Source organism: Labrenzia sp. OB1, assembly GCF_001624695.1.
Taxonomy (GTDB): domain Bacteria; phylum Pseudomonadota; class Alphaproteobacteria; order Rhizobiales; family Stappiaceae; genus Roseibium.
The window spans coordinates 1-56329 of the sequence record NZ_JSEP01000020.1; the positions used below are offsets into that span (position 1 = coordinate 1).

Annotated in this window: 54 protein-coding genes (1 of these 54 cut by a window edge); 26 read left to right on the plus strand and 28 right to left on the minus strand. The window is 59.1% G+C overall.

The features are described 5' to 3' along the window. The 6 genes from OA90_RS28150 to OA90_RS21580 form a co-directional block, all read right to left on the minus strand. On the minus strand, positions 1–188 hold a 188-nt coding region (locus OA90_RS28150; protein WP_156510593.1), incomplete at its 3' end, for a DUF4372 domain-containing protein. A gap of 239 nt (positions 189–427) precedes the next feature. Continuing rightward, positions 428–1171 (minus strand): hypothetical protein, encoded by a 744-nt coding sequence (locus OA90_RS21560; RefSeq protein WP_156510594.1) that lies wholly within the window; start codon positions 1169–1171, stop codon positions 428–430. Between the two features lie 105 nt (positions 1172–1276). Then, a complete protein-coding gene (locus OA90_RS21565; protein WP_068417368.1) occupies positions 1277–2257 on the minus strand; it encodes a transglutaminase-like cysteine peptidase in 981 nt (326 codons plus the stop codon). Between the two features lie 30 nt (positions 2258–2287). Beyond that, on the minus strand, positions 2288–3601 hold the full coding sequence (locus tag OA90_RS21570; protein ID WP_068417371.1) for an HlyD family type I secretion periplasmic adaptor subunit: 1314 nt from the start codon (positions 3599–3601) through the stop codon (positions 2288–2290). Then, positions 3598–5817, minus strand: a complete 2220-nt coding sequence (locus OA90_RS21575; protein ID WP_208986242.1) for a type I secretion system permease/ATPase — start codon at positions 5815–5817, stop codon at positions 3598–3600. Before OA90_RS21575 ends, OA90_RS21570 begins: the two co-directional genes overlap by 4 nt. Positions 5818–6006: 189 nt before the next feature. Further along, complete coding sequence (locus OA90_RS21580; RefSeq protein WP_068417372.1) at positions 6007–7374, minus strand: TolC family outer membrane protein; 1368 nt, start codon at positions 7372–7374, stop codon at positions 6007–6009. A gap of 544 nt (positions 7375–7918) precedes the next feature. Between OA90_RS21580 and OA90_RS21585 the strand changes: the two genes are divergently transcribed. Further along, entirely contained in the window at positions 7919–9094 is a 1176-nt protein-coding gene (locus tag OA90_RS21585; protein ID WP_068417373.1) for an alpha-D-ribose 1-methylphosphonate 5-triphosphate diphosphatase, read from the plus strand. Between the two features lie 104 nt (positions 9095–9198). On the opposite strand, the gene OA90_RS21590 is transcribed toward OA90_RS21585, so the two are convergent. The 3 genes from OA90_RS21590 to OA90_RS21600 are packed head-to-tail and all read right to left on the minus strand — an operon-like array spanning position 9199 to position 13928. Then, positions 9199–10371, minus strand: coding sequence for an osmoprotectant NAGGN system M42 family peptidase (locus tag OA90_RS21590; protein ID WP_068417378.1), 1173 nt, complete (start codon positions 10369–10371; stop codon positions 9199–9201). Next, positions 10368–12149, minus strand: coding sequence for an N-acetylglutaminylglutamine synthetase (ngg, locus tag OA90_RS21595; RefSeq protein ID WP_068417381.1), 1782 nt, complete (start codon positions 12147–12149; stop codon positions 10368–10370). The genes OA90_RS21590 and ngg overlap by 4 nt, the downstream gene beginning before the upstream one ends. A 3-nt stretch (positions 12150–12152) precedes the next feature. After that, complete coding sequence (locus tag OA90_RS21600) at positions 12153–13928, minus strand: N-acetylglutaminylglutamine amidotransferase (protein WP_068417384.1); 1776 nt, start codon at positions 13926–13928, stop codon at positions 12153–12155. Positions 13929–14012: 84 nt separating this feature from the next. Here OA90_RS21600 and OA90_RS21605 point away from each other — a divergent pair, with 84 nt between their 5' ends. Further along, positions 14013–14489 (plus strand): MarR family transcriptional regulator, encoded by a 477-nt coding sequence (locus tag OA90_RS21605; protein WP_068417388.1) that lies wholly within the window; start codon positions 14013–14015, stop codon positions 14487–14489. 67 nt (positions 14490–14556) lie between these two features. On the opposite strand, the gene OA90_RS21610 is transcribed toward OA90_RS21605, so the two are convergent. After that, positions 14557–16683 carry an EAL domain-containing protein gene (locus OA90_RS21610; RefSeq protein ID WP_068417392.1) on the minus strand — a complete coding sequence of 709 codons (2127 nt, stop codon included), beginning with the start codon at positions 16681–16683 and terminating at the stop codon, positions 14557–14559. Between the two features lie 529 nt (positions 16684–17212). Between OA90_RS21610 and OA90_RS21615 the strand changes: the two genes are divergently transcribed. Then, on the plus strand, positions 17213–18637 hold the full coding sequence (locus tag OA90_RS21615) for a TrkH family potassium uptake protein (protein ID WP_068417395.1): 1425 nt from the start codon (positions 17213–17215) through the stop codon (positions 18635–18637). Positions 18638–18679: 42 nt separating this feature from the next. Further along, a complete protein-coding gene (gene sfsA / locus OA90_RS21620) occupies positions 18680–19384 on the plus strand; it encodes a DNA/RNA nuclease SfsA (protein WP_068417397.1) in 705 nt (234 codons plus the stop codon). Between the two features lie 23 nt (positions 19385–19407). Here sfsA and OA90_RS21625 read toward each other — a convergent pair whose 3' ends face one another. The 6 genes from OA90_RS21625 to OA90_RS21650 all read right to left on the minus strand — a co-directional run bounded on the left by OA90_RS21625 (position 19408) and on the right by OA90_RS21650 (position 24356). After that, positions 19408–20073 carry a L,D-transpeptidase gene (locus OA90_RS21625; RefSeq protein ID WP_199823804.1) on the minus strand — a complete coding sequence of 222 codons (666 nt, stop codon included), beginning with the start codon at positions 20071–20073 and terminating at the stop codon, positions 19408–19410. 280 nt (positions 20074–20353) lie between these two features. After that, complete coding sequence (gene gpt, locus OA90_RS21630) at positions 20354–20863, minus strand: xanthine phosphoribosyltransferase (RefSeq protein WP_068417400.1); 510 nt, start codon at positions 20861–20863, stop codon at positions 20354–20356. Positions 20864–20878: 15 nt separating this feature from the next. Then, a complete protein-coding gene (locus OA90_RS21635) occupies positions 20879–21622 on the minus strand; it encodes a molybdopterin-binding protein (protein WP_068417403.1) in 744 nt (247 codons plus the stop codon). Between the two features lie 104 nt (positions 21623–21726). Then, entirely contained in the window at positions 21727–22929 is a 1203-nt protein-coding gene (locus OA90_RS21640) for an FAD-dependent monooxygenase (RefSeq protein ID WP_068417405.1), read from the minus strand. Positions 22930–22944: 15 nt separating this feature from the next. Beyond that, positions 22945–23190 (minus strand): zinc-finger domain-containing protein, encoded by a 246-nt coding sequence (locus OA90_RS21645; protein ID WP_068417407.1) that lies wholly within the window; start codon positions 23188–23190, stop codon positions 22945–22947. A gap of 269 nt (positions 23191–23459) precedes the next feature. After that, positions 23460–24356 carry a LysR family transcriptional regulator gene (locus OA90_RS21650; protein WP_068417410.1) on the minus strand — a complete coding sequence of 299 codons (897 nt, stop codon included), beginning with the start codon at positions 24354–24356 and terminating at the stop codon, positions 23460–23462. A 113-nt stretch (positions 24357–24469) separates the two neighbouring features. Between OA90_RS21650 and OA90_RS21655 the strand changes: the two genes are divergently transcribed. Next, the gene (locus tag OA90_RS21655; RefSeq protein WP_068417413.1) at positions 24470–25099 is read left to right on the plus strand and encodes a DsbA family protein; all 630 of its coding nucleotides are present in this window, start codon (positions 24470–24472) and stop codon (positions 25097–25099) included. A 29-nt stretch (positions 25100–25128) separates the two neighbouring features. Beyond that, positions 25129–26031, plus strand: a complete 903-nt coding sequence (locus OA90_RS21660; RefSeq protein ID WP_068417415.1) for an MBL fold metallo-hydrolase — start codon at positions 25129–25131, stop codon at positions 26029–26031. 251 nt (positions 26032–26282) lie between these two features. On the opposite strand, the gene OA90_RS21665 is transcribed toward OA90_RS21660, so the two are convergent. Continuing rightward, on the minus strand, positions 26283–26675 hold the full coding sequence (locus OA90_RS21665) for a DoxX family protein (protein WP_068417418.1): 393 nt from the start codon (positions 26673–26675) through the stop codon (positions 26283–26285). A 148-nt stretch (positions 26676–26823) separates the two neighbouring features. On the opposite strand from OA90_RS21665, the gene OA90_RS21670 reads away from it, so the two are divergent. The 3 genes from OA90_RS21670 to OA90_RS21680 all read left to right on the plus strand — a co-directional run bounded on the left by OA90_RS21670 (position 26824) and on the right by OA90_RS21680 (position 29600). Next, entirely contained in the window at positions 26824–27696 is an 873-nt protein-coding gene (locus tag OA90_RS21670) for a LysR family transcriptional regulator (RefSeq protein ID WP_068417421.1), read from the plus strand. A 228-nt stretch (positions 27697–27924) separates the two neighbouring features. Further along, positions 27925–28680 (plus strand): alpha/beta hydrolase, encoded by a 756-nt coding sequence (locus OA90_RS21675; RefSeq protein WP_068417424.1) that lies wholly within the window; start codon positions 27925–27927, stop codon positions 28678–28680. Positions 28681–28715: 35 nt separating this feature from the next. Next, entirely contained in the window at positions 28716–29600 is an 885-nt protein-coding gene (locus OA90_RS21680; RefSeq protein ID WP_068417589.1) for an alpha/beta hydrolase, read from the plus strand. 67 nt (positions 29601–29667) lie between these two features. On the opposite strand, the gene OA90_RS21685 is transcribed toward OA90_RS21680, so the two are convergent. After that, positions 29668–30483, minus strand: a complete 816-nt coding sequence (locus OA90_RS21685; RefSeq protein ID WP_208986245.1) for an enoyl-CoA hydratase-related protein — start codon at positions 30481–30483, stop codon at positions 29668–29670. A gap of 164 nt (positions 30484–30647) precedes the next feature. Between OA90_RS21685 and cysE the strand changes: the two genes are divergently transcribed. Both cysE and OA90_RS21695 read left to right on the plus strand, forming a co-directional pair. After that, positions 30648–31484, plus strand: coding sequence for a serine O-acetyltransferase (gene cysE, locus OA90_RS21690; protein ID WP_068417426.1), 837 nt, complete (start codon positions 30648–30650; stop codon positions 31482–31484). 107 nt (positions 31485–31591) lie between these two features. Beyond that, positions 31592–31804, plus strand: coding sequence for a DUF3126 family protein (locus OA90_RS21695; RefSeq protein ID WP_068417431.1), 213 nt, complete (start codon positions 31592–31594; stop codon positions 31802–31804). A 115-nt stretch (positions 31805–31919) separates the two neighbouring features. On the opposite strand, the gene OA90_RS21700 is transcribed toward OA90_RS21695, so the two are convergent. Continuing rightward, a complete protein-coding gene (locus OA90_RS21700; RefSeq protein ID WP_068417434.1) occupies positions 31920–32663 on the minus strand; it encodes a hypothetical protein in 744 nt (247 codons plus the stop codon). Between the two features lie 198 nt (positions 32664–32861). On the opposite strand from OA90_RS21700, the gene OA90_RS21705 reads away from it, so the two are divergent. Together OA90_RS21705 and OA90_RS21710 are read left to right on the plus strand one after the other, a co-directional pair. Further along, positions 32862–33188, plus strand: coding sequence for a hypothetical protein (locus tag OA90_RS21705; protein WP_068417438.1), 327 nt, complete (start codon positions 32862–32864; stop codon positions 33186–33188). 6 nt (positions 33189–33194) lie between these two features. Next, positions 33195–33722, plus strand: coding sequence for a gamma carbonic anhydrase family protein (locus OA90_RS21710; protein ID WP_068417441.1), 528 nt, complete (start codon positions 33195–33197; stop codon positions 33720–33722). A 162-nt stretch (positions 33723–33884) separates the two neighbouring features. Here the strand turns inward: OA90_RS21710 and OA90_RS21715 are convergent, their stop codons facing one another. The 3 genes from OA90_RS21715 to OA90_RS21725 all read right to left on the minus strand — a co-directional run bounded on the left by OA90_RS21715 (position 33885) and on the right by OA90_RS21725 (position 36705). After that, on the minus strand, positions 33885–34454 hold the full coding sequence (locus OA90_RS21715) for a transglutaminase-like cysteine peptidase (protein WP_082837205.1): 570 nt from the start codon (positions 34452–34454) through the stop codon (positions 33885–33887). A 652-nt stretch (positions 34455–35106) separates the two neighbouring features. Beyond that, positions 35107–35742, minus strand: coding sequence for a PilZ domain-containing protein (locus OA90_RS21720; protein WP_068417444.1), 636 nt, complete (start codon positions 35740–35742; stop codon positions 35107–35109). 318 nt (positions 35743–36060) lie between these two features. Next, the gene (locus OA90_RS21725; RefSeq protein WP_068417448.1) at positions 36061–36705 is read right to left on the minus strand and encodes a PAS domain-containing protein; all 645 of its coding nucleotides are present in this window, start codon (positions 36703–36705) and stop codon (positions 36061–36063) included. Positions 36706–37330: 625 nt separating this feature from the next. Between OA90_RS21725 and OA90_RS21730 the strand changes: the two genes are divergently transcribed. Both OA90_RS21730 and OA90_RS21735 read left to right on the plus strand, forming a co-directional pair. Then, positions 37331–38116, plus strand: coding sequence for a rhomboid family intramembrane serine protease (locus OA90_RS21730; RefSeq protein WP_068417454.1), 786 nt, complete (start codon positions 37331–37333; stop codon positions 38114–38116). 100 nt (positions 38117–38216) lie between these two features. Continuing rightward, a complete protein-coding gene (locus tag OA90_RS21735) occupies positions 38217–38648 on the plus strand; it encodes a CBS domain-containing protein (RefSeq protein WP_068417457.1) in 432 nt (143 codons plus the stop codon). Positions 38649–38721: 73 nt separating this feature from the next. On the opposite strand, the gene hisI is transcribed toward OA90_RS21735, so the two are convergent. Both hisI and folE read right to left on the minus strand, forming a co-directional pair. After that, positions 38722–39177: a phosphoribosyl-AMP cyclohydrolase gene (gene hisI, locus OA90_RS21740; RefSeq protein ID WP_068417460.1), complete on the minus strand. Its 456-nt coding sequence runs from the start codon at positions 39175–39177 to the stop codon at positions 38722–38724. Between the two features lie 47 nt (positions 39178–39224). Beyond that, on the minus strand, positions 39225–39860 hold the full coding sequence (gene folE, locus OA90_RS21745; RefSeq protein WP_068417463.1) for a GTP cyclohydrolase I FolE: 636 nt from the start codon (positions 39858–39860) through the stop codon (positions 39225–39227). A gap of 298 nt (positions 39861–40158) precedes the next feature. On the opposite strand from folE, the gene OA90_RS21750 reads away from it, so the two are divergent. The 5 genes from OA90_RS21750 to OA90_RS21775 all read left to right on the plus strand — a co-directional run bounded on the left by OA90_RS21750 (position 40159) and on the right by OA90_RS21775 (position 46294). Beyond that, entirely contained in the window at positions 40159–40611 is a 453-nt protein-coding gene (locus OA90_RS21750; RefSeq protein WP_068417597.1) for an iron-sulfur cluster assembly scaffold protein, read from the plus strand. A gap of 27 nt (positions 40612–40638) precedes the next feature. Then, positions 40639–40989, plus strand: a complete 351-nt coding sequence (gene yidD / locus OA90_RS21755; protein ID WP_068417465.1) for a membrane protein insertion efficiency factor YidD — start codon at positions 40639–40641, stop codon at positions 40987–40989. Positions 40990–41088: 99 nt separating this feature from the next. After that, positions 41089–42873, plus strand: a complete 1785-nt coding sequence (locus OA90_RS21760) for a radical SAM protein (RefSeq protein ID WP_068417467.1) — start codon at positions 41089–41091, stop codon at positions 42871–42873. 421 nt (positions 42874–43294) lie between these two features. After that, a complete protein-coding gene (thrS, locus tag OA90_RS21770) occupies positions 43295–45265 on the plus strand; it encodes a threonine--tRNA ligase (RefSeq protein WP_068417474.1) in 1971 nt (656 codons plus the stop codon). 180 nt (positions 45266–45445) lie between these two features. After that, entirely contained in the window at positions 45446–46294 is an 849-nt protein-coding gene (locus tag OA90_RS21775; RefSeq protein ID WP_068417477.1) for a lysophospholipid acyltransferase family protein, read from the plus strand. Between the two features lie 47 nt (positions 46295–46341). Here OA90_RS21775 and OA90_RS21780 read toward each other — a convergent pair whose 3' ends face one another. Further along, positions 46342–47445, minus strand: coding sequence for a hypothetical protein (locus OA90_RS21780; protein WP_208986246.1), 1104 nt, complete (start codon positions 47443–47445; stop codon positions 46342–46344). A gap of 323 nt (positions 47446–47768) precedes the next feature. On the opposite strand from OA90_RS21780, the gene OA90_RS21785 reads away from it, so the two are divergent. From OA90_RS21785 to OA90_RS21800, 4 genes are all read left to right on the plus strand, one after another. Beyond that, a complete protein-coding gene (locus OA90_RS21785; RefSeq protein ID WP_068417481.1) occupies positions 47769–48365 on the plus strand; it encodes a nitroreductase in 597 nt (198 codons plus the stop codon). Between the two features lie 3 nt (positions 48366–48368). Beyond that, positions 48369–48971 carry a flavin reductase family protein gene (locus tag OA90_RS21790; RefSeq protein ID WP_068417486.1) on the plus strand — a complete coding sequence of 201 codons (603 nt, stop codon included), beginning with the start codon at positions 48369–48371 and terminating at the stop codon, positions 48969–48971. Between the two features lie 372 nt (positions 48972–49343). Next, positions 49344–50654 (plus strand): transglycosylase SLT domain-containing protein, encoded by a 1311-nt coding sequence (locus OA90_RS21795; RefSeq protein ID WP_156510595.1) that lies wholly within the window; start codon positions 49344–49346, stop codon positions 50652–50654. A gap of 100 nt (positions 50655–50754) precedes the next feature. Beyond that, entirely contained in the window at positions 50755–51909 is a 1155-nt protein-coding gene (locus OA90_RS21800) for a DUF2336 domain-containing protein (protein WP_068417489.1), read from the plus strand. 50 nt (positions 51910–51959) lie between these two features. Here OA90_RS21800 and OA90_RS21805 read toward each other — a convergent pair whose 3' ends face one another. The 3 genes from OA90_RS21805 to OA90_RS21815 all read right to left on the minus strand — a co-directional run bounded on the left by OA90_RS21805 (position 51960) and on the right by OA90_RS21815 (position 54435). Next, a complete protein-coding gene (locus OA90_RS21805) occupies positions 51960–52478 on the minus strand; it encodes an Hpt domain-containing protein (protein ID WP_068417492.1) in 519 nt (172 codons plus the stop codon). A 144-nt stretch (positions 52479–52622) separates the two neighbouring features. After that, the gene (locus OA90_RS21810) at positions 52623–53435 is read right to left on the minus strand and encodes an NAD kinase (RefSeq protein WP_199823806.1); all 813 of its coding nucleotides are present in this window, start codon (positions 53433–53435) and stop codon (positions 52623–52625) included. A 148-nt stretch (positions 53436–53583) separates the two neighbouring features. After that, the gene (locus OA90_RS21815; protein WP_068417495.1) at positions 53584–54435 is read right to left on the minus strand and encodes a trypsin-like serine protease; all 852 of its coding nucleotides are present in this window, start codon (positions 54433–54435) and stop codon (positions 53584–53586) included. A 199-nt stretch (positions 54436–54634) separates the two neighbouring features. Between OA90_RS21815 and OA90_RS21820 the strand changes: the two genes are divergently transcribed. After that, a complete protein-coding gene (locus tag OA90_RS21820) occupies positions 54635–55222 on the plus strand; it encodes an ANTAR domain-containing protein (RefSeq protein WP_068417501.1) in 588 nt (195 codons plus the stop codon). A gap of 59 nt (positions 55223–55281) precedes the next feature. Continuing rightward, positions 55282–56329, plus strand: the 5' portion of a protein-coding gene (locus tag OA90_RS21825; protein ID WP_068417503.1) for a CmpA/NrtA family ABC transporter substrate-binding protein. It continues 62 nt past the right edge of the window; 1048 of the gene's 1110 nt are visible here — the first part of the coding sequence; its start codon is at positions 55282–55284; its stop codon lies off the right edge, out of view.

Genomic DNA, 56329 nt, shown 5'->3' on the forward strand with positions numbered 1-56329 from the left:
AGACCGGTCTCAATCTCCCTGAGGCTCTGCGCGCCTGCAAGCTGGCCGAACAAAAGGGCCAGAAACTGGGTCTTCGTCGTCAAACGGCGGACGCGGTGGTCCGCTTTATGCTCATCCACAAGGCGATTGAACTCGCCCCAAGGAACATGCTTCAGCACTTGATGAAAAACGCTATTGTGATGGCGCATGACATTGATCCTCTGTTCGTGTCTCAAACGCGGCCAAACGTCTGAAACCGAGTAGAATCAATGTCATGCGCTCTGTCTAGATTTTTAAACCGGACAGCAGTGGGTCAAGCCATGGCATGACGGAGCGGGTTCGGAGCCTTGAGATGACATGGCATCGAACGGAGTTGAAGATGACGGTGAGAACGGACCTCACTATGCCAACCCCGACAGAAGGAGACCTGCCAGTCGGAGTTGTTTTTTTAGCGTGCTGCCTGCCGGTTGCGGAGAAGTGCCGCCCCGGTAAGTCCGCAAAGGGCTGTGGCGATACCGGCAAGGATGGCGAGAAGGCGGGTCAGGTCCGCAACGCCGCCAAATGCATTTGCCTCAGGCCCAGCCCAGGCCGGACTGCCGGCTGTGCTTGCGGTGAGGTTGGTCCCGGTGGGACCGTCTGGCGGCAGGATGGTCAGGCTGCCATCGGGGAGGGCACCTGTCAGCCGACCCGCAGGCGATTGCGGATCATTGAAGTCGTAAACGACGGCTTCGACCTCGACGGTTTTTGCGTCCGTGGGAGCGGCCGCGGTATTTTCCGCAGCAAGCACTTCACTGCCGTCGGCGGATAGCAGCGCAATGCGCTGCAGACCGGTTTCCCGTCCTGCCGCATCCAGAACCGTGCGCAAGTAGTCTTCCAACTCCCTGGCGTCGGCACTGTTCGGCCGGGTTTCGGCAATCGACAGATATTCTGGAATGAGAGGCAGTGCGGCGAGTTCTTCCAGACGCAGACGCGGGCCGGTGAGCCATACGTCTTTCAGAGCACTGACGAGCAGATCGCGCTCCTGGGAAACCGCTATTTCCCGAGCTTCCAGCAGCGCTTGCTGTTTTTCCGCGAGCGCGAAGCCGCCAAGGGCGAGGCCGGAGCCAACAAGGATACCGCCCAGGCCGAGGCCGAAGGCGGCGGAAATCTGCAATGGTTTTCGAATCGTGGCGCTCTGCTCTCGATCAGACATGACTTGCGTATAGCACGCAGCGCCCGCGTTTGGGGAGACGGAAATCAAGCATTGCTTCGTCTCTTGAGGCGAAAGAGCTTGAGAATAAAGGTCGGCGACGTCTGTTTATCTTGTCGCCGACTTCAAACGGGAAGCGAGGCGCACCGGCGAACCGGGGGTGGGAACATGAGACCACTGTCCAGCGGCATTCACCGAATAAAGAACCTGATAATGCGGCAGGTCGCGCTCGAAGCGGACACGGGAGAACCGGTTGTCCAGGATCAGCCAGTTCCCTTCGTGGCGCACGGAGAGCACCGCGTGATGCTGTCGGGCAGCCGTATCGCGCAGGACGACGATGCGCATGTCCTTGTCTTCGACACCCAGATCCCGCAGCAGCGCGTACTTCAGGATGGCGTAGTCCTCGCAGTCACCGGCGCGCCTGGTCAGGCTTTCCACCGGGCTGGCCCAGTATTCGCCGGTCTTCCACAGACGTGCGTCGTCCCTGTAGGCCAGAACCCGGTTCACCATGTAGTTGACCTTTGGGATCTGCAGTCCGCGGCGCTGTTCCTTCACTTGCTCCAGAATGGCGGTATAGGCGCGGAAACTGTTGCGGCCGGCTGCCGAACCTTCCCCGTCGGAGCGGATTTCGTCGAGCGCCCGGGTCCAGCGCTTCGTCACTGGAGACAGCGCGACCGGTTTGCCGAGCGAACCGAAGAGGAGTGTCGGTTTCGCGTCCGCAGTGTTCGCCGCGGGCAACTCGATGATCTGACGAGAGGCTTTTTCCAGGGGCGGTGACTGAATGACCGGCTTGGCCAGGGGGGCGATGCGGATGGTCCGCAGTTCCACCGCCTTTGCAGCGGGAAGCGGAACAAAATGCAGTTTCACCGGCAGGGCGTCGGCGGAAACGGTTTCCAGCAGGGAGATCTTGAGGAAGTCGCGAACGTTGGAGATGCCGGTCATTTCACCCGACGCCAAGGGGCCGTCTTCCGCCTGGGCGGTGACGAATGCCGCCTGCAGGACGAAGGCGCAAGTCAGTGCCCATCCGAATTTGCGCGCAGCTTTCCCGTTCGCAGCCGGCACTGCCGGTGCGGTCGCTCTGTGTTCCATCTGCCGATCGCCTCATTATTTGTCGAGACGTCAGCGCTCCCTGAGTGCCTGGTCCCGAACTTTCTTGATCGGCTTTAAGATGTAGTCCAGAACCGTTTTCTCTCCGGTTAATATATCGATGGACGCGACCATTCCTGGTATTATTGGTAAAGGATCCGTATCTGAACCAAGGTAGTTTTTATCTGTTCTGACCGTGACACGGAAGAAACGATTACCTTCTTCATCTTCGGTGGTGTCCGCACTGATGCGTTCCAGTTCGCCTTCAAGTCCGCCATAAATAGAGTAGTCGTAAGCGGTTATCTTCACTGTCGCCTTCTGGCCGGGGTGAAGGAAGGCGACGTCCTTGGGGCGGATCTGGGCTTCGATCAGGAGGGTGTCCTCCAGAGGGACGATTTCGACGAGATCGGCGCCCGGTTGCACCACCGCGCCGATGGTGGTGATGTTCAACTTGTTGACGATGCCCTTGACCGGCGAGACCAGTTCGGTCCGGCGGACCCGGTCGGCGGCACCTTTCAGGCTTTCGTTAATAACCGCAAGTTCGCCGCGAGACTCAGCCAGCTGCTGTCTTGCCTCGGAAACGAAAGTCGAGATTGCACTGCGGGAGCGCTCGCGGGCTTCCTCCTTGGCCGCCTGGGAGCGCATAACTGAGGCCTTGGTAATCGCCAGTTCGCCTTCGCTCTCCTTCAACTGGCGTGATAGGCGGAGAAATTCGATCTCCGGCAGCACCTTGCGTTCGTAGAGGCGCTGGTTGATCTCAACTTCGCGCGCCATGATCTCGATAACTGAATCGAGTTTGGCCTGTTTGGCGAGAAGTTCCTGATATTCCTGCTCGCGCTGCGAAGCCTGGTTCCTGAGGACGCTCAGTTCGTTTTCGAGGCTGGTCTTTTTGTCCCGATAAACATTGCTTTCCTCGGCGATCAGACCGGGAACTTCTTTTTGCAGCATGTCGGGAAACACCAACGGCTTCTGATCCGCCTCAGCCTGAAGCCGCTCGATCCGCGCCATGAGACCCCACTGGCGCTGCCGGATTTCTCCGAGCTGCGAGGAAAATGTAGTGTCGTCAATTTCGATCAGCGACTGGCCTTCTTCGACGATATCGCCTTCCTGGACGAAAATATTTTCCACGATGCCAGCATCGGGCGCCTGGACCACCTGGATCTGTCGCGAGGGGATCACACGGCCGTCGCCTCTGGTGACTTCCTCCAGTGCGGCCAGATATGCCCAGAGCAGCCCCAAGACAAACAGCGCAAGGCCGATACGGATCACGTTGGTCGTGTATCTCGGCGGCCTGGTCTGGATGACATCGCGAATATCGTTGGCGTAGTTCCAGTCGCCTGGGTTCATAACACGGTACCCTTGCCGGCCTGCAAGGAGGCATTCATCGCGCCAAGCTCCTGAAGCTTTTTCAGGACGTCCTTGCGAGGTCCGTCCAGCGCCAGCTTGCCGTAGTCGAGAGTGATCAGGCGGTCGGTCAGTTCGACAAGGCTCATGCGGTGCGTGCTTATGATGACGGTGGTATCGGCGCTGTTGTGTTCCTTCAGCCGGGCGATCAGGCGGCGCTCCGAGGCAAGGTCCTGATGGCTCGACGGTTCGTCCAGGAACAGGACCCGGGGTTTGCGAAGCAGGATCCTTGCAAGGGCCACGGACTGTTTCTGGCCGCCGGACAAGAACCGGCCGCCTTCACCGACCTGAAGGTCATACCCGAGCGGGTTCTGCGCCACGAATTCCTCGACACCGGCTATCCGCGCCACCTCGATGAGAGCGTCATCGTCGGCAAAGAGATCGCCCGCGCTGATGTTTTCCCGCACCGTTCCACTGAAAAGCACGTTGTCCTGGGAGAGAAAGCCGACATTGGCGCGCAGGTCGGCAGGGTCGAACTGTCTGGTGTCCGTTCCGTCAATCAGAACAGCACCGTCGGAAGGATAATACAGGCCGGAGGTCAAGCGGCCGATCGTGCTTTTGCCAGCGCCGACGCGGCCGATCAGGCCTACGGTTTCCCCTGGCGCAATCTTGAAGGAAATGTTCTTCAGACTGTCGTCTTCACCGCCGGGATAGCGGAAGTTTACGCCCTTGAATTCCACGGATCCCGATGTGATGCGCTTGTTGATGTAGGTCCTGCCGGGCTTGCGCTCGGTTTCGGTCATCATGATCTCGTTCAGGATCTTGTAGGAATGTGTCGTCTGGCGCAGGCGGGTAAGGGTATTGGCGACATTGGCGAGCGGCGCCAGCACCCGGCCGGAGAGCATCATGGCTGCGATCAGCGCGCCCATGGTGATGTCTCCGCTGGAGATGAGATAAACACCCCAGACAATAATGCCGATGGAAACGCTGGCCTGGACGAAGCCGGTTCCCGATTGCGCGATCAGGGCCCAGAACCGGCCTTTCATGATCGCACCGCTGCTGGCGGCGACAGAGCGTTCCCATTTGGTCTGCATGCGGCTTTCCGCATTCAGCGCCCGGATTGTGTCAAGATTGGCAATGCTTTCCACAAGGATCGAATGCCGTATGGCGCTTTCCTTGTGGGACTTTTCGATTGCTCCGGCCAGGGGAGCCTGAACGAACAGGCTGATGGCGAGGACGACCGGAATTGCCACCAAAGGAACAACCGCAACGGATCCGACGAGCATGAACAGGACGGCGACGAAGATGCCGATGAACAGGAGGTCGATCAGCGATACAAGCGACGAGGAGGTGATGAACTCCCTGACATTCTCGAACTCACGGATGTGATTGGCAAATTGTCCCGAACTTGCGGGTCTCTTTTCGAAATCGATCGCCAGGGCGTGCGCGAAGATCTTGCTGGCCAGCGCATTGTCGGCCTGTTTGCCTGCCACGTTGATGATTTGCCCGCGGGCGATCTTCAATACGGCGTCGAAGACTAGGGAAAGGATAACGCCGATTGCAAGGGCCCAAAGGGTCGGGATGGCGTTGTTCGGCACCACCCGGTCGTAGACATTCATGGTGAAGAGCGGAGAGGCGAGGGCAAGCAGATTGATCAGAAGCGCGGCGAGAGCGACGTGGACATAGTCGCGCCAGTAGGAAGTGATCGTGCTCCAGAACCAGTGTCCGTCAAATCCGAGAACGCGCTCGCTCTTGCCGGAGCTGTCGACTGCCGGTTGAAAGAAGATGGCGTATTCGCTGTAGCTGTCTTCAAACTCGGCCATGGAGCTATGAATCTTGGTCGCGGGATCGAGGGGATCCACCAACTCGATTGTGCCGGCTTCCTTGTCGAGGCCCGTCAGCACGAGCATTTGAGAGTTTTTCATTGCGACGATACACGGAAGGGCCACCAGCGGGATGGAGCCGATATCCTTGCGGTCCGGCATCGCCTTCAGGCCGCAATTGGCGGCCGCTCGGCCGAGAATGCCGATGCCGAGCGTATCGCTGGACTGAGGCAAGCCATTCCAGATCACCGAGTCGGTGACGTGATAACCATGCACGCGGGCAATGTATTTCAGAGCCGAGGCAAGCGGGTCCTGACTAGTCGAAGGTGTTGCCGGGGTTTGCGATCCTGGCTTCTTTTCGTTGGTATTCTTCTGCAGCATATCGGTGCCGCCCATGGGCTGTTTCGCCGCGGAAATCGTCTCGCCGGGCTCGGGTGAACGGACTTATCGGCCTTCACTGGCAACGCCTGAACGAATAGGTGCGCAATTGGTGCCTTTAACCCCGGCCGGATTTCCTTTTGCGGTGCTCCGAATTGAATGGAACGCCTGCCGGTTGCCCAGCAAGCCGAATCTGCCTGCAATTCATTAGAACTTACGTAACGGCTCTATATTGAAATTGGCACTTTGCGGGAAAATAGACGCATTGTCGCGCTGGCCGTCCATCGCTTCCGCAGGCGGGGTTACACTCAAAAATGCTAGCAGGTCGCCGGATGTCGCACGCAACTGGTAAGTGGAGAAGGTGTAGATGGCTCGTGCGGAGATCAGTTCGATTTCACTGTTGAACAGAGCGTTTTCCGCATTCAGCACATCGAGCAACGTCCGCTGACCGATGTCATATTCCTGACGGTAACCTCCGACGACCTGACGGTTAGCTTCCAATTGTTCGCGGAGCGCCTTGATCCTGTCCGTCAGCGTGGTCACGGATGCCCAGGAACGCTCGATGCCTTCCTTGAGTTCGCGGCGAACCCGGTCGACTGCGATTTGTGCTTCGGCCAGGCGCTCGCTGAATTCCAGCGACAAGGCCGTGTCGCGGCCTCCATTGTAAAGGTTCCAGGAAAAGACCAGCTTGCCGGAATATTCGTTGTTCCGGCCTTCGATGCCGCCAAGATCGTCCCCAACGCTGGCCCGGCCTCTCAGGGAAATCTCAGGAAGGAAATTTCCCTTGGTGGCGTCGTACTGGTATTTCGCGGCATCAGCATCTGCCATTGCCGCGCGCACCTGCGGGTGCTGCTGGGCGGCAACATCGACTAGGCGATTGACCGGTCCGGGAGGAATGCTCGCCGGTTTCGCCGGCTCCAGCCTTGCCGGCTTGTTGCCAACAATGCGTTCGTATTTGGCGACCGTGTCGAGAAGCGATTTTCGGACTTCCGTTACGATAACTTCGGCGGCTGCAACCCGTTCCCTGGCCTGGGCAAGATCTGCAGCGCCTGTTTCACCACCTTGGTATCGCTCGTCGACGTCGGAGAAAATGCGGCGGTGCTTGCTCACGTTCATGCGAGCCTTGGAGAGGATGGCTGTATGACGCAGGACGTCGATATAGGCTTCAACCGCGTCAAGTGCGGTTGCTTCCGAACGCTCCATCACTCTCAGGGCAGCTCCGTCAACGCGAGCGCTCTGGCGATAGACTTCATTCACCGAGGCAAAGCCGTCGAACAGCAACTGCTGAACGGTCAAGGAAAGCTCGGATCCTGTCCGCCATTCATCGTTCTCGTTGGCGGTGAAGGAGTTCGGCCGGTCAAGACGTTCCGGTCCTACTTCGCCGGACAGATCGACGGACGGCAAGAAAGCGCCCTGTGACCGACGATATTCCTGATCGCGCGCACGGCGGTTCGCTGCAGACTCCAAAACATCCGGATTAGTTGAAACAGCTTCCTGAACCACCTGCCTGAGGTCGGCAGCGGAAGAAATGTCAACCAAACAAGTGGTCATAAAAAGCGCCAAAAAAACTCGCATTTCCTACCCATGCCCATAAAATTTCAATGGCCGCACAATATTATACGTTGTTCGCTTTCCCAAGTGCCGTTTCGTAATTAAAAATCGTTAAACTTTCGAGTGTGGCTGGAATACAACGATTTGCGAGGATGATTGCCTTTTTCGGCGATAATTACAGCTAAGTCACCAATATATAGTCACTTATTATAATTGAAAAAATTTTTGATGCACCTTTAGGTAAGTTGTTCACGCATTGGAACACTATCGTACGGTTGTTTTTGTCGAGTCGCGCTTTTTTCACGCTACGGGACTTTCGTTGCGGATCGCATGCAGACAGAGCAGCTCGAGAGCTTCTTCCGCTTCGTCATCGTCGGGACTATTCCGGCAGGAAGCAAGATACGGAGAGCTGCGCGGCGGTTTGGTTTGTGTAAACTCCCGCCGTGGGCCTTCGGTTTGTGTCCTGTCACAATCTTGTTTCCCAAAGGTCACATTTCGCGCCGGAAACAAGGATAGAAGGTGTCCGTTCGAGTGACCTACAACAGGTGCCCGACATGAAGGAGAGGTCATGACATTTGCAGACAGGCAAGCTCCGACAGGCAGTGAGCTGACAATTCTCAAAAATGCACGCCTCGTGCTCTGCGACGAGATCCTCAGTGGTCATGTGTCGGTAGCCGCAGGTGAAATCGTATCCGTCGATACCGGGGCCGCGCCTCAGGCTGGCACGGATCTTGACGGCGATTATCTTCTGCCCGGTCTTGTCGATATTCATACCGATCATTTCGAAAAACATGTTTATCCGCGCTCCCACGTGCGGTGGGACCCGCTGCGGGCGGCATTGGCTCACGATGCGCAGATCATCGGCGGCGGCGTCACCACCGTTTTCGACAGTCTTTGTGTCGGGGCAACCCTGAACAACCCGGAGCGACGGGAAATCCTGGCACCGATGATCGATGCGCTTGAGCAGGCGCAGGCCGCCGGCATGCTGCGGTCGGAACATCTGGTTCACTTGCGCTGCGAGATCACCGATCCGGAGACAGCCCGGCTGACGGAAGAAAACATCGCCAGACCCATCGTGCGGATGATTTCGGTGATGGAACATCTTCCCGGCCGTCGGCAGAGCCGGGACATTGAAGGGTACATCGCGCGCCGGATGGCAGATAGCGGTCACTCCAGAGCGACGGTTGAAAGGGAGACAAAGAAGCTTCTGAGCCTGTCCGACGAGATCGGTAACCGGATCCGTCCGGCTGTCGTGGCGCTGGCCCATCAGAACATGCTGCCGTTGCTCAGCCACGACGATACCGAGCATGTCCACATCGACGAGGCGATTTCGGAGGGCATTGCCGTTTCCGAATTTCCCTGTACGAGGGAAGCTGCCCGCAAGGCGAGAGTGCACGGGATGCATGTGGTCGGGGGCGCGCCGAATGTTCTCAGAGGGGGCTCACAGTCCGGCAACGTGGCGGTGTGTGATCTCATGGCCGAGGGGCTGGTCGATATCCTGGCGTCCGACTATGTGCCCCGTTCACTGCTCGACGGCGTGTTTCTGATTGCGGCCGACGAGACATTCCGGACCGATCTGCCGGAGGCGGTACGAATGGTGAGCAAAACGCCCGCCGAAGTCGCGGGTCTTTCAGACCTGGGTGAAATCGCCGCGGGCAAACGTGCCGATCTCCTGCATGTCGGCCTGCACAACGGCCAACCTTTCGTGAAACAGGCATGGCGTGCCGGGCAGAGGGTTCTTTGACGCCGTGAGCCTGCCGCCCTTGCGTTGATGGGGCGCGGGGCAGGGCACACCAAAATCAATCGGGTGCTGGTCGTCCAATCGATATGGAAGTCCTGCCGATCCGATCATTCCGCTGCCGTTTCGGGCAATGGAACCTCGATTTCGGGGTTGAGCTCCTGATCGGCATCGGCCGTCGGCTGCCGGGTGAAGCCCTTGAGGTCGGAGAACTCGCGGGCGTCACGCTGGATCTGGACCGGACTGAGCGCGTAAACGGTGGCAAGTTCAGCCAGAGACCGTAATGCATGCATGTGAATGCGCTCGTACCCGTGGCTGGCGTCGACGCCGAAAGTGATCAGGGCGGTGCGCACGTCCGCACCGGCTTCGATCGCAGTGGCCGCGTCGGAGCGATAGAAACGGAAGACATCCTTCTGGTACTTGATGTCATTGTCGCGGCACAGCTGAACCATTTTCCGTGTCAGATGGTAATCGAAGGGTCCTGTCTGATCGGCCATGGCGATGGTGACGCCGAATTCGTCTGAGTTCTGACCTGGTGCGGTGGTGCCGTTGTCGATGGCCACCAGCGAGGCGATATCGGGTGTCAGGATCGATTGCGCGCCATGGCCGGTTTCCTCCGCGATGGTGAACAGCCAGAAGACATCGACAGTCGGCTCGATATCCGATTCCACCATTGCCTTCAGGGCGGCCAGCATCACCGCGACGCCGGCCTTGTTGTCCAGGTGCCTGGATACGATAAATCCGTTCTCCAGAAACTCCGGCAGCGGATCGATGGCAACGAAATCGCCGACGTCCAGACCAAGCCTGAGCAGATCGGCTTCCGACTTGGAGTAGGCATCGACACGGAGTTCGACATATTCCCAGCCGACAGGCAGGTCATCAACACCCTTGTTGAACGTATGGCCCGACGCCTTCAGCGGCAGAATTGTACCGGTATAGGCACCGTTTTCGGAAAACACCGTCGTTCGCGCGCCTTCTGCGAAGCGGGCGGACCAGTGACCGATGGGAACGAGCTCCAGACGACCGTTGTCTTTCAGCGACTTGACCTGCGCCCCGAGCGTATCGAGATGCGAAACGAAGGCCCTGGCCGGTTTGCGTTTCTTACCCGGTATTCTGGCGCGCACACCGCCGCGCCGGGTTATCTCGTAGAAAACACCGAGGGACTCAAGTTCCTTGGAAACATGCCTTACGATTTCGTCCGTGTATCCGGTCGGGCTTGGGATTTTCAGCAAATCCTGAAGTTTTGCCGTCAGGTAGGGAATGTCGATATTGAGCAATGTCATGGCCCGGTCCGGTTCATTGTGTTCCTGACCGGTTGCGGTACCGACAGGGGAAACAGGAAATCAACGAAGCGTTCGGCGGTGGGCTGAGGCTCGTGATTGGCAAGCCCGGGCCGCTCATTGGCTTCAATGAAACGATAATCCGGTTTTCGTGGGTCCTGGACCATCAAGTCAATGCCTGTCACCGGAATTTCAATGGCGCGGGCAGCCGTGACGGCAGCATCTATAAGCGTGTGATGGGTTTCTCCCGTCACGTCGTGAATGGTGCCGCCAGTGTGCAGGTTGGCGGTGCGTCTTACGGCCAGTCTGTGTCCTTCGGGCAGAATGTCCCCGAGCTTGAAGCCTTTCGCGCTCAGACAGCGCTCAACTTCTTCGTCGACCACTATTTTGGATTCGCCGCCCGTGGCGGCAGCGCGTCTTCGCGACTGGATCTCGATCAGTTCCGCAATGGTTGTCCGGCCGTTACCTGTCACTTCGGCCGGCTTTCGCAGCGCGGCCGCGACCACCTTGTAGTCGATGACCACCAGGCGAAGGTCCTGGCCGGAGACGAATTCCTCGATCAGAACATCGTTGGAAAAGGTTCTGGCAACGTCGATCGCCGCCATGACTTCTTCAGGTGTGCTCAGGCCGATGGCGATGCCCTTGCCCTGTTCCCCGCGGGCAGGTTTGACCACCACGGAGCCGTATCTTTCCAGAAACACAGCGTTTTCGTCCGCCGATCCCGCCAGTATTTGTCCGGGAACTTCAACGCCTGCACGTTTGACGATGCGGCGCGTCGTGGCCTTGTCGTCGCACAGGGACATGGCAACTGCGCTGGTGAACTCGCTCAGGGACTCCCGGCATGCCACGGATCTTCCGCCATAGGACAGCCTGTAAAAACCGCCGATTGCGTCGATGATCTCCGCCTGGATGCCGCGCCGCCGGGCTTCGTTGATCACGATCGTGGCATAGGGATTGAGCTTGTCATCCAGTGCCGGGCCAGCAAAGAGGGCCTCGTTTATGGTGTTCTTGCGCTTGATCGTGAAAAACGGCACCCGTTCAAATCCGAGTTTTTCGTAAAGGCCGATGGCCAGCTCGTTGTCGTGCAACACGGACAGGTCCATGTGCGGCAGACCCTTGCCCTTGAACACCTCGGCCAGCCGCCGGACCAGCGCTTCACCGACGCCGGGGAACCGTGCCTGGGGCGATACGGACAGGCACCAGAGCGAACTGCCCAGGTCCGCGCCGCTGGTTGCCTGGCTATGGTCAACGCCCATGGCGGTGCCGACAATCGCGCCCGTGTCGTCCTCCTCGGCCACGAGTACGGTGATCGTTCTGGGGTCGAGGTCGGACCAGAAGAACTCCGGTGGCACCGGAACCATGCCCCGGCTGATATAGAGCTCGTTGATGGCTTCCGCGTCCGAGCGCGACGACAGGCGCCGCACTGTAAAGCCCATCCTGCGGCTGCGGGCCGCGCGGTAGGTCGCCAGGTTCAGACGGAATGTATGGGAGGGGTCGAGAAAAAGCTCATGCGGCGCGCTTCCCACCAGCACATGCGGATCGCGCACGTAAAAGGCAATGTCGCGGCGGTCGGGCCGTTCGTTGCGCAGGACCTCAACGAGTTTATCGGTTTCCTGATAGGTGTTGGCGAAGACAAGCCGGCCCCAGCCGCAATTGATATAGCGGTCTTTCTGGAGTTCGCTTTCCTCAAGCCTGAATTCCGGTTTGAGGCCGTGTTCGCGCATGCGCTTCAGACGATGATCGAACGCGCCCTTGGGCCGCGATGGTTCGTTCTCGGCCATGGATCAGACCTCCTGTGCCTGCAGCCACATTTCCAGCAGTGCGACCTGCCAGAGTTCGGAGCCGCGCAGCGGCGTGATGTATTTTGTCGGGTCGGCGTAAAGCTTTTCCAGATAAACGCTGTTGAAGAGGCCTCGTTCCCTTGCTGCCTGACTGGATAGCGTATCACGCACCATGTCCAGGTAATCCCCCTGGATATATTTGAGGGCAGGGACCGGAAAATAGCCTTTGGGCCTGTCGATCACAGCACTGGGGACGACCTTGCGGGCGGCGTCCTTCAGGACGCCCTTGCCTTGCTGGGCCAGCTTGAATTCAGCCGGGATCCGTCCGGCGAGCTCCACCAGTTCATGGTCCAGGAACGGCACGCGTGCCTCCAGGCCCCAGGCCATCGAGTGATTGTCGACCCGCTTCACGGGATCGTCGACAAGCATGACATTGGTGTCGAGGCGCAGAGCCTTGTCGACGGGGTCGGCGGCGCCGGGACGGGCAAAATGGGCTTCGACAAAGGCGAGGCTTTCGTCTCTGGCACAGAGATAGTCGGAGGAAACGGCTTCCGCCATCTGCGCTTCCGCCCGGTCGAAGAAGCCGGCAGCATAGTCCTGAACAGGTTGGCTCGATCCGGTCAGTTTCGGATACCAGTGATAGCCGGCGAAGACCTCGTCCGCACCCTGGCCGGACTGAACCACCTTGATGTGCTTGGAGACCTCCCGCGACAGCAGGTAGAAGCCGATATTGTCGTAGGAGACCATCGGTTCCGACATGGCGCGGATTGCACCTGGAAGGTTTTCCTGAAGTTCGGAGGAGGGGATGAAGATTTGCTGGTGATTGGTGCCGTAGTGTTCGGCGATCAGGTCCGAATACTGGAACTCGTCGCCTTTTTCGCCATGTGCTTCCTCAAAGCCGATTGAGAATGTCGAGAGGCCCTGCTGTCCTTCCTCGGCAAGCAGGCCGACGATCATGGAGGAATCCACGCCGCCGGAGAGCAGAACGCCGACAGGCACGTCTGCGACCATGCGCCGGCGAACTGCCTTGCGGAGGCCTTCCAGAACCATGTCGCGCCAGTCGTCGGCGCTGCGGGCCAGATCTTCGTCCGACTTTTCAAACGTCGGCTCCCACCAGGTCACGTCGGCGGAGCGGCCGTCGGTTTCGATGGTCCTGACCGTTGCGGCAGGCAGCTTGCGGACCCCGTTCAGGATCGTGCGCGGCGCGGGGACCACCGCATGCCAGCTCATGTAATGGTGCAGGGCGACGCGGTCGATGGAGGTGTCGATATTGCCGCCGGCGAGCAGGGCGGGCAGGGAGGACGCGAATGCGAGCCTGCCGCCGGCTTCGCTGACATAAAGCGGTTTGATGCCGAACCGGTCGCGGGCAAGGTGGATGCGGCCGCTGTCATGTTCGTGAATGGCGACCGCGAACATGCCGTGGAAGCGCGAGAAACAGTCTTTGCCCCATTCCTTCCAGGCCTTCAGGATGACCTCAGTGTCGCTTGTGGAGAAAAAGGAATAGCCCTTGGCGCTCAGTTCGGTGCGCAGTTCCTGATAGTTGTAGATGCAGCCGTTGAAGACGAGTGACAAACCGAGAGCGGTGTCGGTCATCGGCTGGGCGCCACGGTCACTCAGGTCGATGATTTTGAGACGCCTGTGGCCGAAGGCGATCCGGCCGCGCTGGGTCACGCCCATGCTGTCGGGACCGCGGGCCTCCATCGCGTCAGCCATCCGGCGAACCCGGACAATGTCGGCCTGATCGTTCTTGAAAACCACTTCGCCGCAAATGCCGCACATATTGACAAGTCTCTCTGTTTCCTGAAAACACGGACACTATATAGAACTCTAATCATTAGAGTTCAAATTAACAGAGGTGTTACGATGCAGGCGGTGGGTTCGTCGCAAGTGATCAAGGCCATCCGCAGGATCGTGCGGGCCATTGATCTGCGGTCTCGGGAAGTGTCCCGTCTAACCGGGCTTACCATCCCGCAAATCGTTGTCCTGCAAGGTGTTCGAGATCTGGGTGAGGTGACGACGAAAGTACTTTCCGACAATGCTGATCTGAGCTCGGCGACTGTCGTGACCATACTGGACAAACTTGAGGAAAAGGGGCTGGTCGAACGCTACAGGTCGGTTTCCGACAGGCGAATCGTGCACACAAAACTGACCGAGCAAGGCAGGAAAACGGCCTCCAATCTCCCGGGTCTGCTGCATGAGGAATTCGAAAAGAAGTTCGCTGACCTGGACGCGGTAGAGCGTTTGCGGCTGGTCGGGGCGATCGAACAGATCGCGGAGATGATGAATGCGCACAAGCTGGACGCCGCTCCGATCCTGATGACAGGCAAGCTTCCCGATTAGGTGGGGGGAGCACAGGTCCGGCTTCATGTTCGACCCCGGCAACTTGAAGGAGGTCTGGACCGTTTCCTCAGGCCCGTTTCTTTTCCATTTGGGCAGATCGTGCCGTCCTGGATTTTTGGAAGTCCTCGATGCGCTGCCGGACGTCCTTCGCGGCGACGGCAGGGGAGCAGAAGTACCCCTGCATTCCGTCGCAAAGATGCGCCGCCGTGAGCGCATATTCGCCGGCCGTTTCCGCACCTTCCGCGATCACGCGCAGGCCGAGGCTTCGTCCAAGGCCGACAATTGCGTGGAACAGATGCTCCTTCTGCAAATCCTTGTCGGCATCGGCGAGGAAGGCGCGGTCGATCTTCAACTCCTGGAACGGCAGCCTGTGGAGATAGATCAGCGAGGAATATCCCGAGCCGAAATCGTCCAGCGAAAGCTGCACGCCGATTTTCTGGAGTTCGGAAAGGATGTCGAGAACCATCTGCTCGCCGGTATCGACAAAAACGTTTTCGGTCAGTTCCAGACACAGCATCCGTGCCGGTAACCGGTAGGTGTTCAGCATGTGCCGGACTGTTGCGGCAAAGCTGGGCTGGCGAAATTGCAGGGGGGAGACATTCACGGAAACCTGGCCGAACTCAAACCCGGCCTGCCGCCATTCGGCGGCCTGTCTGCAGGCCCGTTCCAGGACATATTGTCCAAGCTCCAGAATAAGTCCCGTTTTTTCTGCGATCGGTATGAATTCGCCCGGCGGTATATAGCCCCGCTTGTCGTTCGGCCAGCGGGCCAGGGCCTCCAGGCCGATCAGCCGGTCGTCAGAGGGACAGATCTGCGGTTGATAGTGAAGCTCCAGCTGTTCGGTCTTCAGGGCGGCCCGCAGAAGCGTTTCCACCAGCATCTCCGTCTGCACACGCTCGTTGAGCGGGGTGGAGAAGAAGATATGCCTGGCGCCCGTGCTTTCCTTGGCTGCTCTGAGAGCAAGTCCGGCAACGCGGTGAGCGGTTTCCGCGTCCTGTGCGTCCTGGGGCAGCAAGGCTATGCCGATGCTCGGCTCCACGCGAATTTCACCTTCTTCCATATTGAAGGGAACCGACAGCATTTCTATTGCCTGGATCGCGTAGTCCTCGGCGATCGCACCCTGGGCGTCGAACGGCAGCAGGATGCAGAAATCGTCGGCGGAGATACGGGCAATCTGAGCGCTCGGTCCGAAGATGTTGGCAAGGCGGGCATAGGCCTGAAGCAGGACACGGTTGCCCACCTGGTGGCCGAATGTATCGTTGATCTTGGAAAATCCGTTGAAGTCGAGATGAATCAGGGAGGCGCGGAACTTCCCGTCCTTTGACCGCTTCAGGGCATTGTTGAGATCGGAGAAGTAGCGCGCACGATTGCCGGCTGTCGTGACCGGGTCGGTATAGGCGAGCTTCTGCAGCTTGTCCTGGAGATCGGTAACCCGTGTCAGGCCATGCGCAAGGTCGCCGATTTCATCGAGACGGTCCGTGAAGGGGATCTCTCGGGGTTGCGTTCCGGCCGCAAGTTCGTCCGCTGTTCTGGCGAGCTGGCGCAAGGGGCGCAACTCAAAACGCAGAAAGAGTCCACCCATCAGGATGGCACCCGTCAGAATAACGATAGCCGCCGAGGCTATCCGGGTCTTGAGACGGTTTTCAGCGAAGTTGAGATCGTCCACCCATCCGACATCGACCGCGAGTGCACCGGCGAGCTTGTTGTTTTCCGCCAGGATCGGCATCAGGTAGGCAAGCCGCAGGCGTTCCTGTACAGGAACTTCTCCGGTGAAAGGCTGTCCTGCGGCAAGGCTGGCGTAGGCCGGGTGTCCCTCGCGGATTGAAAAGACCTTCGCGGGGGCTCCGTCAGGGGTTGCGAAGGTCGTCGCGAACCGGTCGAACGACGACGTCTGCTCCGTCCAGGAAAACAGGTTTGCCGCGCCCTGGTTCGCCTGGCCGATGGTCTTGACGAGCTCGTCAAGCTTTTCTCCCGGGACCAGCGGATTCTGGCCGGACGCTGTCGCGATATGAAGGGAAACGGGGTTTTGGCTGGCACCGAATTGCGGACGAAAGGCGTGGTTTGTGCCTTCACTCAGGATGGCCACGGCTGCTCTGGCTGCCCGGTCAATCCGGAAAGAGGCGTTTTCTTCGGTTGTCTTGGACAGCTCAAAATAGCTCAGGCCTGAAACCAGTCCGATACTGCAGAGCACCATGATCACCAGGATAACGCTAATCCGGTAAACAAGCGAATGTGGACCAAGCCTCTTTATCTCACCAGTTCCTTGCCAAATTCACGTATGAGGAGTTTGTCAGCACGTCGGCACGCTAAGGTAAAATCCATTCGCTACGAAATTCTGAACAAATTCCCCGAAAATGAATCAATATGAGTAAAAAAGGCATGAGAGGCTTTTACATGGGTATTTTTCGCATGTATCCGTACCTTTGACAATAAATTTTCGTGCGATAATTGTGCGTTTAATGTGACGGAAGGGCTAAATTCGCGATAAAGGGAACCTGCGAATGCTTGTTTGAGTGTACGTCGCACCAGCCCCATTGGAAAATCATCGGAAAGAGGATAGGACGGGGGGCTTTGCATCCTTCGGAAAGGATCCGTCCAGCTGTAAATTCGTGGCCCGGATGGAACGGACCGGAGGGCAAGAGCATTCGGCGAGGCGTTTGGGGCCATCGAATTCGGCCAGGGGTTTTCGGGAAGAGCAATAGTTGATTTCTCTCAGACCAGTATTGAACGTTCTCGGCTTTTTGTATGTCGGTCTTGCAACCGCCATGCTCATTCCGGCAATCGTCGATGTGGCGCAGAAAAATGCCGACTGGCAGGCCTTCGTTTTTTCTGCGCTGCTCACAGGCATGGTCGGCATGCTGCTGTCGCTCGCCGTCGGCGGCACGCTTCTGGAAGGGCTGGATACACGTCAGACCTTCATTCTGACGACCCTTGCATGGTCCACGCTGCCGGCTTTCGGGGCGCTGCCGTTCCTGTGGCTCGGGATCGACTATGCCGACGCCGTTTTCGAAGCGGTTTCGGGATTCACGACGACGGGATCCACCGTTCTGACCGGGTTGGACAGCCTGCCGCCCGGACTCCTTGTCTGGCGTTCCATCATGCAATGGATGGGCGGGGTGGGGATCATCGTCATGGCGATCGTCCTGCTGCCTTTTCTCAGGATCGGCGGGATGCAGCTGTTCCAGAGCGAGAATTCCGACCGCTCGGAGAAAATCGTCAGCCGGTCCGTGGAACTGATCCGCCTGCTCGGGCTCGCCTATGTATTCCTGACAGTTTTGTGCATTGTGTCCTATCTGGCGACCGGAATGGATCTGTTCGATGCGTTCAATCACGCCCTGACCACGATTTCGACGGGCGGGTATTCGACCCATGACGCCTCCTTCGGATATTTCACCAATCCGGCTTCCGGCTGGGTGGCCATCTTCTTCATGATCATCGGATCCCTGCCGTTCGTTCTGCTCATCCAGGCTCTGCGCGGACAGCCACTTCTGCTGTGGCGCGATCCGCAGGTGCGGGCGTTGCTCGGCTTTCTGGCAGTGGTTTCGCTGACGATGACCGTCTATCTCGGCATCAACATGCACTTTCCGTTCGACGACGCCTTGCTGAAGGCAACGTTCAACGTGGTGTCCGTCGTCACGGGCACCGGCTATGCGATGGGGGATTTTTCCGAATGGGGGCCTCCTGTCGTCGGCGTGACCTTCCTCCTGATGTTCGTCGGAGGCTGTACCGGTTCGACGACGGGCGGCATCAAGATGTTCCGCTTTCTGGTGTTCTTCGGAACCGTGCGCGCTCATCTGCGCCGGATGGTGCGGCCGCACCGGGTCATGTCGGAGGAATACGCCGGTACCCGGCTGACGCAGGACCTGTCCTTTTCAGTTCTGGCGTTTCTCGTCGTCTATATGGGGTCTGTGGGCGTCATCACCGTGGCGCTGTCCTTTTTCGATCTGGACCTGGTTACCGCAATTTCAGCGGCTGCGACTTCTGTCGGCAACGTCGGACCGGGGCTCGGGCCTGTCATCGGACCGGCCGGCCATTTCGCGCCGCTGCCGGACGGCGCCAAATGGCTCCTGTCCATCGCCATGCTGGTGGGCCGTCTTGAACTCTTCACGGTGCTGGTGCTTCTTGATCCGGATTTCTGGTCGAAATAGGCTCGCGAAACCCACCCGATTCGCGCTTGCAAGAGGCTCAAGATGAAATTCCCGGAACCCCTGGTCAGCGGTCGCCTCGTCAAGCGTTACAAGCGGTTCCTGGCCGATGTGACCTTGGATGATGACGGCGCGGAAATCACCGCCCATTGCGCCAATCCGGGCTCGATGCTCGGCTTGAAGGAGCCTGGCTCACGCGTCTGGCTCTCCCGGTCGGACAATCCGAAACGGAAGCTGAAGTATTCCTGGGAAGTGATGGAAGCGGACGGTGCGCTGGTGGGGATCAACACGGCTCACCCGAACAGGCTGGTCGAGGAAGCCCTGGAGGCAGGCAGGATCGCTCCGCTGACCGGATATCATTCTCTCAAGCGGGAAGTGAAATACGGCAAGAATTCACGGATCGATATTCTTCTGGAAGGCGAGGGCGGGTCGAAGATCTATGTCGAGGTGAAGAATGTTCACCTGATGCGGCAGCAGGGGCTTGCCGAGTTTCCCGATAGCGTAACAGCCCGTGGTGCCAAACATCTGGCCGAGCTTGCCGATATGGTCGGTGAAGGACACCGGGCGGCCATGGTGTTTCTTGTTCAGCGTCCCGATTGCGACCGGATCAGTCTCGCCGCGGACATCGATCCGACCTATGCGGCGGCCTTCGATGTTGCAGAGGCAGCCGGGGTGGAGGTTTACGCGATCGGCTGCGATGTCCGGCTGGACGGTATCGACGCGGTGAAACCGGTGGAGATATCGACCTGACCCAAGGCATGAAGCCGGCCGGGTCAGGCCTGCCTGACGATGATCGGCGAGCCGTTGGGGACCCTGTTGTAGAGGTCGATGACGTCCTGGTGCAGCAGTCGCACACAGCCCGATGACACCGCCTTTCCGATCGACCAGTATTCGGATGTTCCGTGCAGGCGATAGAGAGTGTCCCGGCCACCTTCGAAAATGTAGAGCGCGCGGGCTCCGAGCGGATTGTCGAGCGCGGGTGCCATGCCATTGCGGAATTCTTCCAGTTCGGGCTCACGGGCGATCATCTCCGCCGGCGGTGTCCAGGTCGGCCATTCCCTCTTGTACTGAATGCGCGCCCTTCCGCCCCATTCGAAACCTGCGCGGCCGATGCCGACGCCATAGCGCATGGCCTGTCCGTTTTCCATCGTGAGATAGAGATACCGGTTGGCTGTATCGACAATGATGGTTCCCGTCGGTTCTGACGTGGGATAGTCGACCAGACGGCGGTAATAGGCCGGGTCGATCTTGGTGAGGTCGACGGCAGGAATGGGAAAGCGTTCCTCGGGCATCGCCCGGTACATCTGCAGATATTCGGGAGAAATCCGCTGCCCCTTGTAGGTCGGTCCGGCTGGTTGGGGAAGAGGTTGGCGTGTGGACGCGCAGCCTGAGACAAATGCGGCTGCGGCAGAGGTAATAAACAGGCGTCGGTTCAGCATTCCTGGTTCCGTATGACCTTCATGATGGGCGTCTGGGGCGTATCCCGGTGGTCTGGAAACGCGCAATGAGCACTAAAGTTCGTTTTGACGTGTGTTCGTGACCTGAAGTCCCTCCCGAAAACCTGGACGGGTCGCGCTCAGGTAAAACGACCGGCCAGATGTGAATCTGACCGGTCGCAGGTAGCCTTAGCAGGAATATTCCGGCGGAAAAGTGGCAGGGCCTTCACCTTGCCGTGACACCCTCACGCAACGGCGGCAGGCGTGACATATGTGCCACCGCTTATCCGGCGCTGTCCTTGGCAAGCGGCGGCTGGAACTGCCATCCCATGTCCCATGGGAAATAGATCCAGGTGTCCTGGGAAACCTCCGTGATGAAGGTATCGACCATCGGGACACCGACCGGCTTTGCGTAGACGGTCGCGTAATGGGCCTTCGGCAGCATCTCGCGGACAACCTTCAGGGTCTTGCCGGTGTCAACCAGATCGTCGATGACGAGGACACCGCTGCCTTCTCCTCCCTCCAGATCGACAACCTTGGGATCGACGGGTTTGATGACCTTCAACGCGCCCTGATTTTCATAGTCGTGATAAGAGGCGATGCAGACGGTTTCGATGGTCCGGATGCCGAGTTCGCGCGCGACGATACCTGCGGGAACCAGGCCGCCGCGGGTGATGCAGACAATCGCCTTCCATTCGCCTTCGCTCGAAAGCCGCCAGGCGAGGGCGCGCGAATCCCGGTGGAACATGTCCCACGACACCGGGAATGCTTTGTTTTGAGCGGGGTTTTCCATATTTTTTCCTTCAGATTATCCAGACAGCTCGGCAACGGCCCTTGCCACGTCTTCCGCGGCTGCCGTCAGGATTGCCTCGTCCCGTGACCGGATGACGATCTGTGTGGTGAATTTCCCGTTATCCGCCTGGGGATAGGATCCGATGAGCGTTTGCGGGTGTGTGTCCTGAATCGTGGCGAGCCGTTCCGCGATCCGGCTTTCCGGCATGTCGGCGGGAACGGTTCGTGAAAGCATTTTCTTCCCGGTCGCCAGCGTCGGGGCGATTGCGTCCATCATGGCCTGCATGATGGCAGGCACCCCGGCCATGACGTAAACGTTGTCGATCTTGAAGCCCGGCGCCTTTGAGACCTTGTTCTCGATCAGGTCCGCGCCCTCGGGGATACGCGCCATACGCTGACGGGCGGGCGTGAACTGGCCGGGAGGGTAATGCGCCTCGAGAATGGCCACGGCCCGGGGATCGAGAAGCAGCGGGACGCCGAAGGCTTCGGCGATGCACTCTGCGGTGATGTCGTCGTGGGTGGGGCCGATGCCGCCGGAGGTAAAGACATAGTCATATCTGGCACGCAGGGCGTTGACCGCAGCAGCAATCTCCTCCCGGTCATCCGGCACGATCCTGGCTTCCTTGAGATCGATGCCGATCGATGTGAGATAGTCGGCTGTGAAACCGATGTTCCTGTCCTTGGTGCGGCCGGAGAGTATTTCGTCTCCGATGACCAGGAATGCAGCGGTTACGACTTTGTCTGCCTTCTGACCGGTCATCTTGGAACTCCCTGAAAAATCGATAGGGTTGGCTTTATCCCAGCTTACCCTTCAGCTCAAGCATTAGGGTGCGGACCATAGAGTAAGGACCAAAGGGTGGTATCTCAATTTCCGGCGGACCAGCCGTAGACATCGTCGAACCGTGCGGCCAGGGTCTCGGGACTGGACAGGCCCAGAACCGTATCGCGGGCTAAGGCCTTGATGCCGGAAAAGTGGAAAACCTTCGCGTTTCGAAAGGCTATGCCCTGGATGCGGGTAACCCTCGGTTTGCGTTCGCGCTCAAAGGCCCGCAAAGCGGCGGGGATATTCGCGACGTCCCTCGGCAGGTGCCTGGCAAGGACGGCGGCATCCTCGATGGCCATCGCGGCTCCCTGCGCCATATAGGGCAACATGGCGTGCGCCGCGTCGCCCATCAGCGCCACGTGGCCATGGGACCAGGGTCCGGACGCGTCCACGCTGCACAACGCCCATTTCAGCCAGTTTTCCGTCTTGCCCAGGAGGGTGCGGACTTCGGAAGGCCAGTCCCGGAACACGTGCAGCACGGCTTTCGCGTCCGCCCTGGCGGACCATGTCTCGTCTTTCCATGCTTCCTTGGCCAGTCCGACGATATTCAGATCGCGGCCGCCTCTTACCGGGTAGTGCACCAGATGGGAATCCTGGTGCATCCAAAGACCGGAGTCCTTTCTCCAGCCGGTTGGGGCTGCCTCTATCGGGATTGTTGCCCGGTAGGCGACCTGACCGCTGAATTTCGCGTTTTCATGTCCCGGGATGATCCGCCGGGATCTGGACCAGACCCCGTCCGCCCCTATGAGGGCCTTGCAGGACAGGTTGGCGGTCACTCCGTCACTTTGGTAGATGCAGGACAGGTGGTCGTAAGGAGACGGCTCCAGATCCAGCACCTCGGTGGCGAGACGGATGGTGATTCCCTCTGTCTGCTCAACCCGCTCCTGCAGAACCCGCTGCAGGTCGGCCCGGTGGATCACCCAGAACGGATAACCGTGGCGCTGCTTGAGATAGTCGCCGAAGCGCACGCGGCCCAGTTGCCGGCCGGATTGTCCCGACCGGATCCGCAGGTATTCCGGGGCGCAGGCATGAGGCTCGAGGGCGTCCAGAACGCCGAGCCGGTCCAGGACCGAACACGCATTGGGTGAAAGCTGCAGTCCCGCACCGACTTCCGAAAGCGCGGCGGCCTTGTCCATCAGGACGATTTCGTGGCCTTGCTGGCGCAGGGCAAGTGCAGCAGTGAGACCACCGATACCGGCCCCGGCGATAATGATCGGCTGTAGGGCATCATCGGTCCGGGTCATGGCGCCGCTTTCAGGTCAGGCTGCGGCCGGTGTCCAGGTGCAGTCGACCGGGGAGGATTCGTGCGCCGTCAAAGTGGCGTCGAATTTGTAGAGCGTGGAGCAATACGGGCAGACGATTTCCTTCTCGCTGCCCATATCCAGAAAGACATGAGGATGATCAAACGGAGGATTGGCACCGATGCACATGAATTCACGGGCACCGATCGCTACTGAATCATGTCCACTGGAGTTTTGAAAATGCGGGACAACGTGATCCGCCATTGTCACATTCCTTCTCTTGCAAGGGGCAATTCCCGATATCAAGTTTCGCGGAACATATCCATTTGAAAAACGGTTGGGTAGGGGCATTGTGCCGCGATCCCCCAATCAAGAGCCAAACGGCCCCCTTGATGTGCGGATCTGCTTCAAAAAGAGCGAAGTGACCCGACCTAGAGGCAATAGCGGCGCGATTCTTTGCCGGACATCGATCCGGCGCAATATACCTGCTGAAGTTTGCGGTGTCGGCCTGACGCCCGGCGAGGGGGCTGAGATCATGCATACTTCCGCTGGCGCATCGCAAGCATGTCGACGAAACGCGTCACCTTCTGAGGCCTGAAGCGCGCTGCGGGATAGACCACGTGGATACCGCCCGCCGGCAGATCCCATTCCGGCAATACGCGGACAAGGCTGCCTGTGTCCAGATGATCGGTGATCAGAAAATCCGGCAAGACGGCAAGACCGCCATCTGAAAGGCACGCCTGAAGGACGGCTGGAGTCGCATCGATGGAAATCGCCTCGGTCAATGTGACCTGTCTGCGGTCGAGGTCGTGTTTGGTAAAGCTCCAGGTCAGTGGTTCGCGTAGCGCCATGTTTGCGACAAGCGGAACGCCGGAGAGGTCCTCGGGCTCACGGATATCGAGCCCGGCGGCAAATCCGGGGGAGGCGACCAGAATTTGCCGGAAGGTGCCTATGCGCCTGGCCTTCAGGCTGGAATCGGAGAGCCAGCCTACGCGGATGGAGAGATCGACCTGATTTCCGATCACATCGAGCTTGTCGTCGGAAATCAGGAGCTTGACGTCACAAGCGGGATATTGCTTCCGGAATGCGGCTGCCAGTGGTGCGATCATGGTTGTCCCGTAATCGTTCGGGGCCGCTATGCGAAGGGTGCCGACAGGTTCCGTGTTCGCCTCACCGACCTCGTCGATCGCTTCGTCCAGTTCCCGCAGGATCAGCACGCTGCGCGCATGCAGACGCCTGCCTGCTTCTGTCGGCATGACCCGGCGCGTCGTGCGGACCAGCAGCGTGATTTTCAACTCTTCCTCAAGCCGCGCCACCTGTTGGCTGACGACGGTCTTGGTAATGCCGAGCCGCTCGGCCGCCTGCGTGAAGGACCCGGTGTCGACGACTGCGGTGAAATAGGCGAGACGGTTGAGGTTGATCGGCTTCATGGCTGTCCGCTTATTGTATCCTTTTGATATACAGTCTGTGTGATTGTGTGTCATTTATCTATCAATCACCGGCCTCTATCTGTCAATGAAACACTGACTGATGGAGACAGAGCATGCGGATCACATATCTTTTCGACCCCTTGTGCGGCTGGTGTTATGGCGCAAGCCCGGCCATCGAACGTCTTGCAGCCCTTGAGAACGTGACGCTGACCCTCAGCCCCACCGGGCTTTTCGCCGGAGAGGGCGCGCGCACCATGGATGCGGGGTTTGCGCAATTCGCCTGGCAGAACGATCAGCGTATCGCGCGGCTTACCGGCCTTCCCTTCACGCAGACCTACAAGACGCGGGTTCTGGACACAGAAGGCAGCATGTTCGACTCGGCGCCTGCGACGCTGGCGCTTGTTGCTGTCGGCCTGTGCGAGCCAGGCAAGGAACTCGCCGTTCTGAAGACCCTGCAGCTTGCGCGCTATGAACACGGCCGCGACACCTGCGACCTGGAGACTGTCGCTGCCATTCTGGAGGAAGCGGGCCTTCCCGCCGCAGCGCGCAGCCTGCGTGTGCCCGATGAGGGCCTTTACGCCGTCTATCGCAAAAAGACATCTGCCGCGCGCAGCGACATGGTGGCGTTTAGCGCCAACGGTGTGCCGGCGCTTGTGGTTGGCGAAGCCGCCAACCGCCGTCTGCTGAACAGCAACGCGCTTTTCGGCGACTTCGATCAGCTTGCGGCACAGATCGCCGCCTGACCATTTCAACCATCAAAGGAAGTATTCAAATGCTGACAAGAAGGCAGATCATAAAGACCTCAATCGCTCTGGGAGCAACCGCCGTGTTCGCGCGCGCCGAAATTGGAAATGCCGCCGGCAGCAAGCTCAGCTGGCAGCATTTCCCCGCTGGCCCGAACGGCTTCTTCCGTGCGCCGGTCCTGATTTCCGGGCCGACTGAAGCTGTTCTCATCGATGGCGGCTTTACCTTTCCGGACGGCCGCGCGCTTGCCGATGCCATCAAGGCAACCGGAAAGAAGCTGACGACCATTTACATCAGCCAGTCCGATCCGGACTTCTATTTCAGTCTGAAGCCGGTCACTGAAGCTTTCCCGGATGCAAGGGTCATCGCAGCTTCCGCAACGCTGGATGCGATCAGGGGCAACGTTGAAAAGAAGCTTGCCACATGGGGGCCGCAACTGAAGGGAAACGGTCCGGCAAGCCTCGATGATATCGTCTTTCCGGAGGCCTATGATGAACCGGCGCTTTCGCTCGATGGTGAGACCATCGAGATCGTTGATGCAGAAGATGGCCTTGCAAATCGCCGCTACCTGTTCGTGCCGTCGCTCAATGCGGTATTCGGCGGCGTGATGGTGTTCTCGGGCGTCCATGTGTGGACGGCCGACACGCAGACCGCTGAAAGTCGCGCGGCCTGGGTCAAGACCCTGGACGCGATCATAGCGCGTAACCCGGAGATCCTCATCCCCGGGCATATGACAGTCGATGCCGCAACCGGCCTTGCAGCGGTGGAATACACCAGGTCCTACCTTCTTGCTTTCGAAGAGGAAATCGGTAAGGCCAGCGACAGCGCTGCCCTCAAGGCCGCAATGCTGGAGCGCTTCCCGGGCCTGGGCATGGAAATCGCCCTCGATATCGGCTCGAAGGTCGCCAAGGGCGAGATGAAGTGGGGGTGAGTCCGATGCAGTGCAGAGCCTTGACCTGATCCGGCAAGACCTGTGAGGAAACCCGGAGGAGCGGCCAGAGTCTTTTGGCCGCTCCTCAAAATGTTGACAAACTGCCGTTGTCATCAACTTCGGGGACATCGTCAGCCTGAAGCCATCGGCCGGCTGTTGCGGAAACACCGCTTCGTGCTTCGTGGAACCCTGGTGCCGTTAGACCAAAATCGGGCTGCCAACCTGCCGGTCATGGGACGTGCCTGAGGTATTCAGACCGGAAGCTTGCGGCCACGGCCCCACAACACAAAGAGCGACAGCGCGATCAGGATGATGTTTACCGGAAGCGCTTCAAACTCACCGCGGTAAATGTGGAAGGGGATCGCCAGGGCCTGCACCAGCGTCAATCCGGACGCGGCCCACAGGGTCAGGCGCGGCTTTATGCCAGTAAGCATTGGGGCAACCATGCCAATCGCTCCAAGAATTTCCGCGACACCGATGAACCGCGCCAGCGCCGGGGCATGACCTGGCCAGCCACCGAGCATCTCATCCAGTACCGGGATCGGTTGCGTCGCTTTCATTGCGCCGACCGCGCCATAGACAGCCAGCAACAGGATCTGGGCGGCCCACAATCCGATATTCAGTTTTTTCGATCCTGTAACCATTTCAAGTTCCTTCGTGATCTCTTCGCCGCCGCGGTTTCCGCTTGAGCGTTCCCAGGAGGGGTACAGGCTTTCGCATAATTCATCTATACGGTATAGTTTGGAATTACTTTGCATAATACGGGATAATTGATGCAGGCTGGAGGCAGACATGACCCTTGATGGAATCGATGTCTTTGTTGAGGTCGTCGATGCGCAGAGCTTTTCCAGGGCGGCGCGGCGTCTCGGCATGCCGACCACAACGGTCAGCGCGAAGCTGGCGCGCTTGGAAAAACAGTTGGGCGTAACGCTTTTGCACAGGACGACGCGCAAGCTGAATGTCACCGAGGCAGGGCGCAGATATTATGCGCACTGCGTCAGGGCGCTCAAGGAGATGGCAGCAGCCGAACAGGCCCTTGAGCAAGGTTCCGATGTGCCGACCGGACGTCTCAGGATCACCGCAACCGCGGAGCTGTCGCAAACACTTCTGGCGCCGATCATCAAACGCTACCTGGACCGCTATTCGCAGGTTTCGGTCGAACTGAATGTGTCCAACAATGTGCAAGACCTTATCGCGGAAAAGATCGATCTTGCGGTTCGCATCGGCGACCTCGCCGATTCAAGCCTGATAGCCCGCCGGTTCCTCAACATGCGGGTAGGGTTGTGGGCGAGCGAGTCCTATCTTGCCCAACATGGCGCACCTGTCTCGCTGTCCGATCTCGGGAAGCACAACCTAATCGGGATTGCCCAAAGGCCGAGGGAAGTTCCTCTGATCGATCGAGCAGGACAGACCCATCTGGTGACCATAGGAAACCATCTTCAGGTGGACGACCTGCAAACCTGCAAGGCGTTTATCGAGGCAGATCTGGGAATCGGACCGCTACCGGAATTCATATCGGCGACCCGCTGGTCGAATGTTCGGCTGAGACCTGTCCTCCCGGACCTCAAGACGGATGAATTCACGACCTATCTGGTCTATCCCCGGCAGAGTTTCGTGCCACCCAAGGTGCGTAAATTCATCGAGACAGCGCTCGAGGAAGCCTGAATTCAGTGCGATCATTCAATCGGGACACGTTTCAGGGACCTTTGGGGACGTTACGACGCTGAGAGCTGATCCAATTTGACGCTTGCTGCGACTGGGGCGGCAACCGAGGCAAATTCGCGCTCGGTCAGGGGAGGGGGCTGTATTTGGGGTTGAGCCTTTGCAAAGACGGTTTTACTGCTTACTCTAGCACGATTGGAGTTTTCCGTTTACGTAAAGGTCATTAGTTGCATGCCGCAGTTCGAATATGACGGGGTCAGGATCGCCTATCTGGATGAGGGGTCTGGTGACCCGATCCTGCTGATCCACGGTTTTGCATCCAACAAACAGGTCAATTGGCAATACCCCGGCTGGGTCGACCTTCTGGTCAAGGCCGGCCGGCGGGTGATCGCCATCGACAATCGCGGCCATGGCGAGAGCCAGAAATTTTATGATCCCGCTGCCTATGGTGCGCCGATCATGGCGGAAGACGCGCGGCATCTGCTTGACCATCTGGAGATAGAACAGACCGATGTCATGGGATATTCGATGGGCGCGCGGATTTCCGCGTTCCTGACGCTCAACCATCCCGGCCGTGTTCGCAGTGCAGTGTTCGGCGGTCTGGGGTACGGCATGGTCTCCGGTGTCGGCGATCCCGAGCCGATTGCCGCTGCCCTTGAAGCCGACCGTCTGCAGGACGTCTCTGATCGCACCGGCCGCGCCTTCAGGGCATTTTCCGACCAGACCGGTTCGGACCGGCGGGCGCTTGCAGCCTGCATGCGGTCCTCCCGGCAGAAGATCAGCGAAGCTGATGTTGCGCGAATCGAGCGGCCGGTTCTCGTTGCCGTAGGAACCAAGGACGATATCGCCGGATCGCCTCAGAAACTGGCGGATCTCATGCCACATGCTGACGTTCTGGATATCCCGGGGCGCGACCACATGGTGGCGGTCGGTGACAAGGTCTACAAACAGGGCGTTCTGGCGTTCCTGAAAAGTGTGGACGTTTGAGGAGCTTCATGGATAGCGGTCACACGGGAGATGTCATGGACCCGGAACGCATTGAATTTCAAGGCGCCGAGAACAACAGGCTGGTTGCCGACCGCTACGGGGAGGGCGGTCAGCCTGTGGTCATGCTGCATGGCGGTGGTCAGACGCGGCACTCCTGGGACGCCGCGTCCCGGCGGATCGCCGGTCTCGGTCATCCGGTCTATGCTCTCGATCAGCGTGGGCACGGCGAGAGTGACTGGGTTGAAAGCGGCAACTACGGCTTTTTCGATTTTGCGCAGGACCTCACCGCCGTAACGCGGCAGGTCCAGGCCCGTCACGGGGCGAGGCCCGTCGTCGTCGGGGCGTCACTCGGCGGTTTTGCCGGCATGCTGGCCGAAGGCCGGGTGAATACGGGCGGTCTGGCGGCGCTGGTTTTGGTGGACATCACACCGCGGATCGACATGGGCGGCGTCAGCAAGATACTCGGTTTCATGGGAGACCGGGTCGAGGAGGGCTTCGCGAGTGTCGAGGAGGCCTCGGACGCGATCGCACGCTATCTGCCGAACAGGGCGCGGCCGAAAGACCTTTCCGGGCTCTCCAAGAACCTGCGCCTTCATGACGACGGGAGGCTGCGCTGGCATTGGGACCCGGCGTTCCTGCAATCGCGGCAGCATCAGGACGCCGAAGTGTCGGCATCGGTGCAGGAAGAAGTGCTGGCCGCCACCTCCAATCTCACCCTGCCTGTCCTGCTCATTCGCGGACAGAATTCGGAATTGGTCTCCCTGGACCATGTCCGGGAGTTTCGTGAGCGGGTCCCGCATGCAAGGTTCACGGATATCCGCGACGCCGGACATATGGTTGCCGGGGACAGGAACGACGTCTTCGCCGCCGCCGTTGAGGAGTTTCTGCTCGATCTGAAAGCCGGCGCAGCGATTTCCTGAGTGGCAAAATGAATTTTATCAGGTGCTTGTGACAGACACTTGAGAAGTTGAATCCGCTATGCGGCGTTCAAATTCCGTTGAACTGCGGCGTACGTTTTTCCAGGAAAGCCTTGCACCCCTCCCGGTAGTCTTCACTGTTGACGCAGATGCGGGCATTGGTCTGGGCAACGCTCAGGTCGGCGGCCTTCGCCGGCCGCGCCAGGTGGTCCAGGGCGTGTTTGGCCGCCTTGAGCGACAATGGCGCGTTTGCGGCAATTCGTTCACACATGGCCGCGATGCGGCTGTCCATACCGGCATCCTCCACGACTTCGTTGATCAGACCCATCGTCAGGGCCTCATCCGCCGGAACGCGATCTGCGGTGAACAGCAGGCGCTTGGCATTGGAAACGGAGACGGCTTCCAGCAGATCGGAGAGCGCTTCGGGCGGATAGGCAAGGCCCAGTCTGGCCGCCGGTATGCTGAAGAAGGACGACCGGGCCGCAATTCTGATGTCGCACGCAAGGGCAAGACCCAACCCGCCTCCGAGACAAGGCCCGTGGATGGCGGCAATCACGGGTACCGGAAGGGTCTTCAGGGATTGGAAGGCAGCCACGTTGATATCGTCGTAGCGCTGTGCGGCATCCGATGTTGCGCGAATGGCCTCGAATTCCGATATATCCGCCCCTGCGCAGAAACTCTTGCCCCCGGCGCCCCTGACGATGCAGACACGGACGGCAGGATCCTTGCGGACAGTCTCCATGAGGTCGGGGATACGCTGCCAGGCGGCGAGAGGAAGTGCATTTTTCCTGTCTTCGGCGTTGAGGAGCAACTCGGCCACCGGACCGTTGACGCTCAGGAGCGGATTGGCCGGGGCTCCGGTCTGTTGGCTGGCAGTCGGCATCATTCGTCCTCGACGGTTCACTCTGAAATTGGAAGAAGCTGGAAATTTTAAGATTTCAACGTTCATAACAAGGGTTCATATCTGATATCAGCAAGTTTGATTTTGGAAAATCAGACGACAGTCCTATTTTAGGGCTTGAACGTGACGGCTTGAAAAGGAGACAGGCCATGTCGGCACCCATCAGCAAGTCCGACCCGAAGCGGGTTGTGACCCATGATCCCGTTTGGCAGAAGCTGCGGGAAGAGGCACAGGAAATGGTTGCCGCTGAGCCGGCCCTGTCGTCTTTCGTCTATGAAACGGTTCTCAATCACGAGAGCCTGGAAGAAGCCGTCGTCCATCGGCTCGGAGACCGTCTCGGCAGGGACATCGTTTCGGCATCGCTGATCCGCCAAACCTTTCTGGAGGCGCTGGCGGACCAGCCAGAGCTCGCCGAGATCTTCCGCGTCGATATCGTCGCCGTCTTCGACCGCGATCCCGCCTGCTTCCGCTACCTGGAGCCGGTTCTCTATTTCAAAGGCTTCCACGGCCTTCAGACACACCGTCTGGCACATTGGCTCTGGCGGAAGGGCCGCCAGGATTTTGCCCTCTACCTGCAAAGCCGCGCCTCCGAGGTGTTCCAGATCGACATTCATCCGGCGGTACCGGTCGGGCGCGGTATTTTCATCGACCATGGCACCGGCATCGTCGTCGGTGGGACGGCCGTTATCGAGGATGATGTCTCCATCCTGCAGGGCGTCACGCTCGGCGGGACCGGCAAGGCGGGCGGCGACCGTCATCCGAAGATCCGTCACGGTGTCCTGCTTGGTGCCGGTGCAAAGGTTCTCGGCAATCTGGAGATCGGTCACTGCTCGAGGATCGCGTCCGGATCGGTGGTTCTGGCGGACGTTCCCGCGAACACGACGGTTGCCGGTGTGCCGGCTAAAATTGTCGGCAAGGCGGGGTGCCCGGAACCGGCCCGCAGCATGAACCAGCTCCTGGGCGATGACGTGGGCCGTCCGGACTGAATATCAGGAAGACGGGGATAGACGGCGGAAAAGCTTTGGCATTTCCGTCCGGTCTTGTAGGGTCCGCGCCGCATATGCAGAATAACGAAGACTATTAGGAGATCGCCTTGAAACCCGATGAAATCCGCAAGATCGAAGCTTACCTTCGTTCGAAATTCGAGTTGGCCAGCCTGCAGGTGCGTGCCCGTCCGATCAAGGACGACTCCGCGGAAGTTTATATCGGCGACGAATTTATCGGTGTGATCTTCCGGGACGACGAGGACGACGATCTCAGCTGGAACTTCCAGATGGCTATTCTGGAAATCGATCTGGAGAGTTGATGCCGGGTTGAAGTCAGTCCGGACAGGAATACAGGCGGTCCTCTGCAAGGGCCGCCTTTTTCATGAAATGGTTGTCCCTGTGGTCAGACGCTCCCGCGATCCGCGTTGGTGCCGATTATCGTGTCCTGAAAGTGTCGATTTTCTGAAGGATTGCAGTGTCCAGTTGCCGCCACTCGGGCAGAAGCTTGCGCGCGAACCGGTATCGCAGTTCAAGTCCCGAGGTCAGCACAACGGCGCGATTGCAGACAGTATTATCCGGCTGTGAAGACTGCCTCAGACAACGGGCGATGAACCCGTTCTGGACCGACGGATCGTAGACGATCAGCTCTGTTCCGGATCCGCCGTGCGATGACAGGTTGAGGATCTTCAATCCATTGGGGCCGGCCAATTCTCCACCCCGGGCAAGGCGGCGATAAAACGGGTCCATCCGGGCGCGAAGGCTTCGCCTCCCGGGATTGTGTTCCAGTTCGATCTGTATCGTGCTGCCGATTCCGGGCTGATTGCTCATCCCGGCGGGTTGAAACCTTCCACTGTGAAGGCCGGGACTGTCCAGTCCGGGCCAGATCATGGCAAGACGCAGACTCCTGAACCGGTTGTCCGTTCCGGACGATTGCCGGCGTGCGCCGGCAAGATACTTCGGTGGAATGCGGAACTGTCCCGGCCCCACAGTCAGGAAAACCGGCTCGTCTCCGGACGCCGCGGTTTCGGTGCCCAGCCAGACCTTTGACCAGAACGTCACCCGGTCGGCAATATGGGCCGCGCCGACAAGGCAGATCGCCAGTACGAGAAATGTAAAGCCGCGGGTCCGGCCCCCGATCGGGGCGGGAAGCGAGAGCGGTATCACCGGCCGCTCCGGCATGCGAAAACTGCACGGTTCTGGGACACCTTGTCCTGAATTGGGACAGACGTCCCGCTCAGGGATGGTTCCGTTATTGGCCTGAGTGGCGGTTTGTTGCGGGTTACGCCCATTTGCCCTTCCGGCACAGTCTTTGCTCTTGACCCTTTAGGATTTCTTAATCACTTTCCAGATGGAAGGGTTAACAAGGGGTTAACGGGTGTGTTTTTTAACCTACTTCTCGTTGGATACATCGCGTGCGCCGGGTTTGTGGCCGCAGGCGTGCTCGGCAGTCTCCATCAACTGATCACCAGAGAGCCGCCGCGCTTCAATTTCGCGGGTGAGACGGTCATGGCGTTTCTGACGGGGGTCGTCATGTGCATCTTCGCCGGGCCGTTCATCATCATGCGCAACGCCATCCGAGGACGGCGTATCGAAAACCGGCCTCTTGGCTGGCTCGTCGCGTCTTCCACAATCGCTGGAATGTGGAGCATGTGTTCGGGCATCATGGTGATGAATGTCGCCATGATCCTGGTCGGCTACTCGTGAGGTTTCATGCCGGTTTTCGATCTTGACGGCCGCAGGCCAAGCTTTCCCGACAGCGATGAATACTGGATTGCACCGACTGCCGTGCTGATCGGGGATATTCGCCTGCAGGAAGAGGCAAGCGTCTGGTTCGGGGCCATTCTGCGCGGTGACAATGAACCCATTACGGTCGGTTCCCGCTCGAATGTGCAGGACGGCTGCGTTTTTCACACTGATCTTGGATTCCCGCTGACCATAGGCGCTGGCTGTACCATCGGCCACAAGGCCATTCTTCACGGCTGCACGATCGGCGACAATTCCCTTGTCGGCATGGGTGCCACCATTTTGAACGGTGCGGTGATCGGTCGGAACTGCATTGTCGGCGCAAACGCACTTATCGGCGAAGGCAAGGAAATTCCCGACAATTCTCTGGTCGTCGGCATGCCGGGAAAGGTTATCCGGACGCTGAGCGAAGAGGCGGAAGACGGTTTGCGGAAATCCGCCGAAGGCTACGTCCGCAACTGGCGGCGCTTCAAGGCCGGATTGAAAGAGATCTGAACACCCAGCCATTGCCGGAAAAGGCGGAAGCCGGCCTGCGGGGGGCGGGCCGACTTCCTGGATCCGGTCGTGGTAGGGATGGGGAGGGTGGGGACGCGACCGGATCGTCCTAGCGGTTCGGCGAGCCGAACCAATCCCTATTCTGGTGTGGCCGCAGCAGCCCTATCTGGACACGCTGCTGACCGTTGTGACGCGCGTGTCGGATATTCCCGTCCAGATTACGGTTGAACTGGCCGACTGGCGTTTGATGTAGCGGTAAGGTGTCGAATACCAGGGCAGCACCGCCTCGATCTGATTGTCTAGGATCACGTCGCCGTGGTCGGTTCTGACCGTCAGCACCGCATGCCCAGAATTCTTGACGTCCTTGGCGACGGTTATCAAAAGTGCGCTTCTGGGCCAGCCCGCCTCGACAAGCACGCGCTGTTTCTCCAGAACGTATTCCTCGCAGTCGCCGTAATCCTCGACCGGATAGGTCCAGCGTTCCGGTTCGCCGAAGAGATCCTCGTCGGTCATGGGCCGGACGCGCCGGTTGACCTCTGCATTGATTGCGATGAGTTCCTGCCAGCGGGCTTCGTCCAGACGTACGACAACCGGGTCATAGCTCTCTGTCGGGCAGGCCCAGGCGTTGTCGCGGCAGAACTGCCTGTGGCCGATGGGTGCCTTGACCACTGTGTTCATTTCCATGAAACGGCCGGGTTCGGCACTGGCGGCAGTCCCTGTCAGCAGGGTCATCGGCATCGCCATTGCAGATACTATCAAGATATTTCGAAGTAGTTTCATCATTACGCCCTCCCCAAGGCTGACGTAACGATGCATGTTTGCTTTTTACTTCAAGAAAATCTTGGTAGTAAAATAGTAATAGAATTCTACTTTTGTTTTATGTAAGTTCTATTTTTATTCTATACTTGTTTTATTTAAACTGTCATCGAATTTTCCTAAAATTGGACATATCCTCCACAAGTGCCTGAAATATTTGAGGTGTCCTGTTTCCGGGGCGGAAACTGACCTGGGATCGAGGACGCATAACTTGCCGTTCCCCACGCATTGCAGGTCCATTTCGCGGCCTTGAAGCCGCAAAAGATTTTTAGGGCTGGCCTGAAAAAAAAAGGTCCAACCCGGCAAAATTTCGAGGAGGACCGCATCACAAGGCGTGAAGAGGCGGTTCGGGCGGAACGCTGCAACAGGGACAGGAGGGCGCGCGGGGCAAACAAACCCGCTATCCAAAGTGTATTGCGCTTAAGCGGATTCATGGTTGCGGGAAGACACCGAGGCGGCGTTTGCAGAGCAATTGCGTTCGGGCGATTTCATGAATTCAATTTAACGCGGCGGTCTCCAGGGTCCGTACCCTAAAGGTGGGTGAGACGCCAAGATCGAGCGGCAGTCATCAATTGTCGCCGGAAGACGAGATATGCTGTTCCAGAATGTTACGGTTCTGAACCGCGGCAAACTCCACCGCGATGCCGCCTTCGATAGGCCGGACGACTCGCGCACGCATCTTGCCAAGGGTGATCGCGTCGCCCATGTGCGGCATGATTTCCGTCGCGATTGCAGCTCCGGACAGGGAAACGTCAACAATCCGGACCATGTGCTCCGAACCGTCCGGCAGGATCATTCTGGTCATCGGGTTCTTCGGCACGAAGCGATCGTGACGGCGGTCTTCGGGAAGATTGAGCTCGTCCCTGTTGGCGAGCCAGGTCAGGACATTGGCGATCTTGTCACGCTTGCGCGCCGTGTTCCGCAGTTCAACGGCAAAGCCGCCATCGATCAGGCGGGAGATACGCCCTTCCACACGGCTCAGATGGTCGAGATAGGCAATCACGCGTTCGCCGACGCGGCCTGTTACAGGCGTGATCATCGCCATTCCGCCGGGAGACATGTCGATTACCTGGCAGGGATACTCGCGGCGGTCCTCAAGCATGAACCGGCCCAGAATGTTGACCTGAACCCGTTGATGCCGCCGGCGATCAGCGGCTTGAAGCGTTCTGCTTCCCTCTGGTTCTGTTGCCACTCCGGCGCCCATGCCTGTTTATCCAATACCGTGCGGGATCCGCACTGCCTCCGGCCGGGAAAGGATTCCCGGTATTTCCATCAAGTACTGTAGGCAGTTGAGGTTAACGATGTGTAAGAGATTAGGCCCCGTGCCGCTCAGGTCCAGGCTGCGGGGGCATAATTTTTTCATTCTGGGAGTAAATTGAAAGGAAGGCAGAAGGAACGGTTGCAATAACGAATAAAAATTGAAATTTTTCGGAGCGCAACCTTTGCATGCCTGTCGTTCAGTTCCGGCACTGCCGGTTCGGATCGTTCGAACCAGCAGCGCGGCAGTGGTTTGTCGCCGGCGTTACGACTTGCCGCCGGAATACACAGTCAGATGTCCGACTTTCTTTTCGGCTCCCCGGGGGAGCGTCGGCGGTGGCATGGTCATACCTTCCGCGGTGAAGCGCGGAAGTATCGGATTGATGGTCGACCGTTCTTCCATGAAATACGGCCGTTCGTCGGGCCAGACCAGGCGCAAGCTGCTAATGGACTGGTTGAGGATCGGATGCAGTCCGATCCAGTAAGGCTTTTCCATCGGCGTGCAGCTTCCCAGAATGCGGATGCGTCCTTCGCCGGGTACGTTGAGCGGTACCAGCAGCATTTCCATCTGCAGGACCTGGCCGCGTTCCGCCTGACCGTTTACCCCGATGACCGCCGCAGCGGCATCTTCGGTGATGGCGGCGATCAGGCTTTCAAGGGCTTCCCGGTCCTTGGTGCTCCAGCCGCGCAGAAAATTGCGGCCCTTCAGCTCCCGGCAGTGTGCGGAGCACAGGCGGGTTCCGGCGAGGCGATAACGGACATCCTGCGGACTGTTTACCTCAAGAATGAATGTGTCCCCCAGAAGGCCGCGAATTTCGCCCGGATCGACTTCGCTGCGATTGGGGGCGGGGCGCGCGCCGCGCAGATTGTCCCAATAGGAATAAAGAGTTTGCGTTACGCCGTGTTTCATCTTGTTTCGCCTCTTCGCCAATCTTTCGTCCGGTGTTTCGTCTCAAGACACTGCCTGTTTCAAAACGGGACGAATGTTCTTCCCTGTTCGTTTCTGAGTGATGCTAAGCAGGCGGCATGCCAAGTCGGCGGGTTTAGGTTTTTCCTGAGTTCGGGCCGATTTATTAAGGTTAAAATCCGGTAAAGCTTGTTTCGGGCTGCGGTTACTGACAGCTTAAGGTTCTGTTCACGATCAGTTGCGGGTGGGAGGAAGCCGCCGTTTTTCAGGCTGCGAACCGGAAGAAATGGCCGCATAAGGCTCTCCGGGAAAAACAGACGCCGGAAAACCCGTGAACGACTTACCTGAGCCGGACGTGTGGGGACGCGACCGTTTCATGGGGGGCAGGGCGAAGCGCTGGTCATCGATCTGGTGGCCGGCGCTTCGTTTTTTCTCTTGTGCCGAGGAAGGTTGATTATGACGCGTCTGATGCCCATTCCTGTCTGCAGGCGAGGCGCATCGCGCATTCGGCCGGACGGAGATAAAATGTCCATCGGCGCTTCAGAAGCGGTCAACCTTTCTGCTGTCATATGAGGGGATGTGAAAGCAGGTTGGTCTGGAAGACAAAACAGTCAAAGGCACAGGGTTCATGAACGTCTACAAATTCGATGAGGAGCGCGCCCGGCGTGAACAGGCCGCAAAGGAAACGGGACCTCGCCCGCCGTCCGCGCCGCCTGTGTTCAATCTTCCTGACGTCATCATCTGGCTCGGAGGAGCGATGATCGCAATCCATGTGCTGCGCGCTTATGCCCTGCCGCAGAGCTGGGACAACTGGATCGTCTACCTGTTTGCCTTCTGGCCGGCCAAATATGCCGCGTTCTGGGGTTTGACCCCGCTCGATATGGCGTCCAGCATCTGGAGCAGCGTCTCCTACAGCCTGCTACATGGCGGCGCTATGCATATCATTTTCAATCTGCTCTGGATGGCGATCTTCGGCAGCGCAGTCGCGCGCCGGTTCGGTGCGATGCGGTTTCTTGTCTTTTCTGCCCTGTGTTCGATCGGTGGGGCCGCCGCGCATCTGGCGACCAACTGGGGCGAAACCGCACCGATGATCGGTGCCTCGGCGGCGGTATCCGGCCAGATGGCGGCGGCAATCCGGTTTGTTTTCGAACTTGGCGGTCCGCTCGGGGCTTTCCGCCGGTCCGATCAGGCTGCCTATTACGTTCCTGCCCAGCCGCTGGCCGAGTGTTTTCAGAATCGGCAGGTGCTGGTGTTCGTTGCGGTATGGTTCGGGCTGAACCTTTTCTTCGGCATCATGAGCGGTCCGGTTGCCGGGCAACCGGCCAGCGTCGCATGGCAGGCGCACATCGGCGGATTCATCGCCGGCCTGGCGCTCTTTCCCCTGCTGGACCCGGTTCCGCAACGTCAAAATTAGCCGCTCGTCGCCTCAACGGTTTGCGTAACCGGTTTTTTTTGCAATGATATGCGTCCCCCGTTCGATACGGGCCGGTTGATGCCATGGGAGAGATGCAAAAATGACCGTTGCCGCAATCTTGAGTGGAAAAGGCCATGACACGATCACTGTGCGCAGTGAAGTGTTGTTGAGCGAAGTTTGTGAAACCCTGGCGAAGTACAAGATCGGTGCCGTCGTTGTTTTCGACGGCAAAGAGGCGATCGAGGGCATTGTGTCCGAGCGCGATATCGTGCGTGTCGTGGGAACGCAGGGCGACTCGGCGCTCAAGCTTCCCGTTTCCAACGTCATGACGAAGGATGTCATGACCTGCACGGAAGAAAACAGTGTCAACGAGGTGATGGCACGCATGACCCAGGGCCGGTTCCGGCATATGCCGGTGGTCAAGGACGGCAAGCTTACCGGTGTGATCTCCATCGGCGATGTGGTCAAATTCAAGATCGCGCAGGTCGAGCTCGAAGCCGAACAGATGCGCAGCTACATCACCATGGCCTGACAGCAGGTCAGGAAGAGGCCGGTCTGCGAGACCGGTCTCTGCCTGCCTTTTTCAGTCCTTTGACGGGCTTCGATCAGCTTTTTCCGTAGACGTCTTTCGGATCATAGACCTTGTCCACGGCGACCTTTTCCAGGCGCAGGGGGCCGGTTTCCGGTTTGACGATCTTGCGATAGAAACACGACCTGTAGCCGACATGACATGTGGCGCCGTTCCCGGCGACGGAAACCTTGAGCACCAGCGCATCCTGGTCGCAATCGGTCAGGATTTCATGGACGCTCTGGACTTGTCCGGAGGTCTCGCCTTTTTTCCAGAATTCCTGCCGGGAGCGGCTCCAGTACCAGGCCTCTCCGGTTTCGACGGTGCGCTTCAGGGCCTCGGCATTCATGTAGCCGACCATCAGCACTTCACCCGTCGCGACATCGGTGACAACTGCTGCGATCAGGCCGTCTGCATCATACTTCGGCATCAGAAGGGTGCCGTCCTCGACCGCCTTCTTGTCGCCGCGCTCGGCAAATTCAATTTGACACATTCGGGAAAAGCCCTTGCCAGAAGAATAGATCGGCAGGGGCGGGTAACTTAGACGCCCTTGCCGCGCACCAGGGTCATGAATTTGGCCTGTTCGGCCGGTTCGTCCTGGAAAACGCCGGTGAATTGGGTGGTGATCGTGGAGACCCCCGGTTTCTGAACGCCACGCATGGTCATGCACTGATGCTCTGCTTCCAGCATCACGGCCAGGCCGCGCGGCGCCAGCGCGTCGTCAATGACCGATGCCACCTGCGCCGTCAAGTTTTCCTGAGTCTGGAGGCGCTTGGCGAAGATGTCGACAACGCGGGCGAGCTTCGACAGTCCCACGACCCCATCCGCCGGGTAATAGGCGATATGCGCCTCTCCGATGAAGGGCAGCATGTGATGCTCGCAGTGCGAATGAAACGGAATACCGCGCACCAGCACGATATCCTTGTAGCCGCCGACATCCTCGAAAGTCCGGGACAGGTGTTCCGCCGGATCCTCGAAATACCCGCTGTAGAGCTGGCTCAGTGCCTTGACGACCCGCTTGGGCGTATCGACAAGGCCCTCGCGGTCCGGATCGTCGCCCGTCCAGGCAAGGATCGTGCGCACGGCGGCCTCCGCCTCTTCCCGGCTCGGACGTTGCAATTCGTCGGGGGTCTTGCGTTCAAACGGTTTGGCAACCGGCTTGAGGACGGCGTCCATGGAAATCCTCGCAATATTACTTTTGTCACTCGTCATACGGCGCTCGTTGGTGCACGGATCATGACGCCCAATCCTAAAGATCGGGTTTTCAGGCAACCAGCCCTATCATACTCCGTCCAAAGACCAACTCACAGTCTGCGGGCGGCGCGGGCCGGTTGCAAGCGCGTCTGCGTCTCATGCAATCACCGGCTGCGACCACTCAGCCCCTTGCGAAATTGCCGTGGCGTCTGATCTATATATATGAAAGATGTGCGCCATCAATGTGTCGCGTATCACAGGCATTCACGAAGAGGCGAGTATGCTCGACGATATCTACAACGCCAGGATACTGGAATTTGCCGGAAATATTCCGCGGATCGGCCGTCTGGAGCATCCGGACGCGAGCGCGAAAGCGCATTCCAAGCTCTGCGGTTCGACTGTTGTCGTCGATCTTTGCCTGAAGGACGGTGTGGTGACGGATTTTGCGCATGACGTGAAGGCCTGCGCGCTCGGTCAGGCCTCGTCTTCCATCATGGCGCAAAATGTCGTCGGGGCGAGGGCAGAGGAACTGCGCGAGGTGCGCGACACCATGCGGGCGATGCTGAAGGAAGGTGGAAAGCCGCCGGCCGGACGGTTCGCCGACCTTAAATTTCTTGAGCCGGTGAGAGAATACAAGGCCCGCCACGCTTCAACCCTTCTGACGTTTGAAGCTGTCGTGGATGCGCTCGATCAGATCGAGGCGAAACAGAAAGAAGGAGGCGCCGCGGCCTGACGCCAACGCGGCCCGCTTTGCTAAAGCATGTGTCCCTCCCCGAAAACCGCTACCGTCCCTGACAGGCCACTCTCCATCGCGGGACGGGGCGCGATCTGGCTGATCTGGATCTACCGCCATTCCCTGTCGCTTTTCATGGGGAGGGGCTGCCGTTACGCGCCGACCTGCTCGGATTATACCGAGCTGGCCATCCGCAGGTTCGGCTTCTGGACCGGGGGCTGGATCGGACTGGCGCGGATTCTCCGATGCAATCCGTGGGGGGCTTCGGGGTTTGATCCCGTGCCGGAGGCCTTGCCTGAAGACGCGCATTGGTGGATGCCCTGGCGATACGGCCGCTGGAGCGGTGGACACATTCCCGAGGAACATCGGCTGGACTGATCTGCCCGTTAAGCTTGTATCCGTCTTTGCCGCAAATCAGTTGACGTTAAGGAAGGTGAGTGCGACGCTCTTTCCATCAACGGGAGAGCGGAACGGCACATGGACGCTTGCGACTTCCATTTCGTGATGATCAAGCCGACGCATTATGATGATGACGGCTATCCGATCCAGTGGCTGCGCTCGGCCATTCCCTCCAACACGCTTGCAAGCCTGAACGGCCTGGCGCAAGCCGCAAAGGACCGCCACGCGTTGGGGAAAAACGTCCGGATTCATCTCGAAACCTATGACGAAACCAACAAGCGGGTGCGGCCGCAAAAGATCGCGAAGGAAATCCGCAGGCGGGGTGGCAAGGCCCTGATCGCTCTTGTCGGGGTTCAATCGAACCAGTTTCCACGGGCTCAGGATCTCGCCCGCAAATTCCTGAAGGAAGGTCTGCAGGTCGCCGTTGGCGGGTTTCATGTCTCCGGCTGTATCTCCATGCTGGAGGAGATGCCGGAAGAAATGCTCCGCCTGCAGGAAGAGGGCGTCAGCCTGTTTGCCGGGGAGGCGGAAGAACGACGACTGGATCAGGTTTTCCGCGATGCCTTCGCCGACGATCTGCAGCCGCTCTACAATTTCATGGCGGATCTGCCGTCGCTTCAGGGAGAGCCGACGCCGATCCTGCCGCTTAAACATATCCGCTTCACAGCCGGGTCCCACTCCAGTTTCGATCTCGGCCGGGGCTGTCCGTTTCAGTGTTCCTTCTGCACCATCATCAATGTTCAGGGGGGCAAGAGCCGGTTTCGCTCGGCTGACGATCTGGAACAGATCATCCGGGACAATTATGCCCAGGGCATCAACCGGTTCTTCATCACCGATGACAATTTCGCCCGCAACCGAGACTGGGAGCCGCTGTTCGACCGGCTGATCGCCCTTCGGGAGGAGGAGCGGTTCGACATCAAGTTCATCATCCAGGTGGATACGCTCTGCCACCGCATCGAGAATTTCATCGAGAAGGCGGCGCGGGCCGGGGTGAACCGCGCCTTTATCGGTCTGGAGAACATCAATCCGGACAATCTGCTGGCCGCCAAAAAGCGCCAGAACAAGATCACCGAGTACCGGGAGATGCTGCAGGAATGGCGCGCGCATGGCGTGACCACCTATGCCGGCTACATCATCGGCTTTCCCGGCGACACGAAGGAATCGGTGCTGCGGGATGTCGAGATCATCAAGAAGGAACTGCCGCTCGATCTGCTTGAATTCTTCTACCTGACGCCGCTTCCGGGATCGGAAGACCACAAGGTGCTGTTGTCGAAAGGGATCTGGATGGACCCGGATCTCAACAAGTACGATCTCAATCACCGGGTGGCCCATCATCCCCGGATGAGCGACGCCGACTGGGAGGAGGCATACCGGCAGGCCTGGAAGAGTTACTATTGCGACGCCCATATCGAGACGGTTCTGCGCAGAGCCGCTGCTCACAAGAAGGGCCGGCCGGGCAACAAGCTGTTCCTGATGATGTGGTTCCGGCTGATGGTGCAATGTGAAGGCGTGCATCCGCTTGAGGGCGGCTATTTCCGTCTGAAAGTCCGCACGGACCGGCGCAGCGGGCTGCCGGTCGAAAACCCTCTGGTGTTCTATGCGCGCTATCTTCTGGAAATCGTTGCAAAGCACTGGGCCTATGCCTCCGCCACCTGGCGGGTCTACAGGATCTACAGGAAGGTCAAGTGCTCGCCGGACCGGCGCAGCTATACAGATCTGGCGATCTCGCCCATGGACGGGACGGGAGAAGAGGATCTTGCGATGATCCGCGACACGCGCGGCGGCACGGAAGCCGTTGCCAAGAAAATCCGCGATGCGGCCTTGAGCAAGGCGGGGAAAGACCGGGCAAAAGCGGCCTCGTAGCAAGAGGTTCTGGAAGAAGGAACGCTCCCTGATCAGCCCCGCGCGATGGCGCTGAAAAAAATCTGTTACAGGCTTGAAAACCGAAACATTGCCTGTGAGTTCGGTGTATTCGGCAAAGACTGTCGACAGGTTGCGGAGAAGGCACAACGTCGGCATCGGCACCGTTACGGGCCGTCGCCAATCATGGATGGAAACCGGGAGCGTGCCCCGGGCGATCTTGCCGAAAAGGATATAGTCCGGGAGCGGCTCATCCGTTTGTTTGTCCGCCGGCTCGAAGTCAGGTGAACGCCCGCGGATATAAAACATAAGGAAACCTTCGGAAAAGGTTGCCGGATTATCCTGAATCCCGTATTCCCGGCCCGTTGCCATTACCCAAAACAGCTTACCTGCCTTGTCTGCAGGAGTGAGCAGGAGAAAAACGATGATCCAACTGACTTTCCCCGACAATTCCGTGCGCGATTACGAAGCAGGCATTACCGGTCTTGCTGTCGCCGAAGGCATCTCCAAGTCGCTCGCCAAGAAGGCTGTAGCAATGACCTTGGACGGGGAGCTGAAAGATCTCACCGACCCCATCGGTACCAACCACAAGATCGAGATCGTCACCCGCGACGACCCGCGCGCGCTGGAACTTATCCGTCACGATGCTGCCCATGTGATGGCCGAAGCGGTGCAGGAGTTGTGGCCGGGTACCCAGGTCACCATCGGTCCGGTGATCGAGAATGGCTTTTATTACGATTTCAAGCGCGTGCATCCAGACAGCGGCGACGACTGGCCCTTCACGCCTGAAGAGCTGCCGGTTATCGAAAAGAAGATGCGCGAGATCATCGCGCGTGGCGCGCAGTTCACCAAGGAAATCTGGTCCCGCGAAGAAGCCAAGCGCTTCTTCGCCGCCAAGGGCGAGGCCTACAAGGTTGAACTTGTCGACGCGATCCCCGAAGATCAGGAACTCAAGATCTACAAGCAGGGCCAGTGGCTTGACCTGTGCCGTGGCCCGCATATGGTTTCCACCCGGCAGATCGGCGACGCCTTCAAGCTGATGAAAGTTGCCGGCGCCTATTGGCGCGGCGATTCCGACAACGAGATGCTGACGCGCATCTATGCGACGGCCTGGCATAACGAGAAGGAATTGAAGGCCTATCTTCATATGCTGGAGGAGGCTGAAAAGCGCGACCACCGCAAGCTCGGCCGGGAAATGGATCTCTTCCACTTTCAGGAAGAGGGACCCGGCGTCGTCTTCTGGCATCCGAACGGCTGGGATATGTTCCAGACGCTCATCGCCTACAAGCGGCGTGTCCTGAAGGATACCTACAAGGAAGTGAACGCGCCGCAGATCCTGCACACCTCGCTTTGGGAAACTTCCGGTCACTGGGGCTGGTACAAGGAGAACATGTTCTCCGTGCAGTCCGCCGACCCGGAGGCGGAGGACACACGTGTCTTCGCGCTGAAGCCGATGAACTGCCCGGGGCATGTACAGATCTTCAAGCACGGCCTCAAGAGCTACCGTGACCTGCCTCTGCGTCTGGCCGAGTTCGGCGTTGTCCACCGCTACGAGCCTTCAGGCGCGTTGCACGGGCTGATGCGTGTGCGCGGCTTCACTCAGGACGATGCGCATGTGTTCTGCACCGAGGAGCAACTGGCGGACGAGTGCCTCAAGATCAATGACCTGATCCTCTCGGTCTACAAGGATTTCGGTTTCGACGAGATCGTCGTCAAACTGTCGACCCGCCCGGAAAAGCGTGTCGGCACCGACGAGATGTGGGACCATGCCGAAGAGGTGATGGGCGCGGTTCTCAAGCAGATCGAGGCGCAGTCGGAAGGCCGGGTGAAAACCGATATTCTGCCGGGCGAGGGCGCTTTCTACGGACCGAAATTCGAATATACGCTTCGGGACGCAATCGGCCGCGAATGGCAGTGCGGAACGACCCAGGTCGATTTCAACCTGCCGGAGCGCTTCGGCGCTTTCTATGTGGACAGCGACGGCGAGAAGAAGACGCCGGTGATGATCCACCGGGCGATCTGCGGCTCCATGGAGCGGTTTCTCGGTATCCTGATCGAGAACTATGCCGGTCATTTCCCGCTATGGTTCGCACCGTTGCAGGTCGTCGTGGCGACCATCACCTCCGAGGCCGATGCCTACGGTCAGGAAGTCGCAGATCTTCTGAAGGCCAGGGGCCTGAAGGTGGAAACCGATTTCCGCAACGAGAAGATCAACTACAAGGTTCGCGAACACTCGCTCGCCAAAGTGCCCGCAATTGTCGTCTGCGGCATGCGCGAGGCGGAAGAGCGGACGGTGAATGTCCGCCGTCTGGGGTCCAAGGACCAGACTTCCATGGGGCTCGACGAAGCGTTGGCGGCCTTTGCCGAGGAAGCTCTGCCGCCGGATCTGAGATAGGCGTCCTTTTAACGGTTCGCGGTAAAACATGCAGCTCGCGGAATGCCCTTTGACGAGGGCATTCCGACTTCGGATGAAGGCAGGCCGATCTTCGATGTTCGGCCGTCATATTCATGATACACTGTGTCTGGTAATGGGTTCCAAATTTACCAGAGCAAGATCAGGTTCAAGACGACCGCCGTGCGCCACACCGAATTCAGCTATGCCAATCCGGAACAGCCTCCGCTCAAGCGTTGGACAATTCGGGCGATCGAAGGTCTTTCGGGCCGCCGGCAGCTTGTCGATGTCTATGATGTCTGGAAAGACACCATGGTCGGCACGTCGGAATATATCTGGAACGATCTTCTCGGGCTGATCAATCTGAATGTGTCCGTCGCCGACGGCGATTGGCCACCGCAGAACCTGCCGGAAGGTCCGCTGGTTCTTATCGCCAACCATCCCTATGGAATAGGCGATGGTCTGGCGATCCTGGCGCTGGCCGAGAAACTGGACCGACCGTTCAAGATTCTGATCAACAACGAACTTCTCAAGGTTCCGGAGGTCCGGCCGTTTTCTCTTCCCGTGGATTTCGAGGAAACCAAGGAAGCCTTGAAAACCAATATGCAGACCCGCAAGGAGGCTCTTCGCCTTCTAAAGGAAGGCACGACGATCATCGTGTTTCCAGGGGGTGGGGTCGCGACCGCAGCCAAGCCCTTCGGCCGGGCGCAGGAGCTGCCGTGGAAGACCTTCACGGCCAAGATGATCCGGTCCTCCAGAGCCACCGTTCTGCCGCTTTATTTTGATGGCCAGAACTCCTGGCTGTTCCATCTGGTGAGCAGATATTCGCTCACCCTGCGCCTGTCGCTGCTTGTGCGTGAGTTCCGCCGCATCATCGGATCGGTGATAACCGCCCGCGCCGGGCAACCCATACCGTTCGAAACCCTTTCCGGCTTCGCGGACCAGAAGGAAATCATGGATTTCCTGCAAACACAGGTCATGGAAATGGAACCGGCGAAAAAGGCAGACCGTGTGCTCGGGCGGCGCCTGTAAGGCAATCGGAACAGATGTCATGGCGGCGCGCATTTGCGCGGCGGAGGTCAGTTGCTCGACACTGTGTCCTGCTGACCTGCCAGTTCGGCCATGCTGGTGACCACTTCCACTTCGCGGTCTTCTCCGGGAGAGACTTCAAAGGTGTGCAGGTATGTGCGGCCGTTGTTGCGGGCGATCGCTTCGTATTCTCCCTCCGCCAGCACGAAGTCCGGGAAGGCACCAGTGGCTTCCACCACGATGTCGCCTCCGGGGCTCAGCACGGACCAGGTGGTGTTGGCGATGGCTTCTCCGCCGCGTTCGTTGACCAGCTTCAGGGTAATGTCCGCGGCCTTGTGGAATATGGTCGCTTCGGTGAGCTTGCCCGGGAGCACCTGAATATCGGCGCGTATCACTGCGTTCACGTCGCCATAGCGGCTGACGACATGATAGGTGTCGGCGGAAAGCCGGACGATGGAGCCCGGTTTGACATTGCTGGCGATCAGGTCGCGCTCGCCGCGCTCGTCAAATTCCCTGCCGAAAACGTCGAAGGAGACGATCCGGTCGTCGAGATCTTCGCCATCCTTGAGGGCCGCGCCGAACTTGATGCCGCCTGCATTGAGGGTCAGCATCTTCGACTGGACTTCCTTGCCGATGACGATCCGGTTTGTCGCCTGGGCGAAACCGTAGGCGGTATGGACGAGATAGGTACCTGGATCGAGACGAAATTCCGCGTCGCCGCCCTGGGAGGTCGCAACCAGTTGAAGCCGGCCGTCGGTATTCGTGGTCTCTGAGTAGATGCGCCAGATCAGGCCGTCATTCAAAGGCGTACTGTCCGGCGTGAGTTTCGCCATCAGATAGAGGGCACCCTGGTCCAGACCCTCGGCGATGCCCGTCGTTGCGGAGCGTGCGGGCGCATAGGGGACCAACGTGTCGGAAAAGAGCGGTTCCGGCTCCCGGTCGAGCAGATTGATGATCGGCTCCTCGCGGGACGTGGAGGGGGCGTTCGGATCGGGCTTGGCCGCAGGCGGAAGAGGCGTCGGCAGGGATTGCGCGTGTGCAGTCAGACCGCTGGCCGACAGCAGGCAAGCAAACAGCACCAACGGAAGCGACACACTTCTGATCATGTGACGTGAGAGACCCAACCAGCCCGAGACAAATCCTGCGTTCAACATGCCCACTTCATTATCATTTTTATCCGACAGAAAAACCCGTCTTTTGAGTCGAAAGCCCTTTTTCCTTATTGGGACCGAAAATCGGGCAAATTCAAGACCGCGTGAGGATAACGGCCAGTCGCCGCGGAATATGACCTATATTCCTGCCTTTATGGAAAGCGTGCCGCCAATCCCGGCGCCCCAAACGTCTGTTGCCGCAGTTGAACGAAGCAACGTGTGCAAGGACCCCAAACCTCCCGTCGTGTCGCCGGTAGAAGTTGACAAATATGGTCAATCTAATAGGGGGTTGGTTTCAAACGCGACTATCTGGACAGGATACCTTCATGGCGAGCTTTCAAACCGGTTCTCCCGAGACCCTTGAGTTCCTGAGAAAACGGCGCTCCCATCCTTCGGTCACCATGACCGGGCCGGGACCTGACGACGGGCAGATCAAGGACATCCTGACCATCGCCGCGCGCGTGCCCGATCACGGCAAGCTGACGCCCTGGCGCTTCGTGCTGTACCGGCCGGAGCAGGGGGAGCGTATCGGTGTCTGGCTCGCAGAGCTGTGCAAGCGCAGGAACGGTCCGCTCGGTAAGGACCAGCTCGAAAAGGAACTCACCCGTTTCACCAGAGCGCCGCTTGTGGTCGGTGTCCTGAGCACGGCCGCCGAACACCCGAAGATACCTGTTTGGGAGCAGCAACTCTCGGCGGGGGCTGTGTGCATGAACCTGGTGACGGCTGCAGCCGCGTCGGGTTTCGTGTCGCAATGGCTGAGCGAATGGTACTGCCTCGACGAGGAGGCCGCCCGGTATCTCGGCGCCCGCGATGGTGAGAGGTTCGCCGGGTTCGTTCAGATCGGCACGCCGACCCAGCCGCCTTTCGAGCGTCCACGCCCGGAACTTTCGGATTTGATCACCAACTGGACGGAGTCTCAGTAGCCTATGTTTTACGAAACGGAAAAGAACGATCACGGCCTTCCTCACAATCCGTTCAAGGCGATTGTCGCTCCGCGCCCGATCGGCTGGATTTCCACGCTGGACAAGGAAGGGCGGTCCAATCTCGCGCCATATAGCTTTTTCAATTGTGTCAGCGACCGGCCACCGATCGTGCTGTTTTCCTCCACTGGCTACAAGGACAGCGTCGCGAATGTGGATGCGACCGGTGAATTCGTCTGCAACATGGCGAGCTGGGACCTGAAGGACGAGATGAACGTGTCCTCCGCCGCCGTGCCTCATGAAACATCGGAGTTCGACCTGTCCGGTCTTGAGATGGCGCCCTCCAGAATGGTCAATGCCCCGCGGGTGGCAAAAGCGGTGACTGCGCTTGAGTGCAAGCATCTGCAGACAATGCATCTTAAGGGCCTCGACGGTGCGGAAACCGGCAGCTACATGGTCATGGGGCAGGTGGTCGGCGTTCACATCGACGACAGTGTCATCGTCGACGGCCGGGTTGATGTCACCCGCTACAAGCCGCTGTCGCGCCTTGGATATATGGACTACGCCGTCATTTCCGAGGTCTTCCAGATGGGCCGGCCCAAATCATAGCAGTCGAGAACTGCCGGCGATTTCCGGTTTCGGAATTCCGCAGTACTGCGCAGATAGATCTGGAAAAGACGCCGCAACTGACGGCGTCTTTTTCATTTTGGGTTGCCGACTCACCGGAACCAGCGGTATTTCGGTTTCGCGGCAGATTCTTTTGGATGTCTTTTTCCCAAGAAAAAGTCCGGATGGTCTCTAGATGTCCACAAATCCGGCGGTTTACATACGTAGAATTCCGCAGGCAGAATTAAATAAGAAACGCCTGTAGTTGCTGCTCCCATCATCTGTGTGTTGTTAAGGTATTGTTAACCTTTTGGGCGTGAAGTGAGCGTTAGGTTAACAAAGTCGTAATTTTAGTTCCGTCGAGGAGACAGGGTCATGCTTATCGCTGACACCACCTCGATCGCGTCTCGGATCGAGCTAGCGTTTCAGTCTGCGAGTAGTTCAACAGGAACGTCATTCGACTACCTGGTGAAAACCGCTGCACGGGAATCTTCGTTCAATCCTGCGGCCAAGGCGAAAACCTCAAGCGCGACCGGGCTGTTCCAGTTCATTGAATCGACATGGCTGGAAACGATGAAAGAGGCCGGTCCGAAGCACGGACTGGATAAATACTCCGATCAGATCACGCAGGGCAAAAACGGCAAGTTTTATGTCAATGATCCACAGATGCGGCGCGAAATTCTCGATCTGCGCAAGGATCCCGAAATCTCGTCCATGATGGCGGGGGCGCTGACACAGAAAAACGCCAGTTACCTTGAGCGCAGAATTGGACGCGAGCCGACAGACGGCGAGCTCTATATGGCGCATTTTCTCGGAGCGCACGGCGCCAGCAAGTTGATTGAAACAACGGCCGCCAAGCCGGACATGCGGGCTGACAGTGTGTTTTCCGCTCAGGCAAGAGCGAACAAACCGATCTTCTACAATCGCAACGGCACCGCCCGATCGATGCAGGAGGTCTATGAAGTCATTGTTTCAAAGCATGATGCGGTGACAATGATCGCGGAAGTCAGCGGCAAGAAGAACCTGCGGACTTCCGGGGCGCTCACGAGCGTGGCTGCCTTGCCGAACGCCAAACCGGACGGCGGCGTACCGGGTCTCGACCCGAGTTCCTTCGATCATCTGGCGGGCGATCCGGCTGCTGCTTTCGCCATGCGCTCCAAGCCGTCCACACCCGTGCAAATGGCCGCCGCGAACGAGGCAGCGCAAGCGCTTGCCGGCGGAAACTCACCGGAATTCGCGCGGGCGCGTCTTGACCTTCCCGACACCCGTTCCGGCCGGTCCGCGGGCCCGGCGGCGAGCGCGGTTTTCCTTCAGGAAGAACGGGTTGCGGCAACGCCCGTTGGCTCATCGCCTCAGGGTCCTGCTGGCGAGTCCATCAATGGGGGCGCTGCGGATGCGGCCATGACACGCGTGCTGTCGGCTTTTCAGGCGACTGAAACCGTCAATCCGTTCGAAGCACTCTTTCGCAATGACGATGCCTCCACCAACGCGGAGGTCAATAACCGGTTTGCGTCCGCATTCGCGGCTGTCGATGAAGTGGCACTCTTCAGCGGGATGACCGGTGCTTCCAACCAGGTGGCGGCCCAGGAACTTGCATTGGCCAACCAGGGAGGCCCGCTGGATCTCACGCGGTTCCTGCGCCTGAAGGCGGAAGAGGAACAAAAGGATCTGCTGCCGCCTGCCTGATCTCCGGGATCCGGCACCCTTGTGAAAATTATGGTGAACCGATCGTTAAGCCTTTGATGTCAGGATAACATCCGACACTTGGGAAGATTGTTTTACCGCCATGACCGTACACGACATTCTACAGCTCAATAACAACGACGAGTGCTCCCTGGATATCCAGGCCGCGCAGGAATTCGCGGAGCGCTGTCTGGCAGCGGAGCCCGGTAGCCGGGACTGGAGCAGCATGGTTGCGGCTTTGACAATTCTTCTGGATGACCCGAGCCGGGGCGTGCGCAAGGCAATTGCGCAGGTTCTCGCCAGCAGTTCGTATGCACCGGCCCATGTGGTGCGGTGCCTCGCGGGCGATGTCGATGAAGTCGCGGCTCCCATTCTCAAGTCCTCTCCGATCCTGACAGACGCGGAGCTGGTGGATCTGTTTGCCGAAGGCAGCGATGCCGTGCAATGCGCCATAGCGGAGCGGACCGGGCTGCCGGCGCCCATCTGTGCTGCGATTTGCGAGGTCGGCAGTGAAGTTGCCTGCCGGATTCTGCTGCGCAATACCAGCGCGCGGGTGCTGCAATCCTCGCTGCTGCGTCTGGCGCAGCGGTTCGAACACCGGCCGGACATTTGCGATGAACTCTTGAAGACACGGGATCTGCCGCTGCCGACCCGCTATGAACTGCTCATGCGGCTTGCCGAGAACCTGGACGATCATCCGATCGTTCTGGAGCGGGTGCCCGAACATCAAAGAGAAACATTTCTGAGTGACGCCGAGGACAAGGTGGTGCTGCGTCTGGCGCTGGAAGCCAGCGTTGAGGATCTGTCCGATTTCGTCGAACATCTGCGCCTGGGAGGCAAACTGACCACTCGTCTGCTGCTGCGCGCGGTATGCTGTGGCCGCTTGCGGTTCTTCGCCGCTGCTCTTGCCAATCTGGGCCAGGTGCCGCTGCCGCGCCTGTGCAGTCTGCTGATAACGGTCCGGCGCTCGGCCCTGCAGGCAATGCTGCGCAAGGCCGGTCTGCCGCTCAGGGCGCATCAGGCATTCCTGCTGGCCATCGACATTGCCCGGCAAGCCGATGCCGACTTCACATACGATCTAGCGCTCGACGAAGCCAGAATGCTGACGGAGACCCTGCTTGCTGAAATGCAGGACGGGGCGCTCGGAGCCGATGAGGACGTCACCGCATTTCTCCGGCGGTTTGCCATCGACGTCGCCCGGCTGGAAGCGCGCCTGCTGCTCAAGAACGGCGGACTGCTGGCGACAGCGGCGGCCTGAGCGGGTCCGGGAAGAAATTCAGTTTTTAAAGATTGCAGACAGGAAGCGGGTTACTCGGGGGCTTCGGGAAACTGATCCAGAAACTCGCCGGTAACGGTCTTCAGGGTTTCCAGCAACTGGACGCCTGTCGTGTTGCCGTCGTCCTTTGCGCCTTCCTTGACCATCGCCCGGATGGCTTTCACATAGCGTTCGGCCAGATCCAGCGGCAAGGCGGCGGGGGAGGGCACGGTCTCTATCAGATGGCAGAAGCTGGCAGCCGCTTCGCCGACCAGCGGAAAGCCGAGGGTCAGAGCCTGGCCCTTGATGTTGTGCGCCGCCTGAAACAGCGTCGCCAGCGTCTCTTCGGACATGCCTTCTGCTTGCACGGCTTCCCAGGCGCCCGTCAGGGCGAGGGTTTCGTTGTCCATCCAGGTGCCGAAATGCTGGGAAAGACGGTACATCGCATCCTCGGCAGCCTTCACCGGATCGAATTTCCTCGCCTCACGCGGTGTCAGTTCACGCACCTTGCTGCGCAAATTGTTCGGCGGTGACAGGATTTCATAATTCTGATCCTTGGCAGTGTCGGCCATGTCAGTTTTCGTCCTCGTCTGCGGTGATGCAAGGGAGTGAGCGTGAACGGCTCCCGTGAGCGCAAGTATGGTCAATCATACTTAACAGGGTCTTGCCTCTGTGCATTTTATCAATGTCTTTGGTCCCGAAAGGTCCGGGCGGTCTCAATAGCGGAACATTTCCGTCTGGATGCGCTCGTCCCAGCCGTGATCGGCATCGAACATGATCAACCCTTCAAGCCGGGTCGATTCCTCAATCGCCACATGGATGACGTCCCGAAATTCCCTGTGGTCGGCAGAGGCGCTGACGGGCCGTTTCGCCGGATCGAGGATTTCGATGTCGACCCTGGCCAGATTCGGCAGCACAGCGCCGCGCCAGCGCCGCGGACGGAAGGCACTGATTGGCGTCAGGGCCAGGAGATTGGCCGTGACCGGCAGAATAGGGCCGTGAGCGGACAGGTTATAGGCGGTGCTTCCGGCCGGCGTGGCGACGATGCAGCCGTCACAGACCAGTTCCTCCAGTCTGACACGGCCGTCGACCGAAATTCTCAGCCTCGCTGCCTGCGATGTTTCCCGCAACAGGGAGACTTCATTGATGGCCACAGCTCTATGTGTGCCGCCGCCTTCTCCCATTGCCGTCATTTCAAGTGGGCGGATCGTGGTGATATCCGCTTTGGCAAGCCTCTCGGTCAGATCATCTTCCCGATATTCGTTCATAAGGAAGCCGACCGAACCGCGGTTCATGCCGTAGATCGGTTTGCCTTTGCTCATATGGGCATGGAGCGTCTGCAGCATCAGCCCGTCGCCTCCCAGGGCGACAATCGCATCCGCATCTTCGACAGAATGATTTCCATAGCGCTTGGACAGGTTTTCAAGTGCCGCGCTTGCTTCCTGCGTGTCACTCGCGACGAAGGCCAGCTTGTTCAGCGGGACCGTCCGGATCGGGTCTGGTTGAAACGGTGGAGCGGATAGGTTCATCGTCCAATGTATCTTTGTATCTGTCGATCTGGTGTCTGGCGAAATCATCGCCGTCCGGGAACTCGTGTTGCCGACCGATAGCACCATAGCGGGGCCATGTGCCAAGGGGCAGCGAAAAATCACACTTTCGCCGAAAGGCCGTTGCGGATCAGTTGCCCGCGTCAGCAGGCCGGGCCCGTATGGTGCCCTGTGGTTCGCGAGTTTGTTCGCAGGAAGCGTTTTTCAGCAAGGTCTGCCAGTTGAAAAACGGTACGATGGCAGACCGGTCCTCGTCGAGCCTTGCAGACATCACGCCGGCCACGCGCGGGCCGTCAGGTGTTTCGACGAGCAGGGGGCCGCCGGAGGCGCCGCTTTCGGAGGAACAATCGGTGACCCAGCTCTCTTTCGCCTGGCCCAGTATCCTGCAGGCCGGTACGACGGTCGGCAGATAGCGGCGGCTTTTCCTGTATCCGACAGAGCGAAAGCGGGTGTCTTTTGTGAGCCGGGCAGCCTGTTGCGGGGACAGGGGCGGGATGGGGTCCAGGGAGCTGGCCTCCTTCAGGATGATGATGCCGACATCGTTGCGGATATCGGCCAGTTTGACGTCTTTCGACGGTGTGAACCCTTCCGCGGTTCTGAAACAGGCAGCTTCCAGCCTGGCCGCATGGTCACTTCTCCTGACGCCGGCAATGAAAAGCAGGTCGTCAATGGGGACGGGTTTCAGAGAGTGCCTGTCATAGAAACAGTGCGCGGCCGTCAGCACGATGTCGGGAGCTATCAGCGTTCCGGTACACATGGAGGTTGTGCGATAACCGGCGACATTCACCCGGCCTATGGATGGCCACGGGGCTTCGGTGCTGTCGATCACCTGAAGCTTGGCGGCAACGGCGGGCAAAGCGCACAAGATCGCGAAACATGCCGCCAGCAGCGCAGTGGTCCGGCGCCGGATGGTAAGCTGTCGTAAGGGCTCCATGCGTTGCTTGTAGCCCATTGCCGCAGGCGTTTCATCTGTCTTGCCCATGAGCCGGTCCTGCGGCGCCGGAAAGCGATTTCATCCCCGTGGAAAGGGCGGCAGGTCACAATGCCCTGTGAACGGTTATTGGGGGGAGGCAAGCAGGAAACCGGCATAAATTTCGGGTTGGAATACAATTTGGCGAAAAACTTCTGCTGCGCTGCAGCATGATAGTTGCATAAAAAGTAGCCCTGCGCATAATGGCGGCATGATCCGCGGACTTTCCATTCTGGTCATCGACGACAACAAGATCCGGGCGTCCATCATCGAGCAGGGATTGCGCGATGCCGGGCACGACAGGGTTATTCTCGTGCACCAGATGGACGGGCTGGTACGGCAAATCGCGGAAATCAATCCGGATGTGATCGTTATCGATCTGGAAAACCCCAATCGGGACCAGCTCGAGCACATGTTCCAGGTGTCCCGAGCGGTTCGGCGGCCGATCGCGATGTTCGTAGACAAGTCGGACAGCCACTCGATCGAGGCGGCCGTCGATGCCGGCGTTTCCGCCTATGTCGTCGACGGGCTGAAGCGTGAGCGGGTCAAACCGATCCTCGACATGGCCATCAGCCGGTTCCGGGCCTTTTCCAAACTGAACGAAGAGCTTGAGGAAGCCCGCAGCGAACTCGCCGACCGTAAAACCATCGATAGGGCCAAGGGCATCCTGATGAAATCAAAAGGTCTTTCGGAGCAGGAGGCCTACGACCTTCTGCGCCGGTCGGCCATGAACCAGAGCCGCAAGATCATAGAAGTGGCCCGAAGCCTGGTTATCGCCAGCGGATTGCTGGAGGACTGAACCATGCTCATCGAAAGAAACCGTCGGGACGGAACGGCCGATCGGGAGACCGGAGGATTATGGAAAAGAGTTTAACACCCGTCATTGCCGGTTTTATTCCTCTGCTGGACAGCGCGGTTCTTGTGGCCGCGGCGGAAATGGGATTCGCGGAGCAGGAAGGTATCGCGCTGAAGCTCGTCCGGGAAACCTCCTGGGCGAATATCCGGGACCGGATCGCCGTCGGTCATTTCGATGTCGCCCATATGCTGGCGCCGATGCCAATCGCCGCGAGCCTGAACCTGACCAGTCTGGCCGTGCCGATGCTGGCGCCCATGCTGCTCGGTCTGGGGGGGAATGCCATAACGGTGTCGACCAGCCTTTGGGAAGACATGGCGGCCGCGGGCGCCGATACCGGGGGCGATCCTGGCTCGACCGGCAAGGCGCTGGCGGCAGTCATCGCGAGCCGGCGCGCAAAATCGGCACCGCTGCTGCATTTCGGCGTGGTCCATCCTTTTTCCGGGCATGCCTACGAGTTGCGCTACTGGATCGCTGCCGCTGGTCTGGATCCCGACACCGATGTGGAAATCACCGTACTTGCGCCGCAGATCATGGCGGATGCGCTCGCGACCGGCCAGCTTGACGGCTATTGTGTCGGAGAGCCGTGGAACACGGCGGCGGTGGCCGCCGGGACAGGGCGGATCGTGACCTACAAGCAGGCCATCTGGCCCGACAGTCCGGAAAAGGTCCTCGGTGTCACCCGGAAATGGGCGGAGGCAAATCCCCTGACGTTGGCAGCCCTTCTGCGCGCCTTGTCCGGGGCTGCCGACTGGTGCGCATCTACGGAAAACGTGGAAAAGCTCGCCGGACTGCTCTCGAGCGCAGACATGCTCGGTTGTCCGGCGGAGGTTTGCCTTCCGGCGCTTGAGGGCAGCATGCGCCTTGGCCGGAACACGATGAAGCAGGTACCTGACTTTCTGACATTTTCGGGGGGCGCGAAGATGGCGCCGATGCCGGCGCACGGCAAGTGGTTCCACGAGCAGATGGTGCGCTGGGGCCAGGCGGAGCGATCGGAAGAGGCCTCCGCGGCGGTGGCCGGAATTTTTTCTCCCGACATCTATCTGTCGGCCC

Excerpts from the sequence above, each read along its gene's own strand:
- OA90_RS21700 (WP_068417434.1), bottom strand. The coding sequence starts at position 32,663 with ATGCCGGAGCGGCCGGTGATACCGCTCTCGCTTCCCGCCCCGATCGGG.
- OA90_RS21725 (WP_068417448.1), bottom strand. The coding sequence starts at position 36,705 with ATGAAACACGGCGTAACGCAAACTCTTTATTCCTATTGGGACAATCTG.
- OA90_RS21715 (WP_082837205.1), bottom strand. The coding sequence starts at position 34,454 with ATGACCCTGCTGACAGGGACTGCCGCCAGTGCCGAACCCGGCCGTTTC.
- cysE (WP_068417426.1), top strand. The coding sequence starts at position 30,648 with ATGTCGGCACCCATCAGCAAGTCCGACCCGAAGCGGGTTGTGACCCAT.
- yidD (WP_068417465.1), top strand. The coding sequence starts at position 40,639 with ATGTGTCCCTCCCCGAAAACCGCTACCGTCCCTGACAGGCCACTCTCC.
- OA90_RS21685 (WP_208986245.1), bottom strand. The coding sequence starts at position 30,483 with ATGATGCCGACTGCCAGCCAACAGACCGGAGCCCCGGCCAATCCGCTC.
- OA90_RS21665 (WP_068417418.1), bottom strand. The coding sequence starts at position 26,675 with ATGGTTACAGGATCGAAAAAACTGAATATCGGATTGTGGGCCGCCCAG.
- OA90_RS21580 (WP_068417372.1), bottom strand. The coding sequence starts at position 7,374 with ATGCGAGTTTTTTTGGCGCTTTTTATGACCACTTGTTTGGTTGACATT.
- folE (WP_068417463.1), bottom strand. The coding sequence starts at position 39,860 with ATGGACGCCGTCCTCAAGCCGGTTGCCAAACCGTTTGAACGCAAGACC.
- sfsA (WP_068417397.1), top strand. The coding sequence starts at position 18,680 with ATGAAATTCCCGGAACCCCTGGTCAGCGGTCGCCTCGTCAAGCGTTAC.
- thrS (WP_068417474.1), top strand. The coding sequence starts at position 43,295 with ATGATCCAACTGACTTTCCCCGACAATTCCGTGCGCGATTACGAAGCA.
- OA90_RS21570 (WP_068417371.1), bottom strand. The coding sequence starts at position 3,601 with ATGAACCCAGGCGACTGGAACTACGCCAACGATATTCGCGATGTCATC.
- OA90_RS21660 (WP_068417415.1), top strand. The coding sequence starts at position 25,129 with ATGCTGACAAGAAGGCAGATCATAAAGACCTCAATCGCTCTGGGAGCA.
- OA90_RS21805 (WP_068417492.1), bottom strand. The coding sequence starts at position 52,478 with ATGGCCGACACTGCCAAGGATCAGAATTATGAAATCCTGTCACCGCCG.
- OA90_RS21650 (WP_068417410.1), bottom strand. The coding sequence starts at position 24,356 with ATGAAGCCGATCAACCTCAACCGTCTCGCCTATTTCACCGCAGTCGTC.
- hisI (WP_068417460.1), bottom strand. The coding sequence starts at position 39,177 with ATGTGTCAAATTGAATTTGCCGAGCGCGGCGACAAGAAGGCGGTCGAG.
- OA90_RS21635 (WP_068417403.1), bottom strand. The coding sequence starts at position 21,622 with ATGACCGGTCAGAAGGCAGACAAAGTCGTAACCGCTGCATTCCTGGTC.
- OA90_RS21810 (WP_199823806.1), bottom strand. The coding sequence starts at position 53,435 with ATGAACCTATCCGCTCCACCGTTTCAACCAGACCCGATCCGGACGGTC.
- OA90_RS21565 (WP_068417368.1), bottom strand. The coding sequence starts at position 2,257 with ATGGAACACAGAGCGACCGCACCGGCAGTGCCGGCTGCGAACGGGAAA.
- OA90_RS21710 (WP_068417441.1), top strand. The coding sequence starts at position 33,195 with ATGCCGGTTTTCGATCTTGACGGCCGCAGGCCAAGCTTTCCCGACAGC.
- OA90_RS21785 (WP_068417481.1), top strand. The coding sequence starts at position 47,769 with ATGGCGAGCTTTCAAACCGGTTCTCCCGAGACCCTTGAGTTCCTGAGA.
- OA90_RS21645 (WP_068417407.1), bottom strand. The coding sequence starts at position 23,190 with ATGGCGGATCACGTTGTCCCGCATTTTCAAAACTCCAGTGGACATGAT.
- OA90_RS21800 (WP_068417489.1), top strand. The coding sequence starts at position 50,755 with ATGACCGTACACGACATTCTACAGCTCAATAACAACGACGAGTGCTCC.
- OA90_RS21675 (WP_068417424.1), top strand. The coding sequence starts at position 27,925 with ATGCCGCAGTTCGAATATGACGGGGTCAGGATCGCCTATCTGGATGAG.
- OA90_RS21815 (WP_068417495.1), bottom strand. The coding sequence starts at position 54,435 with ATGGGCAAGACAGATGAAACGCCTGCGGCAATGGGCTACAAGCAACGC.
- OA90_RS21575 (WP_208986242.1), bottom strand. The coding sequence starts at position 5,817 with ATGGGCGGCACCGATATGCTGCAGAAGAATACCAACGAAAAGAAGCCA.
- OA90_RS21670 (WP_068417421.1), top strand. The coding sequence starts at position 26,824 with ATGACCCTTGATGGAATCGATGTCTTTGTTGAGGTCGTCGATGCGCAG.
- OA90_RS21730 (WP_068417454.1), top strand. The coding sequence starts at position 37,331 with ATGAACGTCTACAAATTCGATGAGGAGCGCGCCCGGCGTGAACAGGCC.
- OA90_RS21790 (WP_068417486.1), top strand. The coding sequence starts at position 48,369 with ATGTTTTACGAAACGGAAAAGAACGATCACGGCCTTCCTCACAATCCG.
- gpt (WP_068417400.1), bottom strand. The coding sequence starts at position 20,863 with ATGGAAAACCCCGCTCAAAACAAAGCATTCCCGGTGTCGTGGGACATG.
- OA90_RS21795 (WP_156510595.1), top strand. The coding sequence starts at position 49,344 with ATGCTTATCGCTGACACCACCTCGATCGCGTCTCGGATCGAGCTAGCG.
- OA90_RS21610 (WP_068417392.1), bottom strand. The coding sequence starts at position 16,683 with ATGGTGCTCTGCAGTATCGGACTGGTTTCAGGCCTGAGCTATTTTGAG.
- OA90_RS21640 (WP_068417405.1), bottom strand. The coding sequence starts at position 22,929 with ATGACCCGGACCGATGATGCCCTACAGCCGATCATTATCGCCGGGGCC.
- OA90_RS21655 (WP_068417413.1), top strand. The coding sequence starts at position 24,470 with ATGCGGATCACATATCTTTTCGACCCCTTGTGCGGCTGGTGTTATGGC.
- OA90_RS21760 (WP_068417467.1), top strand. The coding sequence starts at position 41,089 with ATGGACGCTTGCGACTTCCATTTCGTGATGATCAAGCCGACGCATTAT.
- OA90_RS21750 (WP_068417597.1), top strand. The coding sequence starts at position 40,159 with ATGCTCGACGATATCTACAACGCCAGGATACTGGAATTTGCCGGAAAT.
- OA90_RS21625 (WP_199823804.1), bottom strand. The coding sequence starts at position 20,073 with ATGCTGAACCGACGCCTGTTTATTACCTCTGCCGCAGCCGCATTTGTC.
- OA90_RS21605 (WP_068417388.1), top strand. The coding sequence starts at position 14,013 with ATGCAGGCGGTGGGTTCGTCGCAAGTGATCAAGGCCATCCGCAGGATC.
- OA90_RS21600 (WP_068417384.1), bottom strand. The coding sequence starts at position 13,928 with ATGTGCGGCATTTGCGGCGAAGTGGTTTTCAAGAACGATCAGGCCGAC.
- OA90_RS21820 (WP_068417501.1), top strand. The coding sequence starts at position 54,635 with ATGATCCGCGGACTTTCCATTCTGGTCATCGACGACAACAAGATCCGG.
- OA90_RS21560 (WP_156510594.1), bottom strand. The coding sequence starts at position 1,171 with ATGTCTGATCGAGAGCAGAGCGCCACGATTCGAAAACCATTGCAGATT.
- OA90_RS21590 (WP_068417378.1), bottom strand. The coding sequence starts at position 10,371 with ATGACATTGCTCAATATCGACATTCCCTACCTGACGGCAAAACTTCAG.
- OA90_RS21735 (WP_068417457.1), top strand. The coding sequence starts at position 38,217 with ATGACCGTTGCCGCAATCTTGAGTGGAAAAGGCCATGACACGATCACT.
- OA90_RS21585 (WP_068417373.1), top strand. The coding sequence starts at position 7,919 with ATGACATTTGCAGACAGGCAAGCTCCGACAGGCAGTGAGCTGACAATT.
- OA90_RS21720 (WP_068417444.1), bottom strand. The coding sequence starts at position 35,742 with ATGGGCGCCGGAGTGGCAACAGAACCAGAGGGAAGCAGAACGCTTCAA.
- ngg (WP_068417381.1), bottom strand. The coding sequence starts at position 12,149 with ATGGCCGAGAACGAACCATCGCGGCCCAAGGGCGCGTTCGATCATCGT.
- OA90_RS21780 (WP_208986246.1), bottom strand. The coding sequence starts at position 47,445 with ATGTTGAACGCAGGATTTGTCTCGGGCTGGTTGGGTCTCTCACGTCAC.
- OA90_RS21680 (WP_068417589.1), top strand. The coding sequence starts at position 28,716 with ATGGACCCGGAACGCATTGAATTTCAAGGCGCCGAGAACAACAGGCTG.